The 53,439-nt window shown below is 62.7% G+C and carries 47 protein-coding genes, 2 tRNA genes and 2 pseudogenes (1 of these 51 running past the window's edge); 32 read left to right on the forward strand and 19 right to left on the reverse strand.

Translation table 11 applies throughout. The features are described 5' to 3' along the window. On the reverse strand, positions 1-379 hold the 5' portion of the coding sequence (gene mnmE / locus IAG25_RS30685; protein ID WP_187608186.1) for a tRNA uridine-5-carboxymethylaminomethyl(34) synthesis GTPase MnmE. It extends 1,010 nt beyond the left edge of the window; only the first 379 of its 1,389 coding nucleotides appear in the window; its start codon is at positions 377-379; the stop codon falls past the left edge of the window. A 309-nt stretch (positions 380-688) separates the two neighbouring features. On the opposite strand from mnmE, the gene IAG25_RS30690 reads away from it, so the two are divergent. After that, positions 689-1,105, forward strand: coding sequence for a transcriptional regulator (locus IAG25_RS30690; RefSeq protein ID WP_187608187.1), 417 nt, complete (start codon positions 689-691; stop codon positions 1,103-1,105). 68 nt (positions 1,106-1,173) lie between these two features. Here IAG25_RS30690 and yidC read toward each other — a convergent pair whose 3' ends face one another. The 4 genes from yidC to rpmH are packed head-to-tail and all read right to left on the reverse strand — an operon-like array spanning position 1,174 to position 3,912. Next, positions 1,174-2,844: a membrane protein insertase YidC gene (yidC, locus tag IAG25_RS30695; RefSeq protein WP_187608188.1), complete on the reverse strand. Its 1,671-nt coding sequence runs from the start codon at positions 2,842-2,844 to the stop codon at positions 1,174-1,176. A gap of 8 nt (positions 2,845-2,852) precedes the next feature. Then, positions 2,853-3,170, reverse strand: a complete 318-nt coding sequence (yidD, locus tag IAG25_RS30700) for a membrane protein insertion efficiency factor YidD (protein ID WP_187608189.1) — start codon at positions 3,168-3,170, stop codon at positions 2,853-2,855. Between the two features lie 59 nt (positions 3,171-3,229). Continuing rightward, complete coding sequence (rnpA, locus tag IAG25_RS30705) at positions 3,230-3,754, reverse strand: ribonuclease P protein component (protein ID WP_187608190.1); 525 nt, start codon at positions 3,752-3,754, stop codon at positions 3,230-3,232. A gap of 23 nt (positions 3,755-3,777) precedes the next feature. Then, positions 3,778-3,912, reverse strand: a complete 135-nt coding sequence (gene rpmH, locus IAG25_RS30710) for a 50S ribosomal protein L34 (RefSeq protein WP_004198824.1) — start codon at positions 3,910-3,912, stop codon at positions 3,778-3,780. Positions 3,913-4,316: 404 nt separating this feature from the next. Between rpmH and dnaA the strand changes: the two genes are divergently transcribed. The 4 genes and pseudogenes from dnaA (at position 4,317) to IAG25_RS30730 (ending at position 10,870) form a co-directional block, all read left to right on the forward strand. Continuing rightward, on the forward strand, positions 4,317-5,891 hold the full coding sequence (dnaA, locus tag IAG25_RS30715; protein WP_187608191.1) for a chromosomal replication initiator protein DnaA: 1,575 nt from the start codon (positions 4,317-4,319) through the stop codon (positions 5,889-5,891). A 265-nt stretch (positions 5,892-6,156) separates the two neighbouring features. Next, positions 6,157-7,260 (forward strand): DNA polymerase III subunit beta, encoded by a 1,104-nt coding sequence (gene dnaN / locus IAG25_RS30720; protein WP_035508739.1) that lies wholly within the window; start codon positions 6,157-6,159, stop codon positions 7,258-7,260. Positions 7,261-7,372: 112 nt separating this feature from the next. Next, positions 7,373-9,856 (forward strand): DNA topoisomerase (ATP-hydrolyzing) subunit B, encoded by a 2,484-nt coding sequence (gene gyrB / locus IAG25_RS30725; protein ID WP_187608192.1) that lies wholly within the window; start codon positions 7,373-7,375, stop codon positions 9,854-9,856. Between the two features lie 91 nt (positions 9,857-9,947). After that, a pseudogene (locus IAG25_RS30730) lies at positions 9,948-10,870 on the forward strand (phosphorothioated DNA-binding restriction endonuclease). Between the two features lie 2 nt (positions 10,871-10,872). Here IAG25_RS30730 and IAG25_RS30735 read toward each other — a convergent pair. Then, positions 10,873-11,733, reverse strand: a complete 861-nt coding sequence (locus tag IAG25_RS30735; protein WP_255504052.1) for an AraC family transcriptional regulator — start codon at positions 11,731-11,733, stop codon at positions 10,873-10,875. Between the two features lie 152 nt (positions 11,734-11,885). Between IAG25_RS30735 and IAG25_RS30740 the strand changes: the two genes are divergently transcribed. Both IAG25_RS30740 and dbpA read left to right on the forward strand, forming a co-directional pair. Beyond that, a complete protein-coding gene (locus tag IAG25_RS30740) occupies positions 11,886-12,080 on the forward strand; it encodes a hypothetical protein (protein ID WP_187608195.1) in 195 nt (64 codons plus the stop codon). 4 nt (positions 12,081-12,084) lie between these two features. Next, positions 12,085-13,467, forward strand: a complete 1,383-nt coding sequence (gene dbpA / locus IAG25_RS30745; protein WP_187608196.1) for an ATP-dependent RNA helicase DbpA — start codon at positions 12,085-12,087, stop codon at positions 13,465-13,467. A 6-nt stretch (positions 13,468-13,473) separates the two neighbouring features. Here the strand turns inward: dbpA and IAG25_RS30750 are convergent, their stop codons facing one another. Beyond that, a complete protein-coding gene (locus IAG25_RS30750) occupies positions 13,474-14,847 on the reverse strand; it encodes an MFS transporter (protein ID WP_187608197.1) in 1,374 nt (457 codons plus the stop codon). A gap of 195 nt (positions 14,848-15,042) precedes the next feature. Between IAG25_RS30750 and IAG25_RS30755 the strand changes: the two genes are divergently transcribed. Next, entirely contained in the window at positions 15,043-15,429 is a 387-nt protein-coding gene (locus IAG25_RS30755) for a DUF488 domain-containing protein (RefSeq protein WP_187608198.1), read from the forward strand. Positions 15,430-15,476: 47 nt separating this feature from the next. On the opposite strand, the gene IAG25_RS30760 is transcribed toward IAG25_RS30755, so the two are convergent. Next, a tRNA-Lys gene (locus tag IAG25_RS30760) sits at positions 15,477-15,552 on the reverse strand. 167 nt (positions 15,553-15,719) lie between these two features. Between IAG25_RS30760 and IAG25_RS30765 the strand changes: the two genes are divergently transcribed. From IAG25_RS30765 to IAG25_RS30775, 3 genes are read left to right on the forward strand one after another with little or no spacing between them, the layout of a single operon-like run. Then, positions 15,720-16,127, forward strand: coding sequence for a PaaI family thioesterase (locus IAG25_RS30765; RefSeq protein WP_187608199.1), 408 nt, complete (start codon positions 15,720-15,722; stop codon positions 16,125-16,127). Next, positions 16,128-16,997, forward strand: a complete 870-nt coding sequence (locus IAG25_RS30770) for a patatin-like phospholipase family protein (RefSeq protein WP_187608200.1) — start codon at positions 16,128-16,130, stop codon at positions 16,995-16,997. Positions 16,998-17,007: 10 nt separating this feature from the next. Beyond that, complete coding sequence (locus tag IAG25_RS30775) at positions 17,008-17,484, forward strand: OsmC family protein (protein ID WP_187608201.1); 477 nt, start codon at positions 17,008-17,010, stop codon at positions 17,482-17,484. Positions 17,485-17,505: 21 nt separating this feature from the next. On the opposite strand, the gene IAG25_RS30780 is transcribed toward IAG25_RS30775, so the two are convergent. Beyond that, entirely contained in the window at positions 17,506-18,522 is a 1,017-nt protein-coding gene (locus tag IAG25_RS30780; RefSeq protein WP_187608202.1) for a D-2-hydroxyacid dehydrogenase family protein, read from the reverse strand. 488 nt (positions 18,523-19,010) lie between these two features. Between IAG25_RS30780 and IAG25_RS30785 the strand changes: the two genes are divergently transcribed. Both IAG25_RS30785 and IAG25_RS30790 read left to right on the forward strand, forming a co-directional pair. Then, complete coding sequence (locus IAG25_RS30785; protein WP_187608203.1) at positions 19,011-20,882, forward strand: phosphoenolpyruvate carboxykinase (GTP); 1,872 nt, start codon at positions 19,011-19,013, stop codon at positions 20,880-20,882. A gap of 339 nt (positions 20,883-21,221) precedes the next feature. After that, positions 21,222-22,301, forward strand: coding sequence for a LysR family transcriptional regulator (locus IAG25_RS30790; RefSeq protein WP_187608204.1), 1,080 nt, complete (start codon positions 21,222-21,224; stop codon positions 22,299-22,301). A gap of 82 nt (positions 22,302-22,383) precedes the next feature. On the opposite strand, the gene IAG25_RS30795 is transcribed toward IAG25_RS30790, so the two are convergent. From IAG25_RS30795 to dprA, 3 genes are all read right to left on the reverse strand, one after another. Next, on the reverse strand, positions 22,384-25,029 hold the full coding sequence (locus tag IAG25_RS30795; protein WP_187608205.1) for a DNA topoisomerase III: 2,646 nt from the start codon (positions 25,027-25,029) through the stop codon (positions 22,384-22,386). 169 nt (positions 25,030-25,198) lie between these two features. Then, the gene (locus IAG25_RS30800; protein WP_035509772.1) at positions 25,199-25,576 is read right to left on the reverse strand and encodes a thioredoxin family protein; all 378 of its coding nucleotides are present in this window, start codon (positions 25,574-25,576) and stop codon (positions 25,199-25,201) included. A gap of 76 nt (positions 25,577-25,652) precedes the next feature. After that, positions 25,653-26,870 carry a DNA-processing protein DprA gene (gene dprA, locus IAG25_RS30805; protein ID WP_187608206.1) on the reverse strand — a complete coding sequence of 406 codons (1,218 nt, stop codon included), beginning with the start codon at positions 26,868-26,870 and terminating at the stop codon, positions 25,653-25,655. Positions 26,871-27,070: 200 nt separating this feature from the next. Between dprA and def the strand changes: the two genes are divergently transcribed. From def to IAG25_RS30850, 9 genes are all read left to right on the forward strand, one after another. After that, a complete protein-coding gene (gene def / locus IAG25_RS30810) occupies positions 27,071-27,574 on the forward strand; it encodes a peptide deformylase (protein ID WP_187608207.1) in 504 nt (167 codons plus the stop codon). 3 nt (positions 27,575-27,577) lie between these two features. After that, positions 27,578-28,552, forward strand: coding sequence for a methionyl-tRNA formyltransferase (fmt, locus tag IAG25_RS30815; protein WP_187608208.1), 975 nt, complete (start codon positions 27,578-27,580; stop codon positions 28,550-28,552). A 70-nt stretch (positions 28,553-28,622) separates the two neighbouring features. Beyond that, positions 28,623-29,270 carry a LysE family translocator gene (locus IAG25_RS30820; RefSeq protein ID WP_187608209.1) on the forward strand — a complete coding sequence of 216 codons (648 nt, stop codon included), beginning with the start codon at positions 28,623-28,625 and terminating at the stop codon, positions 29,268-29,270. A 130-nt stretch (positions 29,271-29,400) separates the two neighbouring features. Further along, a complete protein-coding gene (gene htpX / locus IAG25_RS30825) occupies positions 29,401-30,255 on the forward strand; it encodes a zinc metalloprotease HtpX (protein WP_187608210.1) in 855 nt (284 codons plus the stop codon). Positions 30,256-30,406: 151 nt separating this feature from the next. Next, the gene (rsmB, locus tag IAG25_RS30830) at positions 30,407-31,825 is read left to right on the forward strand and encodes a 16S rRNA (cytosine(967)-C(5))-methyltransferase RsmB (protein ID WP_187608211.1); all 1,419 of its coding nucleotides are present in this window, start codon (positions 30,407-30,409) and stop codon (positions 31,823-31,825) included. Next, positions 31,822-32,418 (forward strand): DUF4390 domain-containing protein, encoded by a 597-nt coding sequence (locus IAG25_RS30835; protein WP_187608212.1) that lies wholly within the window; start codon positions 31,822-31,824, stop codon positions 32,416-32,418. Before rsmB ends, IAG25_RS30835 begins: the two co-directional genes overlap by 4 nt. Next, the gene (locus tag IAG25_RS30840; protein ID WP_238285594.1) at positions 32,408-34,870 is read left to right on the forward strand and encodes a sensor histidine kinase; all 2,463 of its coding nucleotides are present in this window, start codon (positions 32,408-32,410) and stop codon (positions 34,868-34,870) included. The genes IAG25_RS30835 and IAG25_RS30840 overlap by 11 nt, the downstream gene beginning before the upstream one ends. After that, positions 34,871-35,584 (forward strand): response regulator transcription factor EsaR, encoded by a 714-nt coding sequence (esaR, locus tag IAG25_RS30845; protein ID WP_187608213.1) that lies wholly within the window; start codon positions 34,871-34,873, stop codon positions 35,582-35,584. It abuts the gene before it with no gap. Positions 35,585-35,668: 84 nt separating this feature from the next. Continuing rightward, positions 35,669-35,744 (forward strand) — tRNA-Phe (locus IAG25_RS30850). A gap of 112 nt (positions 35,745-35,856) precedes the next feature. On the opposite strand, the gene IAG25_RS30855 is transcribed toward IAG25_RS30850, so the two are convergent. Beyond that, a complete protein-coding gene (locus tag IAG25_RS30855) occupies positions 35,857-36,990 on the reverse strand; it encodes a lipopolysaccharide biosynthesis protein (protein ID WP_255504053.1) in 1,134 nt (377 codons plus the stop codon). A gap of 703 nt (positions 36,991-37,693) precedes the next feature. On the opposite strand from IAG25_RS30855, the gene queC reads away from it, so the two are divergent. The 5 genes from queC (at position 37,694) to IAG25_RS30880 (ending at position 41,209) form a co-directional block, all read left to right on the forward strand. Then, the gene (queC, locus tag IAG25_RS30860; RefSeq protein ID WP_035509741.1) at positions 37,694-38,428 is read left to right on the forward strand and encodes a 7-cyano-7-deazaguanine synthase QueC; all 735 of its coding nucleotides are present in this window, start codon (positions 37,694-37,696) and stop codon (positions 38,426-38,428) included. A gap of 37 nt (positions 38,429-38,465) precedes the next feature. Beyond that, positions 38,466-39,098, forward strand: coding sequence for a 7-carboxy-7-deazaguanine synthase (gene queE / locus IAG25_RS30865; protein WP_187608214.1), 633 nt, complete (start codon positions 38,466-38,468; stop codon positions 39,096-39,098). Between the two features lie 17 nt (positions 39,099-39,115). Next, positions 39,116-39,562 carry a 6-carboxytetrahydropterin synthase QueD gene (gene queD, locus IAG25_RS30870; protein ID WP_187608215.1) on the forward strand — a complete coding sequence of 149 codons (447 nt, stop codon included), beginning with the start codon at positions 39,116-39,118 and terminating at the stop codon, positions 39,560-39,562. A 187-nt stretch (positions 39,563-39,749) separates the two neighbouring features. Then, positions 39,750-40,532, forward strand: a complete 783-nt coding sequence (locus tag IAG25_RS30875; RefSeq protein ID WP_187608216.1) for an HpcH/HpaI aldolase family protein — start codon at positions 39,750-39,752, stop codon at positions 40,530-40,532. Further along, on the forward strand, positions 40,529-41,209 hold the full coding sequence (locus IAG25_RS30880) for a tetratricopeptide repeat protein (protein WP_187608217.1): 681 nt from the start codon (positions 40,529-40,531) through the stop codon (positions 41,207-41,209). Before IAG25_RS30875 ends, IAG25_RS30880 begins: the two co-directional genes overlap by 4 nt. 73 nt (positions 41,210-41,282) lie before the next feature. On the opposite strand, the gene rodA is transcribed toward IAG25_RS30880, so the two are convergent. The 5 genes from rodA to IAG25_RS30905 form a co-directional block, all read right to left on the reverse strand. Further along, positions 41,283-42,431: a rod shape-determining protein RodA gene (rodA, locus tag IAG25_RS30885; RefSeq protein WP_187608237.1), complete on the reverse strand. Its 1,149-nt coding sequence runs from the start codon at positions 42,429-42,431 to the stop codon at positions 41,283-41,285. Positions 42,432-42,454: 23 nt separating this feature from the next. Further along, entirely contained in the window at positions 42,455-44,737 is a 2,283-nt protein-coding gene (gene mrdA, locus IAG25_RS30890) for a penicillin-binding protein 2 (RefSeq protein WP_187608218.1), read from the reverse strand. A gap of 82 nt (positions 44,738-44,819) precedes the next feature. Then, positions 44,820-45,332, reverse strand: a complete 513-nt coding sequence (gene mreD, locus IAG25_RS30895) for a rod shape-determining protein MreD (RefSeq protein ID WP_008352165.1) — start codon at positions 45,330-45,332, stop codon at positions 44,820-44,822. After that, complete coding sequence (gene mreC, locus IAG25_RS30900) at positions 45,329-46,462, reverse strand: rod shape-determining protein MreC (RefSeq protein ID WP_187608219.1); 1,134 nt, start codon at positions 46,460-46,462, stop codon at positions 45,329-45,331. The genes mreD and mreC overlap by 4 nt, the downstream gene beginning before the upstream one ends. 198 nt (positions 46,463-46,660) lie before the next feature. Continuing rightward, on the reverse strand, positions 46,661-47,704 hold the full coding sequence (locus IAG25_RS30905; RefSeq protein ID WP_004189550.1) for a rod shape-determining protein: 1,044 nt from the start codon (positions 47,702-47,704) through the stop codon (positions 46,661-46,663). Positions 47,705-48,080: 376 nt separating this feature from the next. Here IAG25_RS30905 and gatC point away from each other — a divergent pair, with 376 nt between their 5' ends. From gatC to IAG25_RS30930, 5 genes are all read left to right on the forward strand, one after another. Continuing rightward, entirely contained in the window at positions 48,081-48,380 is a 300-nt protein-coding gene (gene gatC / locus IAG25_RS30910; protein ID WP_035509719.1) for an Asp-tRNA(Asn)/Glu-tRNA(Gln) amidotransferase subunit GatC, read from the forward strand. Between the two features lie 68 nt (positions 48,381-48,448). Next, entirely contained in the window at positions 48,449-49,942 is a 1,494-nt protein-coding gene (gene gatA / locus IAG25_RS30915) for an Asp-tRNA(Asn)/Glu-tRNA(Gln) amidotransferase subunit GatA (RefSeq protein ID WP_187608220.1), read from the forward strand. Between the two features lie 2 nt (positions 49,943-49,944). Further along, the gene (gene gatB, locus IAG25_RS30920; RefSeq protein ID WP_187608221.1) at positions 49,945-51,414 is read left to right on the forward strand and encodes an Asp-tRNA(Asn)/Glu-tRNA(Gln) amidotransferase subunit GatB; all 1,470 of its coding nucleotides are present in this window, start codon (positions 49,945-49,947) and stop codon (positions 51,412-51,414) included. Between the two features lie 90 nt (positions 51,415-51,504). Then, on the forward strand, positions 51,505-52,344 hold the full coding sequence (locus IAG25_RS30925; protein ID WP_187608222.1) for a polyphosphate kinase 2 family protein: 840 nt from the start codon (positions 51,505-51,507) through the stop codon (positions 52,342-52,344). A 25-nt stretch (positions 52,345-52,369) separates the two neighbouring features. Next, positions 52,370-53,158: an exodeoxyribonuclease III gene (locus tag IAG25_RS30930; protein ID WP_035509709.1), complete on the forward strand. Its 789-nt coding sequence runs from the start codon at positions 52,370-52,372 to the stop codon at positions 53,156-53,158. 133 nt (positions 53,159-53,291) lie between these two features. Here IAG25_RS30930 and IAG25_RS42530 read toward each other — a convergent pair. Then, a pseudogene (locus IAG25_RS42530) lies at positions 53,292-53,439 on the reverse strand (IS110 family transposase); the annotation flags it as partial.

Here is a 53,439-nt window from a genome sequence, read left to right on the forward strand (position 1 = left end):
GAAATGCGCGCCGCGTGAATTCGCCGGGCTCGGCGAGTCGCAGGCCGAAATCGCGACCGGCTTCGATCGCACGTTGCAGCACCAGTTGCAGCACGATCGGGCCGCCGTGGCCTTGCAGCTCCAGCACGTGCTCGCCCGTGTACGAGTGCGGCGCGGGGAAATAGAGCGCAATGCCGCGATCGAGTGCTTCTCCGTTCCCGTCGATGAACGGCACATAGCTCGCGTGACGCGGCGCCAGCGCCTGACCGCACAGCGCGTGCATCGCTTTTTGCGCGGCGGCTTCGGCCGCTCGGCCGAACGACAGACGCACGACGCCGATTCCGCCACGCCCGGGCGCGGTGGCGATTGCGACGATCGGATCGGTGTCGTTGCTCAGCATGTCGGCGATGTATTCGGATGGTTTCGGAGTGCGGGCATTGTATCGCGGGGTGCGGAGCGGGCCGCCTCGCGCTCGCGCTGCGATGGGGTGTGTTAGCTTTTTTGAGATACAAAATTACACTGAAGCGAAAACGGAAACTGTGCACCACTGGAATCGCCAAGGTACGCAGTGACTCGCGTCGTGTCGGAAATGCGCTGCCAAGTGGCAATCAAATCGAGTGCGTATTCAAGATAAAAATGTGCGAAGCCGCGACAAATGTAGCGCAATTGGTTGACTGGTAAGCAGCGATTGCCTCGCACAATCCAGCCCATGCCCACACCACAAGAAAAGGCCGATTTCTCCGAGCGGCTCAAATTCTCGATGACCCGTGCACCCGAAAGGATGCGCGGCGCGACTGACCTCGCACTGCATTTCAACCTGCGCTATCAAGGCGAATCGGTTTCGCCGCAAACGGCGCACAAGTGGCTCACCGGCCGCTCGATTCCAACCGTCGACAAGCTGGAGACGCTCGCCGATTGGTTCAAGGTCGATCAGCACTGGCTGCATTACGGGCCGCCGCCAAGCGGCAATCCGCAAGTGACGCCGAAGCCGCTCGCGCGCGACGAGCGATATCCCGCGTCGGAGGAGACACTCGAGCTTGCGACGAAGATCGAGGCGCTGTCGCCGCATCATCGGTACTTGCTCGAAGAACTCATCGATCAGTTCTATGGTTCGATGAAGCGGTAAATCCTCTCCCACAAAAGCAAAACGCCCGGCGAGCCGGGCGTTTTCACATCTGGGAGCGAAGCAGCCGCTTACGCCGGCTTCTTCCTGTTCTTGCCCATCATGCGCGTGATGTAGTACTGCTGCGCGATCGACAGCACGTTGTTCACCACGTAGTACAGCACGAGACCGGCGGGGAAGAAGAAGAACATGACCGAGAACGCGATCGGCATGAACATCATCATCTTTGCCTGAACGGGGTCCGGCGGCGTCGGATTCAACTTGGTCTGCACGAACATCGAGACGGCCATCAGCACCGGCAGGATGAAGTACGGGTCTTGCTGCGACAGATCGTGAATCCAGAGAATCCACGGCGCGCCGCGCATTTCCACCGACGACAGCAGCACCCAGTACAGCGAGATGAACACCGGAATCTGCACGACCACCGGCAGACAGCCGCCGAACGGATTCACCTTCTCGGTCTTGTAGAGCTCCATCAGCGCGGCGTTCATCTTCTGCGGATCGCTCTTGAAGCGCTCGCGAAGCTGCTGCATGCGCGGCGTGATTTCCTTCATGCGCGCCATCGACTTGTAGCTCGCCGCCGACAGCGGGAAGAACACGGCCTTGATGAGCAGCGTCAGGAGCACGATCGCCCAGCCCCAGTTGCCGACGTAGCTGTGAATCTTTTCGAGCAGCCAGAAGAGCGGCTTGGCGATGATCGTCACCATGCCGTAGTCCTTCACGAGCTCCAGGCCCGGCGCGATCCCTTCGAGCATGCGCTCTTCTTCCGGACCGGCGAAAAGACGCGCATCGACGTTCGCGGACTGTCCCGGCGCGATCGTCTGCGCGGGCAGCGTCATGCCAACGCGATACAGGTCCGGATCGATCTTCTGCACGTAGATGTCGCGCTTCACGCCTTGCTGCGGAATCCACGCGGACGCGAAGTAGTGTTGCACCATCGCGACCCAGCCGTTATCCGACGAAGGCTCGAACGTTGCCTTGTTCTTGTCGATGTCGGAGAAGTCGATCTTCTGGAAGTGCTTCTGATCCGTGTAGACCGCCGGCCCGATGAACGTATGCGAGAAACGCGGCGTCTCGACCGGCGTGTTGTCGCGCACGAGCTCCATGTAGAGCTTCGGCGAAACCGGCGCGGTGCCGACGTTCTCGATCTTCGTGTCGACGTTGATCACGTAGCTGCCACGCGTGAACGTGTAGGTCTTGATGACCTTCACGCCACCCTTCACCGGCGATTCGAACGCGATCTTCAGCGTTTTCTGGTCGCCCGTCAGCGACGTCTGGCCGGGAACCGGCGTGAAGATGTCGTTGTGGTTCGGGAAGTCGCCGCCCAGGAGGCCCGTGCGCGCGAGGTACGTGTGGTTCGCGGTGTGATCGAAAAGCGTGATGTAGAGGTCCGGCTGCTTGCCGTCACCTTCCTTCATCAGCGCGAGCTTCGAGAGCGTGCCGCCGCGCGTGTCGATTTCACCGGAGTAGACGTCCGTCGTGAACTTCACTACCTGGGCTTGCGCCGTGGCGGGGGGCGTCGTCGTGCCGGGTGCGGCCGTGCCTGCGGGCGCGTTCGGCAGCTCGGACGGCTGTGCGCCGGATGCGGCTGAGCCGGGTGCCGGGTTGCTGGCGGTCTTGGCCGGTTGCGTCGCGCTCGGGAAGAACATCGACGGGCGCCCATGGTCCCGTTGCCAGTTGTCGAACAGCAGGACAACTGACACGAAGAAGATGACCCATAGGACGGTGCGTTTGATATCCATGCGTTGTCTCAGTGTCGATCGGAAAGCGCTTGAGCGCCGTTTAGTGTTGAAAGCTTGTCTTGCCCCGAGTCCGGGCGCGATTCGGACGCGTCGTCAGAGCCGACGTGTCCGCGGGGAGGCGGCACGAGATCGACGCCTCCCGCCGAAAGGGGATGGCAGCGGCACAGCCGCTTTACGGCCAGATACGTGCCATGCGCGGCGCCATGATACTGGATTGCTTCGCGCGCGTAGTCGGAACAGGAAGGATAAAAACGGCACCGGTTGCCGAGCAGCGGGCTCACAGCGACCTTGTAGAAGCGCAACAACGCGATGAGTGCCGTTTGCATAGTCTTCGCGCCGCACGCCAGACACGCCGTGAAAGGCAAACGTCTGGCGCAACCGCGCTTCATGACCCTGACGGGCCGGGTGATTCGTCGACGGCGGGCGCCTCGGGCGGCACCGCCACGGTTTCGGCCCTGCGGCGCGCGGCTTCGCGCACGGCACGGTCGAACAATGTTTCCAGCTCGCTGCCGACGAGCGCCCGAAGCGGCGGAGAGCTCGCGCTCGGCATCGCCTTGCGGTCGATCTTCGCGTGCAGCCGTACGAGGATATCGAACCCGTTCAACTGCGCGCGCCGCAGCCGGAATATGTCGCGCGCAAGCCGTTTGATCAGATTACGCGTGACGGCGCGCGGCGCCTGCTTTTTGCCGATCACCAGCCCGAGCCGCGCTTCCTGCCCGGACGGCTTGCCGTACAGAACGAAGTGCGGCGAACGCCGCCAGGGGCGCAAACGAAAAACGGATGAGAACTCATCCGTTTTCAGCAGCCTTGCGGCCTTGGGGAACGTGGCCTGCGCCGGCAACTGAACGATGTCCTGTCTCAAGACTTCTGTGCGGCGCGTAAGCGGCTCGCCGTCGAGTGCAAGATCCAAACGCGAGCGTGCACTCGGCAGACTTAGATGGCCAGGCGCTTGCGGCCCTTCGCGCGGCGAGCGTTGATGACCTTGCGGCCGCCAGCGGTCTTCATGCGAACGCGGAAGCCATGGGTGCGCTTGCGGCGCGTCACGGAAGGTTGGTAAGTACGTTTCATGGTGCTCTCACTTGAGTTGATTGACCGCGCGGGCTTGGCTCCAGTGTGGTCACTGCAAGCGCGATGGCCGGAGGTTCAGGAATTCTGTTTTCGCGGAACCCGCTATTTAAACCGTTTTCCTATTGACCGTCAATAGGTTAGCGCAAGCGAGCGCGTATTCCGGCAGATTTCCGGCCTGTTGGACGTGCTGATTTGACCCTGTGGATAACTCGCGCGCCACCCTCTTTTGGCGTTAGAATCTCGCCTTACTCCCAAATATCCGCCCGCTGCTTCGGCCCGCCATCCGCCCGCAAACCCTTGCGGCGTAAGCCTCCGGAGCATGCCTGCTTGGCTGTGCCGGGACTTGTCCGAACGTTCGGCAAGCACGGCCCGCAGGTGCGGAGCAACCATAACGACCGCACTCGATGAACGATTTCTGGGAACATTGTTCCGCACTGCTTGCGCGTGAACTCACGCCGCAGCAGTACGTCACGTGGATCAAGCCGCTGACCCCGGTCGACTTCGATGCCGACGCGAACACCCTGCGCATCGCCGCTCCCAACCGCTTCAAGCTCGACTGGGTGAAAAGCCAGTTTTCGGGCCGTATCGCCGATGTTGCGCGTGATTTCTTCAGCGCGCCTATCGATGTTCAATTCGTGCTCGATCCCAAAGCGACCGCGCGCAACGCGATCGGCGGCGGCCTGAGCGCAACGCCGCGCCCGAGCGCGCCCGCCGCGCCGCGCGCTCCGGCGCCGTCGGCGGCCGTGCCGCAGGCGCCTTCCGTCGTCGCGCACGCGAACGCCACGGCGCACATCAACGCACTCGCAGCGGAAGCGGCGCAGCAAGCGCAAGCCATGCAGGAAGACCAGGCCGATCTCGATCTCCCGAGCCTCGACGCCAACGAAGCCGCCGCAGGCCGACGCACGTGGCGCCCCGGCGGCGCTCCGTCGGCGGGTGGTGAAACCGATTCCGCCTACGAGCGTTCCAAACTGAATCCGGTGCTCACGTTCGACAACTTCGTCACCGGTAAGGCGAACCAGCTCGCGCGCGCGGCCGCCATTCAGGTCGCCGACAATCCGGGCATCTCGTACAACCCGCTCTTCCTGTATGGCGGCGTGGGTCTCGGCAAGACGCACCTGATTCACGCCATCGGCAATCAGCTGCTGATGGACAAGGCAGGCGCGCGAATTCGCTACATCCACGCGGAACAATATGTATCGGATGTCGTGAAGGCGTACCAGCGCAAGGCGTTCGACGACTTCAAGCGCTACTACCACTCGCTCGATCTGCTGCTCATCGACGATATTCAATTCTTCTCGGGCAAGTCGCGCACACAGGAAGAGTTCTTCTACGCGTTCGAGGCGCTCGTCGCCAACAAGGCGCAGGTCATCATCACGAGCGATACCTATCCGAAGGAAATCTCCGGCATCGACGATCGCCTGATCTCGCGCTTCGACTCCGGCCTGACGGTCGCGATCGAGCCGCCCGAGCTCGAAATGCGCGTCGCGATTCTGATGAGGAAGGCGCAGTCCGAAGGCGTGAGCCTCTCGGAAGATGTCGCGTTCTTCGTCGCGAAGCATCTGCGTTCGAACGTGCGCGAGCTCGAAGGCGCGCTGCGCAAGATCCTGGCGTACTCGAAGTTCCATGGCCGCGACATCACAATCGAGCTGACCAAGGAAGCGCTCAAAGACCTGTTGACGGTGCAGAACCGGCAGATCTCGGTAGAGAACATCCAGAAGACCGTGGCCGATTTCTACAACATCAAGGTCGCCGACATGTACTCGAAAAAGCGGCCGGCCAACATTGCGCGCCCGCGCCAGATCGCGATGTATCTGGCGAAGGAGCTGACGCAGAAGAGCCTGCCCGAGATCGGCGAACTGTTTGGCGGGCGCGATCACACGACCGTGCTGCACGCGGTGCGCAAGATCGGCGCCGAGCGCGGCACCGATGCGCAGTTGAACCACGAACTGCACGTGCTCGAACAGACGCTGAAGGGCTGACGGGCCAACAAACGCTTTGCCACGAACGCACGCGTCATTTATTGCGTTCGACAGCCTGTTTTTTGGTGAAATCGCCCCCAATTTTAGGGGGCGGTTCCGTTTTGAGGCACAATATAGGTTTAGCCGTCCGTGGCCTGGGCGGCTTTCGAGCGCAGTTTTCGCGAGTGACCGGCGGGGGGCCGGCAACGCGTGTTACGAGGTTGTCCGCTGGGCAAATCTGGTGGCGAAACCGGCGGACAGGCCGTCACATCAACGAAGGAACTCTATGCAACTGGTCAAGACCGAACGAGATAATCTTCTAAGGCCGCTGCAAACCGTGAGCGGCATCGTAGAACGCCGCCATACGTTGCCGATCCTCGCGAATTTGCTGATTACCAAGAACGGCGCCGATGTGTCGTTCCTCTCGACCGACCTCGAACTCCAGATCACGACACGCGCCGATTTCGGCGTCGGCAGCGACCAGGTTGCCACCACGGTCGCCGCGCGCAAACTGCTCGACATTCTGCGCGCGATGCCCTCGGGCGAAGTGGTGCTGGACCTCTCCGACAAGCGTCTCACGGTGCGTTCCGGCAAAAGCCGTTTCGCGCTGCAGACGCTCGCCGCCGACGAATTTCCCACCGTCAACCAGGCTACTGACTTCGGCGCGAGCCTTTCGGTTCCGCAGAAGACGTTCCGCCAGTTGCTCGGCATGGTCTATTTCGCGATGGCCCAGCAGGACATCCGCTACTACTTGAACGGCATGCTGCTCGTGGTGGATGGCGACGAACTGATGGCGGTCGCGACCGACGGCCACCGTCTCGCGTTTTCGTCGATGAAGATCGAAGGCTCGTTCCCGCGCCAGGAAGTGATCATCCCGCGCAAGACGATTCTCGAGCTTCAGCGTCTGCTCGAAGACATCGACGATTCCCTGAACATCGACATCGCGGCGACGCAGGTGAAGTTCAGCTTCGGCCAGGTGGAACTCGTGTCGAAGCTCGTCGAGGGCAAGTTCCCCGACTTCCAGCGCGTGATTCCGAAGTCGCACAAGAACACGTTCGAAATCGGCCGTGAAGAATTGCAGCGTTCGCTGCAGCGTGCGGCCATCCTGACTTCGGACAAATTCAAGGGCGTGCGTTGCCTGGTCGAACCGGGCCAGCTGAAGATCATGTCGACCAACGCCGACCAGGAAGAGGCGCAGGAAGAATTGGAGATCGCATATCAGGGCGACACCGTCGATATCGGATTCAACGTCACGTATCTGCTCGATGTGCTCGCGAATCTGAAGGTCGACACGCTCAAGGTGAGCCTCGGCGATGCCAATTCCAGTGCGCTCATCACGATTCCCGAGAACGAGGAATTCAAGTACGTGGTGATGCCGATGCGCATCTGACGCACGCAATACCGAGAACACTCCAAGGGGCGGCGCGCCCCTTTGGCGTTTTTAAGGTGATTTGAAAAGTTCGAGCAGCAACCCAGGCAGTGACGCAGAACCGGAAAATTCCATGACTGAAAACACAAATTCGCAGCCCGACAACAAGCCTGACAATAGCTATGGCGCATCGTCCATTCAGATCCTCGAAGGTCTGGAGGCGGTGCGCAAGCGCCCGGGCATGTACATCGGCGATACGTCGGATGGCACCGGTTTGCATCACCTCGTTTTCGAAGTGCTGGACAACTCCATCGACGAAGCGCTCGCCGGCTATTGCGACGACATCCACGTCACCATTCACGCCGACAACTCGATTTCCGTGACCGACAACGGCCGCGGCGTGCCGACCGGCCTGAAGCGCGACGACAAGCACGATCCGAAGCGCAGCGCCGCCGAAATCGTGATGACCGAGCTGCACGCGGGCGGCAAGTTCGACCAGAACAGCTACAAGGTGTCGGGCGGCCTGCACGGCGTGGGCGTGTCGTGCGTGAACGCGCTGTCGGCATGGCTGCGCCTCACGGTGCGCCGCGACGGCAAGAAACACTTCATGGAATTCGCGCGCGGCGTCGTGCAGAACCGCGAGATCGTCGAAGAGAACGGCGTGCAGTATTCGCCGATGCCCGTCGTCGGCGATACGGAAAATCGCGGCACCGAAGTGCACTTTCTCGCCGACGCCACCATCTTCGGCAATGTCGAATTTCACTATGACATTCTCGCGAAGCGCATGCGCGAACTCTCGTTCCTCAACAATGGCGTGCGTATCCGCTTGACGGATCAGCGCACCGGCAAGGAAGACGATTTCGCGTTCGCGGGCGGCGTGAAGGGCTTCGTCGAGTACATCAACAAGGCGAAGCAGGTGCTGCATCCGACCGTGTTCCATGCGATCGGCGAGCGCGAGAACGTGACCGTCGAAGTGGCGATGCAGTGGAACGACAGCTTCAACGAAAGCGTGCTGTGCTTCACGAACAACATTCCGCAGCGCGATGGCGGCACGCACTTGACGGGCCTGCGCGCGGCGATGACGCGTGTCATCAACAAATACATCGTCGATAACGAGATCGCGAAGAAGGCGAAGGTCGAAACCACCGGCGACGATATGCGCGAGGGTCTGTCGTGCGTGCTGTCGGTGAAGGTGCCGGAGCCGAAGTTCAGTTCGCAGACGAAGGACAAGCTGGTGTCGTCGGAAGTGCGCGCGCCGGTCGAGGAAGTCGTGGCGAAGGCGCTCGAAGATTATCTGCAGGAGACGCCGAGCGACGCGAAGATCATCACGGGCAAGATCGTCGATGCCGCGCGTGCCCGCGATGCGGCGCGCAAGGCGCGTGAGATGACGCGTCGAAAGGGCGTCCTCGATGGCGTCGGCTTGCCGGGCAAGCTCGCGGATTGCCAGGAGAAAGATCCGGCGAAGTCCGAGATTTATATCGTCGAGGGCGACTCGGCAGGCGGATCGGCCAAGCAAGGCCGCGACCGAAAGTTCCAGGCCATTTTGCCCTTGCGCGGGAAGGTGCTGAACGTCGAGAAGGCGCGCTTCGACAAGCTGATTTCGTCCGAGCAGATCGTCACGCTGGTGACGGCGCTCGGTTGCGGTATCGGCAAGGATGATTACAACCTCGACAAGCTGCGCTATCACCGCATCATCATCATGACCGATGCGGACGTCGACGGCGCGCACATCCGCACGCTGCTGCTGACGTTCTTCTATCGGCAGATGCCGGAGATCGTCGAGCGCGGGTTTATCTATATCGCGCAGCCGCCGCTTTACAAGATCAAGGCGGGCAAGGACGAGCGGTATATGAAGGACGCGCACGAGCTCAATCAGCATATGCTGAAGCTTGCGTTGCAAGGGTCCGAACTCATTCCGAACGAGGGCGCCGATCCTATTTCGGGCGATGCCCTGGGTGAACTCGCGCGTGCGTATTTGCTCGCGCAGGCGGTCGTCGATCGTTTGAGCCGTATCTACGACGCGGCCGCGCTCGAATCGGTGATGGATGGCATCGTCATCGATCTTTCGTCGCAGGAGGCGGCCGATGCATCGGCGAAGCGTCTGCAAGAGCGGTTGCGCGCCGATCCGTTGAAGCCTGAAGTGACCGTCGAAGCGGCTTACGATCAAGTGCGCGAGTTGCGCTCGCTGCATGTCAAGCGGCGTCATCATGGCAACGTGAAGGTCACCGTGCTCGATGAAGACCTCCAGTTGACGGCGGACTACAAGCAGCTCGTCTCGACGGCGGATACCTTCAAGGGCTTGATCGGCGAAGGCGCGTTGATCAAGCGCGGCGAACGGTCGATGGCCGTGACGGATTTCAAGACCGCGATGAAGTGGCTGATCGCCGATGCGGAACGCAATGTCAGCAAGCAGCGGTATAAGGGGCTCGGAGAGATGAACCCCGAGCAGCTCTGGGAAACGACGATGGATCCGAACGTGCGGCGTTTGTTGCGCGTGCAGATCGAAGACGCGATTGCGGCGGATGGCATCTTTACGACGCTCATGGGCGATGACGTCGAACCGCGCAGAGCGTTTATCGAGAGTAATGCATTGAGGGCGGGGAATATCGACGTTTGAGTGTCTGTTTGACCCACTCCCGCTTTATTCAAACCCGTGTGCGCGCAGAGCAACACGGGTTTTTCTTCGTCGCCGATTATTTGTTCAAACCATGAGCGCTGCCAGCCTTCCTGAAATTCTCCAACTCTTCGCGGAGTTGAAAGTCTGGCAGAGCAACGGCGAACGCGCACCTCATAAGCCGCTTCTCGTCTTGCTCGCGCTCGGACTATTCTCGCGGGGTATCAGAGATGTCCCTTTTCGTGACTACGAGCGCAAACTGTGCGACCTTCTAAAAGAATTCGCGCCCCAACGTCGCACGCTCTACCCCGAGATGCCGTTCGTTCGATGAGAAACGACGACATCTGGGAAGTCACCGCAAGCGTGACGCCCGATCCGATCGCGCGACGAAATGATGTGAAAAAGACGGAACTGCGAGAGCTGAACGCAACGGGACATTTCTCGCGTGAGGTACAGCAACTTCTGCAGCACGACCCGAAAGCGATCGACGCAATCGCTCGTTTGCTGCTCGCCCGGCATTTTCCGGAGAGCATTCACAGCGACGTTCTCGATGCAGTCGGTCTTACGCTTGACGACGAGGCAACGCTCGCGCTCGTCGACGACAAGTCCGTTACGCGCCGGCGCCGCGATCCCGAGTTTCGCGGCCAGGTCCTCACAGCCTATCAATATCGATGTGCGTTATGCGATCTCGATTTGCGCATCGGCAATGTGACGATCGGCCTCGAGGCAGCGCACATCAAATGGCATCAGGCGAGTGGGCCAGACGTCGTCGAGAATGGCATCGCGCTGTGCTGTCTGCATCACAAGCTCTTCGATATCGGCGCGTTCACTTTGGGCGATGATCGTCGCGTCCTGGTGTCGGAAAAGGCGCACGGAAGCCAGCGCTTCGATGAGATCTTGCTCAGACATCACGGCGGACAACTGAACGCGCCCGTGCGAAAGGAACACCACCCCGCGAAGCCATTCGTCGATTGGCATCGCGAGCAGGTGTTCAAAGGCTGCGCGCGGCCGCTCTGACGTCACGCCGCCGTTTTCAAAGGCATCCAGATCTCCGTAACCAACTCACTCGCCACCGTCTCCCTCGGATCGTTGACATAAACCTCGAACACCGGCGCCTCGCCCGTTTCCCTTCCCGACTTCGGCAGCCATTCCCCATAAAGCCACTGATACGCGAAGCAAAGCTGCGCATACGGCCCGACGTGCGTCAGCACCGCGAACTCCCCACCCGCGACCTCCACGCGCGACACCGGCGCTTCGAACTTCACAGCATCCGCATCGAACAACTCGCAACAGGCCATCGAACGCAAATCGTCTTCGGCGACGGCGGACGGGTCATCGAAATAAATGCCGAGCGAACGCGCGCGAGGATCGATCAACTCGCGCGTCGCGAGCCCATGGAACAGCATTTCGAACGCCCGCCCGATGTTCATATACGACCCGCGATGCTCCATCGCGGCGACGGTAAAACCATTCTGGGTACGAATATCGACTTGATGCATCGCCGTATCTCCTGATCGAACTTCATCGAAAGGAACAAACATGGAAGCGCCGCCTTCGTTGCGAAACTGCCCCGGCGCCATCCGGTAACTCGCCTGAAACGCCCGCGAAAACGCCTGCACGCTGCTATATCCGGCGCGCTCGGCAATAGAGTCGATGGGCACGGCGCCATGCACGAGCTCATTCGCCGCACGATGCAACCGCAACCGCCGCACGGTTGCCGCCGCCGTCTCGCCATAAAACGCGTGATAGATCCGATGCCAGTGATAAGGCGACAAACAAGCGACCTCCGCGAGCCGATTGAGGTCCAGTTCATCATCGAGATGATCGTGGATATGTGCGACCACGCGCGCGAGCCGCGCCTCATAGAGCCTGCTGCTCATCGTTCGCTCCGAAAAGAAAACTCGATGAAAGAAAAGTAGCACGACCCGCTTTAGCATTTCTTGCGGACTTGCGCGGACCGCGTCGGCACGATAGACGCGTACACTTTCGCCTTTGAGCGCACCAACGCGCCACGAACCAGAGAATTACGAACATGTTTACCTGTCGAAACCAGTCCTGCGGCGCAGAGTGGGCGCTATCGGACGTCGTCATCAAGAACGAGGGCCAGGGCCTGCTGTTCCGCTGCCCGATGTGCGGCGCGCGCAACTACGTCTCGCGCACCGACGCCGACGACGGCACCGCCACGTACGAGCAGATCACCGAAATCCCGCCGCGCGGAACACGCTGAAATCATGACGACCGAAACCTCCTTCAGCAGTCTGCCGCTCTCGCCGGCGATGCAGTCGAACCTGCAGCAACTCGGCTATCTGTCGATGACGCCGATCCAGGCCGCAAGCCTGCCGCCGGCGCTCGCGGGCCACGATCTCATCGCGCAGGCGAAAACGGGCAGCGGCAAGACGGCGGCCTTCACGCTGCCGCTGCTTACCAAACTCGACGCAAGCCAGTTCGACGTGCAAGCGCTCGTTCTCTGCCCGACACGCGAACTCGCCGATCAGGTCACGCAGGAAATCCGCCGCCTCGCGCGCGCGGAAGAGAACGTGAAAGTGCTGACGCTGTGCGGCGGCACGCCGATGCGCCCGCAGATCGCGAGCCTAGAACACGGCGCGCATATCGTCGTGGGTACGCCGGGCCGCATCATGGATCATCTCGACCGCGCGACGCTCACGCTCGACGCCGTGCGCACGCTCGTCCTCGACGAAGCCGACCGCATGCTCGACATGGGCTTCTTCGACGATATCGCGTCAGTCGCGCGCAAGTGCCCGAAGGATCGCCAGACCTTGCTGTTCTCGGCGACGTATCCCGAAGGCATCGCGAAACTGAGCCAGCAATTCCTGCGCAATCCGCGCGAGATCAAGCTCACCGAACAGCACAGCAACGCGAAGATCAAGCAGCGCTTCTATCAGGTCGAGGATCACGAGCGGCTGCACGCGGTCGGCCTGCTGCTCGATCACTATCGCCCGGTGAGCACGCTCGCGTTCTGCAACACGAAGCAGCAATGCCGCGATCTGCTCGACGTGCTGCTCGCGCAAGGCTTCGAAGCCCTGACGCTGCACGGCGAGCTGGAGCAACGCGAGCGCGATCAGGTGCTCGTGCAGTTTGCGAATCGCAGTTGCTCGGTGCTCGTCGCAACCGATGTCGCCGCCCGCGGTCTCGACATCGCGCAACTGGAAGCGGTGATCAACGTCGACGTGACGCCGGACCCGGAAGTGCACGTGCATCGCATCGGCCGCACGGGACGCGGGGAGGAGGAAGGCTGGGCGCTGTCGCTCGCGAGCATGGACGAGATGGGCCGCGTCGGTTCGATCGAACAGGCGCAGCGCGCGGAAGTGGAATGGCATCCGCTCGACGAACTGACATCGGCGGAACCGGGTCATCTGAAGCCGCCGATGGCGACGCTGCAAATCCTCGGTGGTCGCAAGGACAAGATCCGCCCCGGCGACGTGCTCGGCGCGCTCACCGGCGAAGCGGGTTTCGACGGCAAGCAGATCGGCAAGATCAACGTGATGGACATGGTCACCTACGTGGCCGTCGAGCGAAAGGTCGCGGACGACGCGGTGCGCAAGCTGGGCGCGGGAAAGCTCAAGGGCCGCAAGGTGAAGGTGCGGCGGATGTGAGCGCGCTCAGGTCTCGCGCGACGGCCCTCCGACGATTCGTTCCGACGACGGACCGCGCGTCACGAGGCGCAAACCGCTCGCGACACTGCCCGCGCCCGCGAACGCCGCACCCAGCGACAGCGCGAGCGCCGGGCCATGCTTTCCGGCGATGCTGAAGCACAGCGCGACGAGCGCCGCGCCCGTCGCCTGTCCGATCAGCCGCGATGTCGCGATCGTGCCGCTCGCGCCGCCGCTGCGTTCGCGCGGCGCGCTCGACATGAACGCCTTCAGATTCGGCGATTGAAAAAATCCGAAGCCCGCGCCGCAGATCGCCATGCGGATGCAGATTTCCAGCGCATGCGGCTGCGCGGGCAGCATCGCGAGCGACACCATCCCGACGCATAGAATCGCCAGCCCGACGCCGCCCAGCAAGCCGGGCGCGTGGCGATCGGAGAGGCGTCCCGCGATCGGCGCCATCAATGCGACGAGCGCGGACCACGGCGTCATCAGAAATCCCGTCTCGACCTGGCTGCGTCCCAGCACGCTTTCGAAGAAAAACGGCAGCGACACGAACGCGAGCCCTTGCGCGGCGAACGAGCAGATGGCGGTCATCGTCGAGAGCGCGAACATCGGACGGCGAAAAAGATCGACGGGCAGCATCGGCGCGGGATGGCCGCGTTCGCGTCGCAGCAGAAGAACGCCGGCGACGAGCGCGACGCCGAACGCCGTCAGCACGGTATGAGCCGGTGCGCGCTGGGCCGCTTCGCCGAGCGCGAAAATCAGCGACGCGAACGTGACGACGTTGAGCAGGGCCGCGATACGATCGAAGCCATGCTCGGCGCGCTTGGTCTGCGGCAGCGACGGCCACGCGATCATCAGCGCGAATACGCCGACGGGCAGGTTGACCGCGAAGAGCCACGGCCACGTGCCGAGCGAGAGCACGATCGACGCGACCGTCGGTCCGACTGCGAACGCGATGCCGACGACGAGCGCATTCAGCCCGACGCCGCGCCCCAGTCGATGCGGTGGAAAGATCGCGCTGATGAGCGCCGCGTTCACGCTCATGATCGCGCTCGCGCCGAGGCCTTGCAGCAAGCGCGCGGCGACGAGCGTCGGCAGCGACCACGCGAAGGCGCACACCGCCGACGCGACGAGAAACACGATGAGCCCGCCGAGATACACGCGCCGATGACCGAGGATGCCGCCGAGCGCCGCGAGGGGAAGCAGCGTCGCGACCATCGCGAGCTGATAGGCGTTGATGATCCAGACGGACGCGGCGGGCGTCGTATGCAGATCGGCGGCAATGGCGGGCAATGCGGTATTGGCGATCGCGGTGTCGAGCGTCGCGAGCGCCACCGAGAGCAGGATCGCGGCCATGCCACGGCGCTCGAGCGGGGTCATCGGGGCGTCGGGATCGTGCGGGAGATTTTGTAGGCTTTCTTCGGTGGGCACGGAGGGAATTCCGGATGTAAGCGAACGGAGAATAATCCGAAACGATACGGGAAGATGGCGGGTTTTGCTTTGCGGATGCCCGGGAGCTTTCAAAGCGATGTCAGCGGTTATGCTTTGCGGACGAGTATCGAAGGAGAGCGGGGAATGAGCATTCGAATCGTCAGATTGGGGACACCGCGCGCCGAGGATGAAGGGTTGCGTATCGGCACGGTGCGTCGGTCGCCGCGCGGGGTGCCGAAGGCTGAATTCGCGAAGCGCGATTTTTACGACGTGTGGTATCCGGTGCTTTCGCCGACGCAGGACTTGGTGACGGAAGCGCTGCACGCTGAAGACGACAAGGCGTGGCGCGGTTTCGTGAAGAAGTTCAAGGCGCAGATGGCCGAGCCGGATGCCAGCAAGACGCTCGATCTGCTCGCGGCGTTATCGCATCGGACGAATATGTCGGTGGGGTGTTATTGCGAGGAGGAGGCGAGATGTCATCGCTCGGTGTTGCGCGAGTTGTTGACGGCGCGTGGGGCGGATGTGATTTGACGCGGAAATGAAAAAGGGCTGCGCGTTGCGCAGCCCTTTGGATCTGGTGGTGGGGCGTGAGTGACTCGAACACTCGACCTACGGATTAAGAGTCCGCTGCTCTACCAACTGAGCTAACGCCCCAACAGAAGCGAAATTATAGCGGGTGCTTTTGCAGAAGCGCAAGCCCTCGTGCAAAAAAATTCGTATATTTCCGACGAACCCACCTGCCACGGGCGTCCGCACGCAACTTACGGCCGGTATCATGACGCATCCTCCAAGGCCATGAAGCCTGCAAATCAAAAGGAACCATGGACGAAACCGCTATCAGCGCCTTGCTCGACAGCATCCTGGCTCCGTGGGTCAAGGAGTTGAAACTCATGCCCGAATCAATCGCCGAGAACGCCGTCACGCTGCGTCTGCCGTATTCGGACCGTTTGCGTCACGCGGGCGGCGTCATCTGCGGACAGGTTTTGATGGCCGCCGCCGACACCGCGATGGTCGTCGTCGTCTCGCACGTCATGGGTGGTCTCTGGCCAATGACAACCGTATCGCTCAACACCACGTTCATGCGGCCCGTGAAAGCAGGCGACGTGCTGATCACCGCCCGCATCCAGCGTCGCGGACGCAACCTCGTCTTCGGTGAAATCGACATGCACGACGACCAGGGCGAACTCGCCGCTCACGCGACAACCACCTACGCGCTCATCAACAAATAAATGTTCGACCAAGTCGTATTCGCTGGCGGCGGAAACCGCTGTTGGTGGCAAGCAGGATTCTGGGACATCATCCGGCCGGAATTGAATCTCGAACCGCGCATCATCGCGGGTATTTCGGCGGGCGCGGCCACCGCCTGCATGCTCTACACGAACGATTCGCGCTGGGTCATGGACTACTACGCCCACGCGCTGCGCGACAACACGCGCAACGCCTATTGGGGCAACCTGCTGCGTGGACAGTCCGTGTTTCCGCATTACCGCATCTATCGGCAGGCGCTGCTCGACATCTTCGCGGACCGTTTCCACGAGCTCGCGAAAGGGCCGGAAATCCGCATCGGCGTATCGCATCTGCCGCGCTGGCTCGGCGCGCGCAGCGCGGTCGCGGCGGGGCTGATCGCGTACAACATCGAGAAATACGTCCGCAAGACGCTGCATCCGACGCTCGGTCAGACGCTCGGTTTTCATCCCGAATTTGTGAAAGCGCAGGAATGCGCGACCGTCGAAGATCTCGCCGATCTCATCCTGCAATCGTCGAGCACGCCGCCGTTCACGCCGATCCTGCGACGCAACGGCCGTCCCGTTCTCGATGGCGGCATGGTCGACAATGTCCCGGTCGCCGCGCTCGATGCGTCGCCGGGTCTCGTGCTCGTGATGGTCACGCGCCTGTATCCGCGCGAGCGCATGTTCGTCGTGCCGCACGGCGAGCAGAAGCGCATCTACATCCAGCCATCGCGCAAGGTGCCGATATCGAGCTGGGACTATACGAGCCCGTCCCAGATGCAGCATGCTTATGATCTGGGCCGCGCGGACGGCGAGGATTTTCTCGAGCGCCTTCCGCGTCTCCTGGAAACCGCTTCGCATTCAGCTTGAGGAGCAGACCGTGGCGAAGAAGCATACGTACGAACTGACCGTCGACTGGACGGGCAATCTCGGGTCCGGCACATCGGCTTACGATGCGTACTCTCGAGACCACCTCGTGCGCGTCGGCTCGAAGACGGCGATCGAGGCGTCGAGCGATCCCGCGTTTCGCGGCGACCCCGCGCGCCACAATCCGGAGGAGTTGTTCGTGGCGTCGCTGTCGTCGTGCCACATGCTCTGGTATCTGCACCTGTGCGCAACGAACAAGGTCGTCGTAACCGGTTACGTCGATGAAGCCATCGGCACGATGCAGGAAGAGTCGAAGGGAGACGGGCGCTTCGTCGATGTGCTGCTGCGCCCGCGCGTGACCATCGGCGCCGGCGGCGATGCCGATCTCGCGGCGCGCCTGCACGAGGAGGCGCACCGTTTCTGTTTCATCGCCAACTCGGTGAATTTTCCGGTGCGCTGCGAGCCGTCGACCGAAATCTCGACCGTCTGAAGCTTAAGCCGAAGCCGAAGCTCAACGGCGGCGCACGTGCTGAAGCGCTTCCTTGTTGAAGACGCTCGACGTGTCGCCCGCATCGAACGCGAGGATGTTCCTGAACGCCGCGCCGAAATACAGCTCGTAGCTCTCGCGCTCCACATAGCCGATGTGCGGGGTGCAGATCACGTTTTCCAGGCGCAGCAGACCGTAGCCTTGCAGTATCGGCTCGCTCTCGAAAACATCGACCGCGACCATGCCCGGCCGGTTGTGATGGAGCGAATTGAGCAGCGCGTTCTCCTCGAGCAGCTCGGCGCGGCTCGTGTTGACGAAGAGCGCGGTAGGCTTCATGCGCATCAGATCGTCCTGCTTGACGATGCCGAGCGTGTCATCGGTCAGGCGCAGATGCAGCGTGAGCACGTCGCTCTGTTCGAAAAACGCTTCGCGGCTTTCCGCGACCGCGAAGCCATCTTCGCGCGCCGCGCTTTGCGAATGCTCGCGCCCGAAGACGAGCACGTTCATGCCGAACGCCTTGCCGTAACCGGCCACCAGTTTGCCGATCTTGCCGTATCCCCAGATGCCGAGCGTCTGTCCGCGCAGCACCTGACCGAGACCGAAATTCGGCGGCAGCGCGGACGTCTTCAGCCCCGACTGTTGCCACGCGCCTTGCTTCAGGTTCGCGACGTACTGCGGAATGCGCCGCTGCGCCGACATGATGAGCGCCCACGTCAGCTCCGCAGGCGCGACCGGCGAGCCCGTGCCCTCCAGCACCGCGATGCCGCGCTCCGTACACGCATCGACATCGATATGACCACCGCCCGCGCGTCCCGTCTGGCTGATCATGCGCAGCTTGGGGCATTTGTCGAGCAATTGAGAGCTGATACGCGTACGTTCGCGAATCAGCACGAGCGCATCCACTTCCGAGAGTCTGCTCGCCAGCTGCCCGAGACCACGCACCGTGTTATTGAAGACCTTCACCTCATGGTCATCGAGCAGATGGAAGCAATCGAGCTTCCGTACGGCATCCTGGTAGTCATCGAGAATGGCGATTTTCATGGGCATTGATTGGCTTTTGTTAGGCATCAAACGTGCTGCTTTTTTATGGAGAGCGAGAATGGAGTACTTAAATTCGGGTAAATACCGATAAATTGCGCTCTATTCCGCTTTATTGCGCTGCATCACATGGTTCACGCGCTGCGGTGTTATGCTTGACTCCCCTTTTTTTCGGGAGCCTCGTACGTCCGCGCCAATAGAGAAAGAAATCCAGCGCAACTAGCGGAAAACACGATGATCCGCGAGGAGACAGGCCACTTAGTATCTCTTTTTAACAGTTTGTTCCTTTGCGATGCAAGCCGCGAGGGATACGTTTGCTGTGTAAAGAATTCAGGCCCGTGACGCCGCATTGGCTCGCGAACCGCATTTCGTGCGATGAAAGCGCGTACAGAAGCGCACGAAAGCGCCCGGCGGTTCGAGTCGCAAACGCCTCTCGCATGCAGCGTCAGTTGGGTGATTGGTTTTCATTGCAGAAGAACGGAGACAGCTCGATGAACCAGCCCGCAGTAGTCGAAGACAACAATAAGAATGCCGTCGACATCAAAACGCCGGCCTATGTCCGGCACCGAAAACTCATCGAATGGGTCCGGCAGGTCGCGGCCCTGACCAAGCCGGACCGCATCGAATGGTGCGACGGTTCGCAGGAGGAATACGACCGGCTTTGCCAGCAGATGGTCGAAGCCGGCACGATGAAAAAGCTCAACCCCGAGAAGCGCCCGAATTCCTTCCTCGCGTGCTCGGATCCCTCGGATGTGGCGCGCGTCGAAGACCGCACGTTCATCTGCTCTCAGCGCCGTGAGGACGCCGGCCCGACGAACAACTGGATCGATCCGCAGGACATGCGCGTCACGCTCGACGGCCTGTTCGACGGCTCGATGCGCGGCCGCACGATGTACGTTGTGCCGTTCTCGATGGGCCCGCTCGGCTCGCCGATCGCGCATATCGGCGTCGAATTGTCGGACAGCCCGTATGTCGTCACGAACATGCGCATCATGACGCGCATGGGCCGCGCCGTGTACGACGTGCTCGGCGCCGACGGCGAGTTCGTGCCCTGCGTGCATTCGGTCGGTGCGCCGCTCGCGGATGGCCGCAAGGACGTGCCGTGGCCGTGCAACGACACGAAATACATCGTCCATTTTCCAGAATCGCGCGAAATCTGGAGTTTCGGCTCGGGCTATGGCGGCAACGCACTGCTCGGCAAGAAGTGCTTCGCGCTGCGCATCGCCTCGACGATGGGTCGCGATGAAGGCTGGCTCGCCGAGCACATGCTCATTCTCGGCGTGACATCGCCGCAAGGGCGCAAGTATCACGTCGCGGCGGCGTTCCCGTCGGCGTGCGGCAAGACCAACTTCGCGATGCTGATTCCGCCGAGCGATCTGCAAGGCTGGAAAGTGACGACGATCGGCGACGACATCGCGTGGATCAAGCCGGGCCGCGACGGCCGGCTCTACGCGATCAATCCGGAAGCGGGTTATTTCGGCGTGGCGCCGGGAACCAGCGAAAAGACCAATTTCAACGCGATGGCGACGCTGAAGGAAAACGTGATTTTCACGAACGTCGCGCTGACCGACGACGGCGACGTCTGGTGGGAAGGCATGACCGACAGCCCGCCCGCGCATCTGATCGACTGGCAAGGCCGCGACTGGACGCCCGAAATCGCGAAGGAAACGGGCGCGAAGGCAGCTCATCCGAACGCGCGCTTCACGGCGCCGGCATCGCAGTGTCCGTCGATCGATCCGGACTGGGAAAACCCGGCCGGCGTGCCGATCGACGCGTTCATCTTCGGCGGACGCCGGTCGAACACCGTGCCGCTTGTCACGGAGGCGCGCGACTGGAAGGAAGGCGTCTACATGGCCGCCACGATGGGCTCCGAAACCACCGCTGCCGCCGCGGGCCAGCAAGGCGTCGTGCGCCGCGATCCGTTCGCGATGCTGCCGTTCTGCGGCTACAACATGGCCGATTACTTCGGCCACTGGCTGAAGATGGGCGAGCGTCTCGAAGCGATGCACGCGAAGGCGCCGAAGTTCTTCTGCGTCAACTGGTTCCGCAAGGGCGACGACGGCAAGTTCGTGTGGCCGGGCTTCGGCGAGAACATGCGCGTGCTGAACTGGATGATCGGCCGCGTCGAGGGCACGGCGAAGGGCGAGGAGCACGCCTTCGGCATCTCGCCGGGATACGAGGACATCGACTGGGGCGCGCTCGGCTTCACGCGCGAGCAGTTCGAGCAGGTGATATCGGTCAACGACTCCGCCTGGCGCGATGAACTCGCGCTGCACGACGAGCTTTTCACGAAGTTGAAACACGGTCTGCCCGCGGCTCTGACGGCGGCCAAGGCTGGAATGGAAAAGCGGCTGGCTGCGTGAGTGGATCGCCCGGCGCGATTCCACGCCGGCTTTGTCTCACAAACTGAATCAATCCCCATATTTCGGGCCCGCATCGACGGGCCCGATTTTTTATCGCCTATACCGTCAAAATTGACGACGCCAGCTTTTTTGAAGTTGCGTCGATCGGAATTTGCTTAGCCGAGTGTTGTGCCGATGACAACAGTCGGTGATCTTTCATCCGCGTAAGACGCCTAACTGTCAGATTTTTTTCGACTTTTTCGCGCTTCCCGGCAACTTCTGCACGAAAGTGCCGGTCCTAGGATAATCCTGAATTGCTTTGCAGCAGAATTCGAGCCGTGTAGCGGCAGGAGTTGTCTTATGGATCATTTGCAGTCGATGAGGGTGTTTGTCCGCGTCGCCGATCTCGGAAGTTTCGCCCGCGCCGCGAGCGCGATGGACATCTCCAATGCGGTAGCTACGCGCCATGTGGCGGACCTGGAAGGCCGCCTCGGCACGCGCCTGCTCAACCGCACGACGCGCAGCCTCTCGCTCACCGAGTCCGGCCAGGTGTATCTGGAGCGGGCGCGGCAGATTCTCGACGAACTGGAAGACGTCGAACAGATGGTGGTGGCGCGTAATCACGAACCTCTCGGTTCGCTCAGGATCGTCGCGCCCGTCGTGTTCGGTCTGCATAATCTCGCGCCGGTGTTGCAGACGTACGCGCAGCGCTATCCCAAGGTCGTGCCGGACGTGACGCTCGTGGACCGTCAGGTCGATCTGGTCGAGGAAGGTTTCGATGTCGGCATTGTCATCGCGCGTCAGGTGAAGAGCGCGAGCGTCGTCACACGGCGTCTGACGACCGGTTGCATGACCGTTTGCGCGACGCCGGCGTATCTGGAAACGCACGGCACGCCGACGCGCCCCGAGCATCTGCTCGAGCATCCGTGTCTGAGCCTGCCGGCCGAATATTGGGGCGACGAGCGCGTGTTCACCGGCCCGGACGGCGAAGTGCGCGTGCGGCCGCAGAACGTGATCATCGCGAACAATACCGAGATGCTGCGGCAGTTCGCGCTGCTCGGCATGGGCATCGCGATTTTGCCGAGCTATCTGATCGGCAACGACACAACGCGCGGCCAGCTCGTGCGGCTGCTCGGCGATTTTCAATTGCCGCAGGTCGAGATCAACGTCGCGTATCCGAGCCGCCGTCATTTGCCGGCGAAGGTGCGCACGTTCATCGATCATCTGGTCGAGCATTTCAGCCAGACGCCGAATCATCAGCTCGGCGAGCAATGGATTCGCGATGGTCGCGGCAGGCCGGGCGCGCATCCACACTACGAGCACGCCACGGAAGCGGCGACGCCCCCGCCGCGCTCGCGTCCGATCGATGGTGAACTGGCGCCGAAGCTGTCGAAGCCATCGCGGTCGCGCGGGCGCTTGCCGGCGCCTTCGCCGTTCTGAAAGGCTCGCGCAAAGCGCAAATGAAAAAACCCCCGCGAAGCGATTCGCGGGGGTTTTTCTTTTCAGCGGGAGAAGAGGGCGATCAGCTCGCCTTCTTCGCCGCGGTCTTTTTCGCTGCCGCCTTTTTCGCGGGCGCTTTCTTCGCCGCGGTCTTCGCGGACGTGGTCTTCGCGGCTACGGCGACATCGCTATCGCCGCTTTCGTCGCCGCTGTCGGCCTGAGTTTCCGCCGCCGCGCCACGTTTAGCCGCCGTTTTCGCTGCCGGCTTGCCTTCCTTCTTCTCGAACTCGAAGCCGATCTTGCCATCCGGCTGCTTCACGAGAAACGCCTTGAAGTTGCGCCCTGTGCGCGACGACTTGAAGTTCGTCAGCAGATCGGTGCGGCCTTCGTTCAGCAGCTTTTCCATCTGATCGCGGCCGATTTCCTGCTGGAGAATCACCTTGCCCGAACGGAAGTCGCACGTCTTCGGATTTGACACCGAGTTCTCGCATACATAGCTCATGCCGTGCTCGAACACGCGCGACTGGCACTTCGGACACGCGCCGACCGGCGTTTGCTCGGAGAAATCGGGCGGTTCGCCGTCTTCGCCGCCGGAATCCTGGCCGAAGTCGAATTCGAGCTTGTAATTCTTGATCTCGTCGTCGAGCGAGAGTTTGAGGATGGCGGAGAACGGACGGCCCATCTTGCTGCGGAAGCCCGACAGCGGCCCGATGGTTTTCTCGCGCAGCAATTCCTCGACTTCCGGAATTTCGAACTGCCGGCCGCCCGGAATCTTCGAGATCGAGAATTCGCACTTGGTGCAGGCAAAACGGCGATAGTTCTCCTTCACCTGTGCGCCGCAGTTCGGGCACGGCGTTTCGAGCGTCGCGTAATCGCCGGGGATTGTGTCGGAGTCGTATTCCTTCGCGCGCTTGACGATGGTCTGCGTCATGCGCGCAATTTCCTGCATGAACGCATCGCGATGCAGATTGCCGCGCTCCATCTGCGAAAGCTTGTGCTCCCACTGCCCGGTCAATTCCGGCGCGGTCAGTTCCTCGACGCCGAGGCCGCGCAGCAACGTCATCAACTGGAACGCCTTGGCCGTCGGAATAAGCTCGCGGCCTTCGCGCACCATATATTTCTCGCCGAGCAGCCCTTCGATGATCGCCGCGCGCGTAGCCGGCGTGCCGAGCCCCTTCGCGGCCATCGCGTCGCGCAGCTCTTCGTCTTCGACGAGCTTGCCCGCGCCTTCCATCGCCGAGAGCAGCGACGCTTCGTTGTAGCGCGCGGGCGGCTTGGTCACGAGGCCGTGCGCCTGGACCTTCTCGACATCGACCTTTTCGTCCTTCTGCACCGGCACGAGGTTGCCGTCTTCGCCCGCGGCTTCGCGGCCGTAGATCTGCAGCCAGCCCGGCTCGACGAGCACCTTGCCTTCCGTCTTGAAGTGATGTCCCGAGACTTCGGTGATGCGCGTGGTCACGAGATATTCCGCCGCCGGGAAGAACACCGACAGGAAGCGCTTCACGACGAGGTCGTACAGCTTCTGCTCCGGTTCCGACAGCGATTTCGGCGCCTGCAGCGTCGGGATGATGGCGAAGTGATCGCTGATCTTCGAATTATCGAAAATGCGCTTGTTCGGCTTCACCCAGCCCTTGTCGAGCACCTGTTTCGCGAACGGCAGATAGTTGTTGCTCTCCTTGAGCATGGTCATCGTGTCCTTGACCGTGCTCATGTAGTCCTCGGGGAGCGCGCGCGAATCGGTACGCGGATAGGTCAGGACCTTGTGCTTTTCGTACAGCGCCTGCGCGAGGCCGAGCGTGTTCTTCGCCGAAAAACCGAAACGGCCATTGGCTTCGCGCTGCAAGCTGGTCAGATCGAAGAGCAGCGGCGACATTTGCGTCGACGGCTTCGATTCCTCGGTCACAACGCCGGTCTTGCCGCGGCACGCTGCGACGATCGATTCCGCCGCCGGGAGACTCCACAGGCGCGAATCGCGCTGTTCGGGATCGTTTTCGACGCGCTTGAACTTCGGATCGAACCAGCGGCCTTCGTACAGGCCCTTCGCGGCGATGAACTCGGCGCGCACTTCCCAGTAATCGCGCGGAACGAATCGACGAATTTTTTCTTCACGTTCGACGACGATCGACAACGTAGGCGTCTGAACGCGACCGACAGTCGTCAGGAAGAAGCCGCCGCCCTTGCTGTTGAACGCGGTCATCGCGCGCGTGCCGTTGATGCCGACGAGCCAGTCCGCTTCGGAGCGGCAGCGGGCTGCATCGGCGAGCGGCTGCATGTCGGCGTCGCTGCGCAGGTTCGCAAAGCCCTCGCGGATCGCGGCGGGCGTCATCGACTGCAGCCACAAACGTTGCACCGGCTGTTTCGCCTTCGCGTGTTGCGCGATCAGGCGGAAGATCAGCTCGCCCTCGCGCCCCGCGTCGCATGCGTTGATAAGCCGGTCGATATCCTTGCGCTTCATCAGCTTCGTCAGCACCTTCAGGCGCGACTCGCTCTTCGCGATCGGATTCAGGTCGAAATGCGGCGGAATCACCGGCAGATTGGCGAAGCTCCATTTGCCGCGCTTGACGTCGTACTCTTCCGGCGCGGCGATCTCGAGCAGATGGCCGACTGCGGACGAGAGCACGTAGTCGTCGCTCTCGTAGTACTCGTCATGCTTGGTGAAGCCGCCCAGCGCACGCGCGATGTCGTTCGCGACGGAGGGCTTCTCAGCGATGATCAGGGCTTTGGACATGACTCAAATAGTTGGTAACTGGCAGCGGCCCGGTTTGGACTGCTTTAACGCCGCTTTATAGCACACGCTTTGCGCGGCGGGCGTCGAAGCTGGAATCGGGGCGGTTCAATATCCGGCTCGCGAAGCGCATGGCGAGAAGCGCAAAACGCGCGTTTCGCGTGCGCCGCGATCAGGCCGTGGCAAGCGCCGGGCGCAGTTTGGGCGCCCCGACCATGCCTGGCAGCGCGGTCAGATCGGTCAGCATCCGATCGACGATGGACGCCTGCGGCAGCACCGTGCCGAAGAAGCGCGTCGTAACGGCGTCCTCGATCAGGATGGTAGGAAAATTTTCGACGTCGAGGTCGTCGAAACGGTCGGCGTGATTCTCGATATCGATCCAGGCGAAGCAGATTTCCGGATGCGCGGCCGCCAGCCTGTCGAACCCTTCGCGATATTCGCGACAGGTTCCGCACCATTCCGCGCACAGGCAGGCGACGAACAGCGTGCCGGGCACGGCGATGCGCTCCGCGATGCGATCGGCATCGGTATCGAGATTCAGCGCGGACATGGCGGGTGCGAAATCCTTTTATTGGTATCGACTGCGGGGATTGCTCATTTTTCCGCGAATGTAGCACGATGCGGCATCACGAGCGCTCCACCGCCGTGTAGCGGCCGCCCGCAAGCGCAGCCACGCGGCCCGATAGCTCCAGTTGCAGCAGCGCGCCCTGGAGCGCCGCACCATCCAGATCAGTGCGCATCGCGAGGATTTCAAGCGTCGCGGGCGCGTGGCCGAGCGCGTCGAGAACGCGGTTGGCGTCACCGTCGATCGCGCTGTCGGCTTCATCCGTTCGCGCCGATGCCCACGACGCGCTGACCGGACGCGGCCTGGCGCGTCTCGCCGCCGCGCAAGCCGCGCGTGCCGTCGCTGGCGAAAAACCGAACTCTTCGAGCACGTCTTCCGGCGTTTCGACGAGCTTCGCTCCCTGCTTGAGCAGCCGATGACAACCCTGCGAGAGCGGCGCGTGAATCGAGCCGGGAATTGCAAAGACATCACGCCCCATTTCGTTGGCGAGCCGGGCGGTGATGAGCGAGCCGGAACGCATCGCGGCTTCGACGATCAACACGCCGCCCGACATGCCCGCAATCAGCCTGTTCCTCTGGGGAAAATTGGCGGAGCGCGCCGGCGTGCCGAGCGGCCATTCCGAGAGCATCGCGCCTTCGCGGGCGATTTCATGCGCGAGCGTGTGATGTGCCGCCGGATAGACCAGATCGGCGCCCGTGCCGATCACGGAGACCGTACCCGTAACGCCTCCCAGCGCGCCGCGATGCGCGGATGCGTCGATGCCGAGCGCGAGACCGGACACCACCGCGAGCCCCGCATCCGACAGCACGCGGGCGAAGCGGCGCGCGTCTTCGAGTCCTTGCGGCGAAGCGTGCCGGCTCCCGACGATAGCCACCGCGCGCGCCGGCAGAAGCTCGAGCCGGCCTTTCGCGTAGAGCAGCGGCGGCGGGTCCGGCATCGTGAGAAGCGCCTGCGGATAAGTGGCGTCGGCGAGCGTGAGAATGTGATTGCCCGGTTCGGATGCCCACGCGAAAGCCGCTTCAATATAGTCGTCGAACGGAACGCCTTCGATTTCCTCCGGCGGCGCGAGCACGGCCTCGGCGGCGCGGGCGTCGGCGATTTCCGCGAGCGACGCAATGCTCTCCGACAGGACTTCGAGGGGACCGCCGAAAGCACCGAGCAACGTGCGCATCGCGAGTGGCCGAAGCCCCTTTGCGTGCGCGAGCCGCAGCCATGCGCGCAGTTCGTCGGCATCAAGTGTCGGGGCGGCTTCCCCGGTCGGCAGGTCGGCGGTCGTCATGTTAAGATTTTTGATCCGGAACAGATAAAGAAAGGTCGCTCAGGCGTGGTCCGAAGCCCGACGCGACGTCCATTGGCCGCTTGCCGGCGGCGTCGAATTCACTGGATTCGCCCGCATATCTTCGGCATGCCGCCACTCACCCGCAACCTGGCCGAATGGCCGATTTACACGTGCCGCGGCGCGCGTAGACAATCCGAATCATGGCTCTGCTCAAGATACTCAACTACCCGGACAAGCGGCTGAACAAGGTGGCGAAGCCCGTCGCCGTGGTCGACGACCGCATCCGCAAACTCGTCGCCGACATGGCCGAGACGATGTACGCCGCGCCCGGCGTCGGGCTCGCCGCGACACAGGTGGACGTGCACGAGCGCGTGATCGTGATCGATGTCTCCGACGCGCACGATCAGCTCATGGTGTTCATCAATCCGGAGCTCGTCTGGACGAGCGACCAGAAGAAGGAATGGGAAGAGGGTTGCCTCTCGGTGCCCGGCATTTACGATTTCGTCGAGCGTCCCGACAAGGTGCGCGTGAAGGCGCTGAACGAGAAGGGCGAAACCTTCGAGCTCGATTGCGACGGTCTGCTCGCGGTCTGCATCCAGCACGAGATGGATCATCTGGCGGGTCACGTGTTCGTCGAATATCTGTCGTCGCTCAAGCAGACGCGCATTCGCGGCAAGATGAAGAAGCTGGAAAAGGCGCTGTAACCGATGACTCAATCGTTGCGCGTGGTTTTCGCCGGGACGCCGGAATTCGCCGCCGCGGCGCTCGCGGCCATTCACGCGGCCGGATTTTCCGTGCCGCTCGTGCTTACGCAGCCCGATCGGCCCGCCGGGCGTGGCATGAAGCTGAACGCAAGCCCGGTGAAGCGCTTCGCTCTCGAGCATGGTTTGAAGGTCGCGCAGCCCACTTCGCTGCGGCGCGCGGGCAAGTATCCGCAGGAAGCAGCGGAGGCCATCGACCTGTTGCGCGCAACGCCGCACGATGTCATGGTCGTCGCCGCTTACGGGCTGATTCTGCCGCAGGAAGTGCTCGATATCCCGCCGCGCGGCGCGATCAACATCCACGCGTCGCTGTTGCCGCGCTGGCGTGGCGCCGCGCCGATCCATCGCGCGATCGAAGCGGGCGACGCCGAAACCGGCATCACGCTGATGCAGATGGACGCCGGTCTCGACACCGGCGCGATGATCCGCGAAGCCCGCACCCCGATTCTCCCCGACGACACGACGGCCACGCTGCACGACCGGCTCGCGCAAATGGGCGCCGAGTTGATCGTCGCGGGATTGCGTGATCTCGAACGTGATGGCTCGCTGCCGTCCACGCCACAGCCCGAAGAAGGCACGACGTACGCCGAAAAAATTGCCAAGAACGAGGCCGCGCTCGACTGGCGACGTCCGGCGGAAGAACTCGCGCGCCAGATTCGCGCATTCGATCCGTTTCCCGGGGCATTCGGCACCCTCGACAACGCAGCGATCAAGATCTGGGCCGCGCAGCCGGTCGATGTTTCTTCGAGCGCGGAACCCGGCACCATCGCGGAGGTTTCATCGGACGGCATCGTCGTGATTTGCGGCGGCGGCGCGCTGAAACTGACGCAATTGCAGAAACCAGGCGGCAAACGCCTGCCGGTGCGCGACTTCCTGGCGGGCGCGTCGCTCGCGAAAGGCCAGCGTTTCGCGCTCCAGTAAGGGACGGCGAAACGGGCGCGGCGCTAAAATAAATAGCTGTCAACACGCAATCGCCCGTCTGGAGTCTTCGATGCTCGGCATCACCGGTTTTGCTTTCTTCCTCGTCGCCGTATTTCTTCTTAACGTCACGCCCGGCCCCGACACTGCGTACATCGTCGGACGCAGTGTCGCTCAGGGGCGTGGCGCGGGCATCGTGTCGGCGCTCGGCATTTCGGCTGGCTGCATCATCCATACGCTCGCGTGCGCGTTCGGTCTCACGGCGATCCTCGCCGCATCGGCGACCGCGTTCACCGTCATCAAGGTTGCCGGCGCGATTTATCTGATTTATCTCGGCGTGCGCCTGATTTTCACGAAGCATGACCATGCCGACGCCGCCCGCGAAGCGCAGACAAACGAAAAAGCCGCGCCGAAATCGCTGCTTCAGCTCTTCGCGCAGGGTTTCGTCACTAACGTGCTGAATCCGAAGGTCGTGCTGTTCTTCGTATCGTTCTTCCCGCAATTCGTCGCCGCGGACAGTCAGCACAAAACGCTCGCTTTCCTCACGCTCGGCATCGTTTTCATCGCGATGAGCACGGTCTGGAACAGCTTCGTCGCCTGGATCGCGGGCAGCGTCACGGAGCGCTTCGCCGGCAAGTCCGGCGTGAAAAAGTGGCTGGATCGCGGCGTCGGCGGCGCGTTCGTCGGCCTTGGCATCAAGCTCGCGACGTCGCATCGATAAATCACACAAACGCGGATTGAATTATTGATGGACGCCCCTATCTAACATTTTGCTTACAATCGTGGCTCCGGTCATGTCGGCCGGGCAACCGCGCACTTCGCGCAGCGTATTAGGGAGAGGAGCTCCGGAAATGTTCAACTGGGTCAAAACCGCGATGCTGATGGCTGCGATCACGGCCCTCTTTGTCGTGATCGGCGGTGTAATTGGCGGATCGAAGGGCATGATGCTCGCGCTGATCATCGCGCTCGGCATGAATTTCTTTTCGTACTGGTTCTCGGACAAGATGGTCCTGCGCATGTACAACGCGCAGGAAGTCGACGAGACCACCGCGCCACAGTTCTATCGCATGGTGCGCGAGCTGGCCACGCGCGCTCAATTGCCGATGCCGCGCGTCTATCTGATCAACGAAGACGCGCCGAACGCGTTCGCCACGGGCCGTAACCCCGAGCACGCTGCGGTGGCGGCGACCACGGGCATTCTGCGCGTGCTGTCCGAGCGCGAAATGCGCGGCGTGATGGCGCACGAACTGGCGCACGTGAAGCATCGCGACATCCTGATCTCGACGATCTCCGCGACGATGGCCGGCGCGATCTCCGCGCTCGCCAACTTCGCGATGTTCTTCGGCGGGCGCGACGACGAAGGCCGTCCGTCGAATCCGATCGCGAGCATTCTGGTGGCGATTCTCGCGCCGATCGCGGGCGCGCTGATCCAGATGGCGATTTCGCGTGCGCGCGAGTTCGAAGCCGACCGCGGCGGCGCGGAGATTTCAGGCGACCCGCAAGCGCTCGCGAGGGCGCTGGAGAAGATTCACGCTTACGCCACCGGCGTGCCGTTCCCGACGGCGGAAGCGCACCCGGCGACCGCGCAGATGATGATCATGAATCCGCTCTCGGGCGGCGGCATCGCGAATCTGTTCTCGACGCACCCGGCGACGGAAGAGCGCGTCGCGCGTCTGATGGAAATGGCACGCACGGGCCGCTTCTAAAACAATCGACTCGTAACGAAGGCCGTTCCGGTTGCGCCGGAACGGCCTTTTTGCTTGTCGTCGGCCGCCCGTCCGGGCGCGCGATCCCCGCAAGTTACAATCCTCGTTCACGCAAGCCGTCCGCTTGCCGCTCGACCGTTCTCGTTTCTCCATGACCGACAAGCCTTCCCGGCGGCCCGCCGCCGCGCATTCCCGCCTAAGCGCCATCCATCTCGCGCCCGATTCGCTCGCGTTCGCGCTGGATTGCGCGGCGCAGGCCGTGGGCGCGGTGCGCGCGGGCTCGGCGCTGCCGGCCGCGTTGCAGACAGTCATCGCTTCGGCAAAGCATGCGGAGGCGCGTGGGGCGGTGCAGGACATCGCATATCGCGCGATGCGCCGTCTCGCGCTCGCCGACGCGCTCCTGCGCAAGCTCGTGAAGAAGGCGCCGCCGCCGCATGTCGCGAACGTGCTCGTCTGCGCGTTCACGCTGCTGACCGACGACGAAGCGCACGCGGCCTACGCGCCGTTCACCGTCGTCGATCAGGCGGTAAGCGTGATCGCGGCGCGGCGCGAATTCGCGTTCGCGAAGGGTCTGGTCAACGCGGTGCTGCGCAATTTCCTGCGCGAGCGCGAAACGCTCATCGATGAGGCGCGCAAAGACCCCGTCGCGCACTGGAACTATCCGCAATGGTGGATCGACGCCGTGAAGCGCGGACAGCCCGATGCGTGGGAGCACATTCTCGAAGCGGGCAACGAGCAAGGGCCGCTCACGTTGCGGGTGAATGCACGTCACGCCACCGTCGATCAATATCTCGCGCGCCTCAAAGACGCGCATGTCTTGGCCGAAGCCGCGGGCCTTCACGCGGTGCGCCTGAAAACGCCGATGCCCGTCGATCGTATTCCGGGCTTCGACGAAGGCGTTGTCTCCGTGCAGGACGCGGGCGCGCAACGCGCGGCGCAACTGCTCGGCCTGAAAGACGGCATGCGCGTGCTCGACGCGTGCGCCGCGCCGGGCGGCAAGACGGGGCATATTCTCGAACTCTCGACCGTCGATCTGATCGCGCTCGAAAGCGACGCGGAGCGCTCGGGCCGCATCGGACAGAATCTGAAGCGCCTGAAACTCGAGGCGCAAATCGAAGTGGGCGACGCGGGCGATCCCGCGCAATGGTTCGACGGCGCGCCGTTCGATCGCGTTCTCGCCGACGTGCCGTGCTCGGCGTCGGGCATCGTGCGCCGTCATCCGGATATCCGCTGGCTGCGGCGCCCATCGGACATCGATGCGCTCGTCGCCGAGCAGCGGCGCATCGTGAGCGCGCTGTGGCCGCTCGTCGCGAAGGGCGGCGAGCTGCTGTACGTGACATGCTCCATCTTTCCCGAGGAAGGCGAAGAACAGGCCCGCTGGTTTGGAACCGCGCATGAAGATGCGGTACGATTGGACGCGCCGGGGCAATTGTTACCGACAGCGGCGCGCGCGAGCGCGGGCGCGGTGCAAGGCTCACCGGACGGTACAAATCTCGCGAACCCGGATCGGGACGCGGAGACCTTCGCGGACCACGACGGATTCTTCTACGCGCGCTTTCAGAAACGGTGACGATCAAACGCTTTTTTCCGCTTCGGCTCGCGGCCGTCATCTGGACTGCGCTGACGCTCTGGCTGGCTTTCGCCGCAGCCGACCCCGCGTTTGCCGAGACGATCGCCGTGCAGCGCGCGTCGCTGCAAGCGGACAACGCCGGCTGGAGTCTCGACGCGCATTTCGACTTCGACCTGAACAACAGCCTCGAAGATGCCGTGAACCGCAGCGTGCCGCTCTATTTCACAATCGATTTCAATCTGTCGCGGCCGCGCTGGTACTGGTTCGACGAAGAGCCGGTCAATGTGTCGCAGAGCATCCGGCTTTCCTATCAGCCGCTGACGAACGAGTATCGTGTATCGACGGGCGGCCTGCAGTTGCGTTTCGCCTCGCTCAATGAGGCGCTCGCGGTCATCAAGCACGTGACTTCGTGGCACGTCATCGACCGGAATCAGGTGCATGGCGGCGAAACCTATACCGCATCGGTGCGCATGCAGCTCGACATCGCGCTCATGCCCAAGCCGTTCCAGATCGACGCGGTGAATAACCGCGACTGGAACCTTTCCTCGGACTGGAAGCGTTTTACTTTTACGGCGGCAGAACGTGCGAAATAGATTTCGACGCGGCCGCACGGACATCAAGAGTTTCGTCGTCCGTTTGCTGGTCTCCACGGTGGCGCTCACGGCGGTTCTGCTGCTCGTGATGCTCGCGCTCGCCAGTGCGAACACCGAATTCTTCGACCGCTACTACGGCTGGCTCTACGCGGCGAACGTCGCGGTGGCGGTCGTGTTCATGCTGATCGTCATCAGCCTGTTCATCATCATTGTGTCGCGGGTGAGGCAGGGGCGTTTCGGCACGCGATTGCTCGCGAAGCTCGCCTTCATTTTCGCGCTCGTCGGTGTCGTGCCGGGCGCGATCATCTACGTGGTTTCGTATCAGTTCGTGTCGCGGAGCATCGAATCGTGGTTCGACGTGAATGTGGAGACAGCGCTCTCGTCGGGCCTGACGCTCGGCCGCGGCATGCTCGAATCATCGCTCGCCGATTTCAAGAACCGCGGCCGGCAGATGAGCGATCAGCTCGCAAGCGCGGATCCGTCGAGTCTCACGCTGTCGCTCCTGCGCCTGCGCGATCAATACGGCGTTCAGGACGCGGTCGTGTTCGAGCGGCCGCGCGATCAGTACAACCGCGAGGATCTCGCATCGAACAACAGCTCGCTGAGAGTGCCGGGGCTTCGCACGGTCGCGCAGGCCTCGGGCAATTACTACGCGCTGCTGCCCGCCAACGAGCCGACCGGCACGATGCTCAGGGAGGCGCAGGATCATCCGTATGGCGCGATCGAGGGCGAGATCGACGGCGATCCGAAATCTAACGGGCCGAAGGGCGCGCTGCGTCTGCGCGTGGTCACGAAGATCCCCGATCCGACTACGACCACCGAATTCCAGCATGTCGATCGCTTCCTGCAGATCGAGCAACCCGTGAGTCAGGAGCTCGCGCGCAATGCCGACGCCGTGCAGCGCGCGTATCGCGAGTATCAGGAAAAGCGGCTCGGGCGCACGGGTTTGCGCAAGATGTACATCGGCACGCTGACGCTCGCGCTCTTTCTCGCGACCTTCATCGCGATGATGCTCGCGCTCGCGCTCGGCAATCAGCTCGCGCGGCCGCTGTTTCTGCTCGCGCAAGGTACGAAGGAAGTGGCCGAAGGCGATTACACGCCCAAACGAGAGATCAACTCGCGCGACGAACTGGGATTCCTTACGCAGTCCTTCAACGCGATGACGCGCCAGCTTTCCGAGGCGCGCGCGGCGGTCGAGAACAACCGCGTCGCGCTGGAGCATTCGAAGGCGTATCTCGAAAGCATTCTCGCGAATCTGACGGCGGGCGTGTTCGTGTTCGACCGGCAGTTCCGCTTGACCACCGCGAATCGCGGCGCCGAGCGCATCTTCCGCCAGCCGTTTGGCGCGCTGCTCAATCAGCCGCTCGATCAGATCGGCGTTCTCGCCGAACTCGGCACGATGGTGAAGAAGGCTTTCGCGGAGCGCGATGCGGCCGAAGTCGGCAGCGGCCATCCGATCGGCGATCGCGGTCACTGGCAGCAGCAGGTCGCGGTGACGGTGCCCGGCGAGAACGATCCGCTGACGCTTCTCGTGCGCGGCACGCAGTTGCTGAGCGTGACCGAAAGCGATAGCGACGATGCCGAAACCACCGGCTACGTCGTCGTGTTCGACGACATCTCCGACGTGATCTCGGCGCAGCGTTCGGTCGCGTGGGGCGAAGTCGCACGGCGTCTCGCGCACGAGATCAAGAATCCGCTCACGCCGATCCAGCTTTCTGCCGAACGCTTGCAGATGAAACTCGCGGACAAGCTCGCGCCGCCCGATGCGGACGTGCTCAAGCGGGCGTCGACGACCATCGTCAATCAGGTGCAGGCGATGAAGCAGATGGTCGACGATTTCCGCGAATACGCGCGCACGCCGCCCGCGGTGCTCGGCAATCTGCAACTGAACGATCTCGTCGCGGAAGTGCTGACGCTCTACGGCATCGAGGACGGCAAGACGCCGATCAAGGTGGACCTCGCGAAGCTGCCCGTGATTCGCGGCGACGCAACGCAGATCCGCCAGGTGATCCACAACCTGCTGCAGAACGCGCAGGATGCGGTGGCGGAAGTCGCGGAGCCGCGCGTGCTGCTCGAAACGAGGACAGTAGAATATGGCGAGCCCGATGCTTCGGGGCATGCGCGTGTCGCGGTTCGCCTTACGGTCTCGGATAACGGCTCCGGCTTCCCGGCGCGTATCCTTTCGCGTGCTTTCGAGCCTTACGTGACGACCAAGGCAAAGGGCACGGGCCTGGGACTTGCAACCGTGAAGAAGATCGTCGACGAGCACGGCGCGCGCATCGACATACGCAACCGCTCGAAGACCGCGGATGTGATCGAGGGCGCGCAGATATCGATTCTGTTTCTACAACTCGCGGACGATACCGCGGCGCCCGGCGCAACACGTCAGGGCGCCGGTTCGGTGGCGAATCAGGGAACGACAAAAGCAACAGTGCAGACAAGGGCAGCGTAAATGGCAACCATCCTGGTGGTAGACGATGAAATGGGGATCCGGGAACTGCTCTCCGAGATCCTGAGCGACGAAGGCCATGTTGTTGAAGTAGCGGAGAACGCGCAGCACGCGCGCGACTACCGCCTGCAGCAAACCCCCGATCTCGTTTTGCTCGACATCTGGATGCCCGATACCGACGGCGTGACTCTGCTCAAGGAGTGGGCCGCGCAGGGCAAGCTGACGATGCCGGTGATCATGATGTCGGGGCACGCGACCATCGACACGGCCGTCGAGGCGACGAAGATCGGCGCGCTCAACTTCCTCGAAAAGCCGATCGCACTACAGAAGCTCCTGAAGGCCGTCGAGCAGGGACTCGCGCATGGCTCCGCAGCGGCGCCCGTGTCGACGATTGCGAAGCCTCCGGCGAGCGCGATGGCATCGGGCGTGCCGGTGGCGGCCGCGCTGCCGACGGCTTCGTCGCTGAACGCATCGGGCGACGCGGCGGCAGGCGGCGCGCCCCAGAGTCAGGCGGGGCAGACGGCATCCATCTCGTTCGATATCCCCTTGCGCGATGCGCGCGATGCGTTCGAGCGCGCTTACTTCGAGTATCACCTCGCACGCGAGAACGGCAGCATGACGCGCGTCGCTGAGAAGACGGGGCTCGAGCGCACGCATCTTTATCGCAAGCTGAAGCAACTGGGCGTCGATCTCGGAAAGAACAAGAACGAGGTTTGAGCGCGGCCCCCGGACATTTTTAGAAAAATGCGCGGAGGGGCTTGAGGGGCGCAAATGAGTCTGCTATAGTTTCACCTCTTCGTTGGCCCGGTAGCTCAGTTGGTAGAGCAGCGGATTGAAAATCCGCGTGTCGGTGGTTCGATTCCGCCCCAGGCCACCAGAATGCAAGAAGCCCGAGAGTGTCATCGCTCTCGGGCTTTTTCATTTTCTACATGCGAAAAACGGGCACGTTCGCTTGAGCGGACTGCCCGTTTTTTTCAGCTATCCGATCCTCACTTCGGATTCGCGGCGACGAAGTTCTTGAACGCGGTGTAGGCCGCCTTCTGCGTCTTGCCGTCGTTCTTCAGGAGACCGTACGCGCCTTCGCCGCCCGCGGGATCGTCATACAGCTCGTACGTCTGAATTGCCTGGATGTTGTACTTCGACGCCACCGCGACGAACTCCGCCATCATCTTGTTGCCGACGAGATAAGCCGCGATCTGCTGATCGCTACCCAGCCACGGACGCACGCCGAACTCGTTGATCCAGATCGGCTTGCCCATCTGCTGCAACGCCGCGAGCACGTCGTGGCAACCCGTGCCGCCGCACGCGTTCGTGATATCGCCCATATCCGAGTACCAGTGCCACGCGGTGATGTCCCAGCTCACGACCGGATGACCCGTGGTGCCGTCGGGTTGCGTGCCGTTCGCGAGCATCTGATCGAGACCGTAGTGCAGCCACGTGCCGCCGCCCATGATGATCTTGCCGTTCGGATCGACCGACTTCACGCCGGCGATCATCCCGCGAATCACGCCGCGCGCGATCTGGAATTTGGCGTTGTCGAATTGCTGCGGATAGACGCCGTCGACGTTGCCGGTGAGCGCGTTGGCGTCGAGTTCGTTCGTCACTTCGTAGTACGGGTATTGGTACGCGGTCGCCGTCCAGACGCCGAGCTGATAGCCCGCGTTGTAGGCGTCGGTTTCGCTGGTGAAGGCGAGGCTCATCAGCATCACCGGATATACGGTCACGCCGCCTGCTGCCATTGTCTTCGCAATGCCCGCGAGCTTGTTTGCGGTCCCCTGGCTGTACACCTCGTTCCGATAAAGCTTCACGCCGAGATCCTGCAACTGCGAGAGTTGCAGCGCCGGGCTGGAGATGTCGTAGGCGCCGCCCTCGTTGTTGTGGCCGTTCGCGCCGTAGAAGATGCTGCCGCCGGCCGCCGCATTCTTCACGACGACGTTCGCGTTGCGATTCGCTGCGGCAGCGGCTGCGGTGGAGGCCGTGTCGAAGGCTTCGTTGCTACCGCCCCCGCACGCGCCAAGCAGCAAGCTGGTTGTGACCGCGACGGCGATCAGCTTCGCGCGAGGTACGGAAAGAGCGCCGAAGATGCGATTGGCCCGAAAGTTGGTCTGAATGTAATTTTTCATTGTGTGTAGTACTAAATAGAGAGTTATGCATCGGCGAAATTGGTGCAGTTCCCGGAGCGCCGTTGGCAAAGAGCGGATCGGAAACAGACCTGCGGGTCCGCGTTTCCCCGCGGAAGGGTTTAGAAATCAAAAATCCATTCGTTATGCGAACGAATAACTCCTGCGCGATCCAATCGAGCGATCGCGCCATCACATGGAGTTAGCTGTAGCGCCGGAAGGAATTGCTGGTCCTGTTTTTGTTCAGGCAGTCATTTGTCTGTATAACGACCGGACGCCGGCCGGGTTAAGCGGATTTCCATAAATTGCCGGCTCAACTGACTTTGTGACGGCAAATAATGCCGATCTCGCCGCCAAACAAAAACCGTCCGTCGAAGCCACGCACGCCGAGCTCGGCGAACAACCGTGCTCCGTGCTAAAATTCCCGCCGAATTAAGGACTTGCCTCGTCCTCGGGCCCGCAAGTCCTTTTCTTTTCGACGCTCCGAATCGCTCGTGCGACGCGCCGGAACCTTCACCGGCGCCCGATCATCCGTCTCGAATTCCGCTATCGGCGGCATAAAGGGCGTGCGCGTCCAGGCGAAGGTCGCCGGCCTATACTGGACTCGCGGGCGTCGCGCCCGCGCCGCGCATGGTGAAGTCCGGTCGTTCCGACTGCCTGTGCGGCGTGCGACGCCAATTCATTCACGGAGTACGGAGTTTTCACGGTGACTCGGATAGACGCTAAAGACAGCGCGCTCGTGCTGTTCTCCGGCGGCCAGGACTCGGCCACGTGCCTCGCCTGGGCGCTCGAACGCTACAAGACGGTAGAGACGCTCGGCTTCGACTATGGACAGCGCCATCGCGTGGAACTCGAATGCCGCGACGGCTTTCGCGCCGCGATCGCGCGCGAGTTTCCGCAGTGGACCGAGCGTCTGGGCGAAGATCACATGATCGATTTGTCCGTGCTCGGCGCGATCAGCGATACCGCGATGACGCGCGAGATCGAGATTCAGGCGAACGCGAGCGGCTTGCCCAACACGTTCGTGCCGGGCCGCAATCTGCTGTTCGTGACGATTGCCGCCGCGGTGGCGTATCGGCGCGGGTTGAAGGTGATCGTCGGTGGCATGTGCGAGACGGACTTTTCCGGCTATCCGGATTGCCGCGACGACACGATGAAGGCGCTGCAAGTCGCGCTCAACCTCGGCATGGAAACGCGCTATGCGCTGGAAACGCCGCTGATGTGGCTCGACAAGGCCGACACATGGCGGCTCGCGGAAACGCTCGGCGGCGAATCGCTCGTCGAGTTGATCCGCGTCGAGACGCATACGTGTTATGTCGGCGAGCGCGCGGAACTGCACGACTGGGGCTTCGGTTGCGGTCAGTGCCCGGCGTGCAAGCTACGCAAGCGCGGTTACGAGGCGTATCGTGCGGGCGAGCAGGTCACCATCGCGCCGGTTTGACTTTTACGACGGGTTTTACGAGGTTCACAGGGTAGTCATGACGTACGCGGTAAAGGAAATCTTCTACACGTTGCAAGGCGAGGGCGCCAATGCCGGGCGCCCGGCCGTGTTCTGCCGCTTTGCGGGCTGCAATCTGTGGTCGGGGCGCGAGGAAGATCGCGCGGACGCGGTGTGCCAGTTTTGCGACACCGATTTCGTCGGCACGGACGGCGAGAACGGCGGCAAGTACCGGACGCCGGCGGAACTCGTCGCGAAAATTGCGTCGCTGTGGCCGGAAGGTGCGGCGCACAGATTCGTGGTGTGCACGGGCGGCGAGCCGATGCTGCAGATCGATCAGCCTTTCGTCGACGCGCTGCATGAAGCCGGCTTCGAAATGGCGATCGAAACGAACGGCTCGCTGCCCGTGCTCGAGAGCATCGACTGGATTTGCGTGAGCCCGAAAGCCGATGCGCCGCTCGTCGTCACAAAGGGCAACGAATTGAAGGTCGTTGTGCCGCAGGACAACCAGCGTCTGGCGGACTACGAGAGGCTCGACTTCGAGTACTTTCTCGTGCAGCCGATGGACGGCCCGTCGCGCGACATCAACACGAAGCTGGCGATCGATTGGTGCAAGCGCCATCCGAAGTGGCGCCTGTCGATGCAGACGCACAAATATTTGAACATCCCCTGATAAGACGGTCAGCCGACGTGCAGACGATTACCCGAAAACTCGAATTCGATGCGGGCCACCGCATTCCCGATCACCGCAGCCAGTGCCGCAATTTGCACGGGCATCGCTACGTGCTTGAAATCACGCTGCAAGGCGATCTCGTCGACGTGGAAGGCGCGCCCGACCGCGGCATGGTGATGGACTTCGCCGACGTGAAAGCGCTGGCAATGGAACATCTCGTCAACAAGTGGGATCACGCGTTCATCGTTTATGAAGGCGATGTCAACGTGCGCGAATTCCTGCAGACGCTGCCGGATCACAAGACGGTCGTGCTCGATCGCATTCCGACCGTGGAGAACCTGGCGGCGGTTGCCTTCAACATTCTCGCCGACGTCTACGACGCCCATTACGGCGTCAATCTCAAGCTAAAGCGCGTGCGTCTCTTCGAAACGCCGAACTGCTGGGCCGACGTCGAGCGCGGCTGATTTCCCGCGCGCGGGTGGCCCGGAGCACGTCCGGCGCGCGCGCGTTCGTCACGGTATGATCGTCCGATGAGTCGCCCGCCACCCGAGGCGACGAGACACGGAGCGCACGCATGCCGTCACTTCTTCTGTCGTTTTCATTTGCGCCACCGCGCGCGGTCATCCTTCAAACCGCCGAAGGAGCCGCGCGATGAGCACGTTCACCAATCCCCTGAAGCAGCGCTTTTCCGAACCGGGCACGTTGTTCGGACTATGGCTGTCGCTCGGCAGCGCCGATGCCGCCGAAGCGCTCGCGCATGCGGGCTTCGACTGGCTGTGCATCGACATGGAGCACTCGCCGAACGATAGCGCGGACGTCGTCGCTCAACTGCGCGCGATCGCCGCCGCGCATCTGCCGAGCGAGCCGATCGTGCGCGTGCCCGCCAACGAAGGCTGGCTAGTCAAACGCGCGCTCGACGCGGGCGCGCGCACGCTGATGTTCCCGAACGTGCAATCGTCCGAAGAGGCGGCGCGCATCGTGCGGCTCACGCAGTATCCGACGGAATCGGCGCTGCAAGGCTTGCGCGGCGTCGCGGGCGCTGTGCGCGCGGCGGCATACGGCATGCGCCGCGACTACATGGCGAGCGCGAATGCGCAGATCGCGACGATCGTGCAGATCGAATCGGTGGCGGCGCTCGAAGCCGTCGACGAAATCGCCGCGACGCCGGGCGTCGATTGCCTGTTCATCGGGCCCGCGGATCTGGCGGCGAGCTTGGGACATCTCGGCGACGGCAAGCATCCGGACGTGCAGGCGGCGATCACGAAAATCGTCGATGCGGCGAATCGAGCGGGCATCGCGAGCGGCATCTTCGCGCTTGATGCGGCCAGCGCGAAGCAATACGCGCAGGCGGGCATCAAGCTCGTCGCGATCGGCGCGGATGTGATGTGGCTGTTGAAGGCGACGCGCCAGGCGTTGCAGGAGGCGAGATCATGAAAACCGCCATCGCGTCGGCTGTCGCCGCGGTGAGCCTGTCGATATCGATCGGCGCCGCGCACGCCGACGACGCGCCCAAGCCGACGGATATCACCACGCAAAACGCCGTGGCCGATTACAACGCCGGCAACCTCGTCGCGGCGCGGTCGGAGTTCCGGCGCGCGGCGCAGAAGGGCGGCCGCCTCGCCCAGTTCAATTACGCGATGATGCTGCTCAACGGCGAGGGCGGCGCGGCTGACGTGCCGGAAGGCAAGAAATGGTTGCGCCGCGCCGCCGACGCGAACATGACCCACGCGCAATACGTCTACGGCAAGATGTACGACGATGGACAGTTCGTCGAGAAAGATCCGGCGGAAGCGCATCGCTGGTTCCTGCGCGCGGCGAATCAGGGGCACGTGCAGGCCGAACTCGCGCTCGCCAATCAGTTTCTCGATGGACGCGGCACCACGCGCGATAACACGCAGGCGTTCACCTGGTACAAGAAAGCGGCGCAAGGCGGCGACATGACCGCGCAATATGTCGCGGGTTCGTTCTATGAGCGCGGCGGCGATGGCGTCGAGCGGAACTTGAATGTCGCGCGTGCCTATTACGCTGCGGCGGCGGCGCAGGGCGATCCGGCCGCCAAGCTGAAATATCTGCAGTTGAGCGCAGAACTGGAGCAGCAGAAGCCGCAGTGAAGGCAGGCTCCAAAAAAGCAAAAAGCCGCGGGAGAGCCGCGGCTTTTGCGTTTGAAAGAAGGACGGCGAAAAGCTAACTCTGCATCAGCCGCTTTTGACGAGCGACGCTCATGATCAGCCCGACCGCGACGCCGAGCGTCGTCAACGCGGTCCCGCCGTAACTCATGAACGGAAGCGGCACGCCTACCACGGGCAGAATGCCGCTCACCATGCCGATATTGACGAACGCGTACGTGAAGAAGGCGAGGGTGAGCGATCCGGCCAATAATCGCCCGAAGAAAGTCGCGCCGTTCGCAGCGATGAACAGCCCGCGCGCGATGAGCGCCATGTAGAGGAAGAGCAGCACGAGCCCGCCCGCGAGCCCGAACTCCTCGGAGAACACGGCGAAGATGAAGTCGGTGTGCTTTTCGGGGATGAATTCGAGGTGCGCCTGCGTGCCCTGCAACCAGCCTTTGCCGAACGTGCCGCCCGAGCCGATCGCGATCACCGCCTGAATCGTGTGGAAGCCTTTGCCGAGCGGATCGGACGTCGGGTCGAGCAGCGTGCAGATGCGGTGCTTTTGATAGTCGTGCATCATCGGCCAGACCACGTCCGGCTGACAGATCTTGTCCTGAAAGACCGCGATGCTCGCCACCGCGATGACCGCGGCAATCAGCACCGGCAGGATCAGCTTGAAACTCAATCCGGCGAAATAGATGACGAACATGCCCGCCGCGAACACGAGTACCGCTGTGCCCAGATCCGGCTGTTTCGCGATCAGACCCACGGGCAGCAGCAAAATCACAAAGCCGACGATGTAATCCCACCAGCGAATATTGCTTTCACGCTTCTGGTAGTACCAGGCGAGCATCAGCGGCATCGCGATCTTCATGATCTCGGATGGCTGGATCACGACGCCGACGTTGAGCCAGCGTTTCGCGCCCTTGCGCGTCAACCCGAACGCGGCGACCGCGATCAGCAACGCGACGCCGACCGTATAGAGCGGCACGGCGAAGCGCATCAGCATCTGCGGCGGGATGTTGGCGAGTACCCACATCAGGCCGAAGGTCAGCATGATGTTGCGCAGCTGGTCTTCGACGCGCCCCGGCATATCGAGACTGGCGCTGTACAGCGTCACGATTCCGACGCCGAGCAGCAGGAACACGATGAGCGCAAGCGGTTTGTCGAAGCCCGCGAACATGCGCTTGGCGCGGTCCAGCAGTTCGCGCTTGTCGAATTGCATGTGCAGTTGCATGGCGGTTTCCTTTACTCGTCGATGCCGCCGGACGGCGCGAGAACGCGCACGCCGTCGTTTTCATTGCCGCGCACCATCGAGGGCGTCGGCTCGGTCGGGCGCTTTTTCGGTGCGGGCGTGCGGCCCGGCGTGGACGCGGGCAGCGCCGCCGCGGGCGCTGCGGGCGTCGCCGACGCGGCGCGCGGCTTCGAGGTTTTCGGGGCGGAAGCGGGAAGCGCCGGTGCAGAAGCCGCCTTCGCGACCTCGGGATTCGACGCAGCCTGAGGCGAAAACGCCGGCGACGAATTCGCAACGGACGCAGGCAACGCGATGGCGGCGGGTGGTTGTGTGCCTCCGATCGTCGGCAGGCCGGCATCGGTCGTCGCCGAGGCCGCCGCCGCGACAGCCGCCGCTTCCGCGCCCGGCTTCAGACGGTCGACCAGGTAATAGTCGAGCACCTTGCGCGCGATCGGCCCTGCGGATTCGGCGCCCCAACCGCCGTTCTCGACGATCAGCGCGAGCGCGATCTTCGGCTGCTCAGCCGGCGCGAACGCGATGAACAGCGCGTGGTCGCGCAGATGCTCCGCGAGCGCGTGCCCCTTGTAGTTCGCGCCCTGCAACGAATAGACCTGCGCGGTGCCGGTCTTCCCCGCCGCCAGATACGGCGCGCCCGCGAACACCTTGGCCGCCGTGCCGTTGGTGACGACGCCTTCCATCGCGCGCTTGATGAAATCCACGTCCTTTTGCTGCACGGCGATCTTGTCGCTCGGATCGCGCACGACCGGGCGCGTCGCCTTCGAAATCGGATTTTCGATATCGCGCACGAGGTGCGGCTTCATCACGACGCCGTTGTTCGCGAGCGTCGCGGTGGCATGTGCGAGTTGCAGGATCGTGAACGAGTTGTAGCCCTGACCGATGCCCAGACTGATCGTTTCGCCTTCGTACCAACGCTGCTGCTCGGGCTTGCGGTACGCCTTGCGCTTCCATTCCGTCGACGGAAGGATGCCGCGCGCCTCGCCCGCGATATCGATGCCCGTGATCTGCCCGAAGCCCCACGGCTTCATGAAGCCGGCCATCGCGTTCACGCCGAGATCGCGTGCGAGCATGTAGAAGTACGTGTCGTTCGATACGACGATCGCGCGGTTCATGTCCACCCAGCCCTGGCCCGAGCGCACGTCGTTGCGGAACGTGTGGCCGCCGAACGTGAAGTAGCCCGGATCCTGGAAACCCCAACCCGGCGTGCGCTTGTGTAGCGTCAGCGCGGCGAGCGCCATGAATGGCTTGTAGGTCGAACCCGGCGGATATGTGCCGTGCAGCGGACGGTTCAGGAGCGGGTGATCCGGCGAATTGTTGAGCGCGTCCCAAGTTTGCTGATCGATGCCGTCCACGAACGAATTCGGATCGAAGCTTGGCGCGGACACGAACGCGAGCACGTCGCCGGTGGAAGGCTCGATCGCGACGAGCGCGCCGCGTTTGCCCGCGAACGCCTGCTCGGCGACCTGCTGCAAGCCGATATCCAGCGACAACTGAAGATTGTTGCCCGGCGTCGCCTGAGTGCGCGACATCGTGCGCACCGGGCGGCCGCCCGCCGTGACTTCCACTTCCTCGAAACCGGTCAGGCCGTGCAGCTCGGTTTCGTAACTCTGCTCGACACCGATCTTGCCGACGTAATCCGTGCCCTTGTAGTTGTTGGCGTCGAGGCGCGGATCGTAGTGATCCGAGCTTTCGTCGTTGGCGTCGCTTGCGTCGTCGATGCGTTCCTGATCGCGCTGCGAAATGCGTCCGATATAGCCGATCACGTGCGCGGCAGTCGTGCCGAGCGGATATTGGCGAAACAGGCGCGCGCGCACTTCGACGCCCGGAAAACGGAAGCGCTGCGCGGTGAACTTCGCGACTTCCTCGTCGGTGAGACGCGTGCGGATCGGCAGGCTTTCGAAATTCTTCGAGTCTTCGAGCAGCTTCTTGAAACGGCGACGGTCGCGCGCGTCGATCGGAATGACTTGCGAGAGCTCGTCGATCGTCTCGTCGAGCGTGCCGTTGATCTTCGAACGCGTGATTTCCAGCGTGTACGCGGAGTAGTTCTTCGCCAGCACGACGCCGTTGCGGTCGGTGATGATGCCGCGGTTCGGCACGATCGGTGCAACGGAAATGCGGTTCTCGTTCGCCTGCAACGAGTATTTGCTGAAATGCCAGACCTGCAGATAGAGAAAACGCAGCCCGATCAGCCCGAAGCAGACGAACACGAACAGTCCCGCCGCCGCGACGCGCAGGCGGAACTTCGACAACTGTTGCTCGGTGTTCTTTATTTCGGTCATGCAGCTTTCGCGGTTTGCTCGCGATTCAAGTGTAGTTCGCGCGCGACGGTTTATTCGGTGATGCGGCGTCGCACGGCGGGACTCAGATTGGACGCGTGTCGTCCGGGTCGGCGGCGCGGCGCTGCGGCATCAGCAAAAGGAAGCTCGCGATCGGCCAGAGCAGCGCCTCGACGAATCCGTTGATCAGATAACTCCAGCCGGGGAACGCCGCGCCCGTCATCAGGCGGATGATGAAAGGCACGAGATGCGCGCCCACGAGCAGCGGCGCGACGACGAACATCTGCACGGGCAACGTCATCCACAACACGCGACGGTGAATGGTGATCGCGCCGTACGAAAGAAGCGTGTAAGCCAGCGCGTGCTCGCCGAGCAGATTCGCGTTGTGAACGTCCATCAGAATGCCGAGCATGAACGCGATGCCCATGCCGACCTTGCGCGGCTGATGCACGTTCCAGAAGAGCAGGACGAGCGCGACGAAATCCGGCACGCCGATGAGCCGCCCCCACGGCATCAGGTTCAGCAGAAACGCAGCGGCCAGACTGAACGTGATGAAGTACGGATTGACCGGCTGAAGGATGTATTGCGGGCGGTTCATCGCGCGGCTCCCGAGGATGCGGGTTTCGGCGCATGCGCCTTCTTCGACGGCTTCGCCGCCGCGCCCGAAGCCGCCTTGGGCGCCACGGCCTTCGCTGGCGGAGCCTCGGCGGGCTTGGCCGGCGCGGTCGCCGCGGGCGCGGAGCCCGGCGAAGGTGCGGACGCGCCCGCAGGCGCCGATGCGCCGCTTGCGCCCGCCGCTGCCGCCGCCTTCGGCGCGGCCTTCTTCTTGCCCTTGTTTTCCTTCGCTTCCTTGGCAGCCGCGGCCGCTTCGACTTCGATCGGATTCGGCGGCACGTTGACGTTGTAATGCAGCACGAGCAACTGACGCGCGCCGCGCACCGCCGCGATTGGCACGCAGACGACGCGCGCGAACGCAGTGTCCGCCTGCTTGTCGACGCGCAGCACCTTCGCGACCCGCAGTCCCGGCGGATAGATGCCGTCGAGGCCGCTCGTGACGAGTTCGTCGCCGGCTTGCACGTCGGCGCTGATCGGCACGAAGCGAAGATCGAGCGTGTCGCCCTTCGGCGTCCCGTAGATCACGCTGCGCAATCCGGTGCGCGCGATTTGCACCGGCACGGCCTGATCCTTGTCGGTGAGAAGCGTGACTTCCGATTGCAGCGGAAATACGCGCGTGACCTGGCCGATCACGCCGTCTTCCGTGACGACCGGTGCGCCATCCTGGATATTCTGCTGCGAGCCTTTGCCGATCACGACTTTCTGCGTGAACGGATCGCGCGTGTCGTACTGGATTTCGGCGGGCGTTTCTTCGGTGGTGGCGCGCGATTGCAGATTGAGCAGCGCGCGCAAATGCGCGTTCTCGGTGGCAAGTTGCGCTGCATCGCCGGCCTTCACGGACAGTTCCAGATTTTTGTCGGCCAGTTTCGCGTTCTGGCTGCGCAAGGTCGCGCTCGTCACGGCGAGATCGGCCGCGCCCATGAAGATGTCGCGCGGCACCAGCGCGGCGCGCTGCAACGGGTAAAGCCCCGCGCCGAGCATGCCGCGAACGATTTCCAGCGTGCTGTAGCGAGCATCTGAAATGAGCAGCGCGATGGCGAGCACCACGAAGAAGATCAGGCGCGCGAGCGCGGAGGGGCCTTGCTTGAAAAGGGGCGGCGGACTGTATTCCATGGTCGGCGCCGAGGGCGTGAACGGATGGATCGATGCTGCAGGTTTTCTCGCCGGCGGCGAACCTGCCCTACGCTGTTTCGACAACGGCCCGGACAGATGCCGGGCCGTGCGCCCGCCGCGTTACGCGGGCGTGTTTGGTTGTCGCGTCGAAGACCATTCCGCTCAGGGGACGGAGAGCGAAAGCCTTCAGCAGGGAGATCACTCGTACGAGAAGATGCTGCCGAGCTTGTCCATGCGTTCGAGCGCCATGCCCGAACCACGCACCACGCAGGTTAGCGGATCTTCGGCGACGAGCACCGGAAGGCCGGTTTCTTCCGCGAGCAGGCGGTCGAGGTCGCGCAGGAGCGCGCCGCCGCCCGTCAGCATCATGCCGCGCTCGGCGATGTCCGCGCCGAGTTCCGGCGGCGTCTGTTCCAGCGCGATCTTCACCGACGACACGATCTGGTTCAGCGGGTCCGTCAGCGCTTCGAGAATTTCGTTGCTCGAAATGGTGAAGCTGCGCGGAATGCCTTCGGACAGATTGCGGCCCTTGACTTCCATTTCCTTCACTTCGGAGCCGGGGAATGCCGAACCGATTTCCTTCTTGATGGCTTCGGCGGTTTGTTCGCCGATCAGCATGCCGTAGTTGCGGCGGATATAGTTGACGATGGCCTCGTCGAACTTGTCGCCGCCGACTCGCACCGAGCCTTTGTACACGATGCCGCCGAGCGAGATGACGCCGACTTCGGTCGTGCCGCCGCCGATGTCGACGACCATCGAGCCGGTGGCTTCCGAGACCGGCAAGCCCGCGCCGATTGCAGCGGCCATCGGTTCTTCGATCAGATAGACCTGCGAAGCGCCCGCGCCGTGTGCCGCCTCCTTGATCGCGCGACGCTCGACCTGCGTGGAGCCGCACGGCACGCAAATGATGATGCGCGGCGACGGCGAAAACATGCGGGATTCGTGAGCGGTCTTGATGAACTGCTTGATCATCTGCTCGGTGACGGTGAAGTCGGCGATCACGCCGTCCTTCATCGGGCGGATAGCCTCGATGTTGCCCGGCACTTTACCGAGCATCTGCTTGGCTTCCTTGCCTACCGCCTGAATCGTCTTCTTGCCGTTGGGGCCGCCTTCCTGGCGAATGGAAACGACCGAAGGCTCGTCGAGGACGATGCCCTTGCCGCGCATGTAGATCAGCGTGTTGGCGGTGCCGAGGTCAATCGCCAGGTCGTTGGAGAAATAGCTGCGCAAAAAACCGAACATTCAAAAATCCTGTCTCGCTGGGTGGCCGTTCGTCGCGAGGAGCGCCGGGGACGGCAGCGGAAAAAATAACGGTTTGCCGGGGCGGCGAACGCTCGCCGCGAAGTGCAAATCCGGGAAGAAATCTACCGCAGAATGGAACGCCGCACGCAAACGTTTCTCACAATTCAATGATTCAGGGAGAAAGCCGCTGACAAGCCGATCCAGAGGTGAGTCGAACGTGTAATGATACCTTATAATTTGGGGGTATCTATAGGAAAAGGATGGCACTTTATGCCATCGCCAGACCTGCTTCCGAGGGCTCCTTTCAAGATCGTAACTGGCTGTCACAGCGAAGGTTTTCGAGATTGAGGCTGTCCACGCTTTCTCCGGTGATTCCATGTCTTTGACCCTGACCGACGTAAAACGCATCGCGCACCTCGCGCGGCTCGAATTGCCCGACCACGAAGCCGAACCCACGCTCGCGCGTCTCAACGATTTTTTCGGCCTCGTCGAGCAGATGCAGGCCGTCGATACGACCGGCATCGAACCGCTCGCGCATCCGATCGAGCAGATCGAGGAAGTCGCGCTGCGTCTGCGTGACGACGCTGTCTCAGAGCGTGTCGAGCGCGAAGAGTTCCAGCGTTCCGCGCCTGCCGTGCAGGACGGGCTCTATCTCGTGCCGAAAGTGATCGAATAAGGCGCTTCACGCGCCCATCAAGTGACATTGCGCGCGGATCGAATGCCCGCGCTCATCAGGGAACTGCAATGCATCAAAAGAGCTTGACCGAACTGCGCGCGGCGCTCGACTCGAAGGAAGTCTCCGCGGTCGAACTGGCGCAGTCGTATCTGCAACGCATCGAGGCCGCGAAGGCGTTGAATGCGTTCATCGGCGTCGATTCCGAGCTCACGCTCGAACAGGCGAAAGCCGCCGACGCGCTCATTGCCCAAGGCAATGCCGGTGCGCTCACGGGCCTGCCGATCGCGCACAAGGACGTCTTCGTCACGCGCGGCTGGGCGTCGACGGCCGGCTCGCACATGCTCGAAAACTACGCGAGCCCGTTCGATGCGACCGTCGTCGATCGTCTGAAGCACGCCGGCATGGTGTGCCTCGGCAAGACCAACATGGACGAGTTCGCGATGGGCTCGTCCAACGAGAATTCGTACTTCGGCGCGGTGAAGAATCCGTGGGATCTCAAGGCGGTGCCGGGCGGCTCGTCGGGCGGCTCGGCCGCTGCCGTGGCCGCGCGTCTCGCGCCCGCCGCGACCGGCACCGATACCGGCGGCTCGATCCGCCAGCCCGCGTCGTTCACCGGCATCACGGGCATCAAGCCGACTTACGGCCGCGTTTCGCGTTACGGAATGATCGCGTTCGCATCGTCGCTGGATCAGGGCGGCCCGATGGCGCAGACCGCGCACGACTGCGCGCTGCTGCTCAACGCGATGGGCGGCTTCGACGAGCGCGACTCGACCAGCCTGCAACGCGAGAACGAAGACTACACGCGCTATCTCGGCAAGACATGGAACGGCGGCGATGCGGGCAAGCCGCTCGCGGGCCTGCGCATCGGCATGCCGAAGGAGTACTTCGGCGCCGGTCTCGCCGACGATGTGCGCGCGTCCATCGACGCGGCATTGAAGCAATACGAAGCGCTCGGCGCGACGCTCGTCGAGGTTTCGCTGCCGCAGACCGAGTTGTCGATTCCCGTGTACTACGTCATCGCGCCGGCGGAGGCTTCGTCGAACCTGTCGCGCTTCGATGGCGTGCGCTACGGGCATCGCGCGGCCGAGTACCGCGATCTGCTCGACATGTACAAGAAGTCGCGCGCGGAAGGCTTCGGGCCGGAGGTGAAGCGCCGGATTCTGGTCGGCACGTATGTGCTGTCGCACGGCTATTACGACGCGTACTACCTGCAGGCGCAGAAGATCCGCCGCATCATCGCGCGGGACTTCCAGGAAGCGTTCAGGCACTGCGACGTCATCATGGGACCGGTCGCGCCGTCCGTCGCGTGGAATCTCGGCGAGAAGACCGACGATCCCGTGCAGATGTATCTCGCCGATATCTACACGCTGTCCGTGAGCCTCGCCGGCCTGCCCGGCATGAGCGTGCCGTGCGGCTTCGGCGCGGGCGCGAACGCGAGTCGTCCGGTCGGCCTGCAGATCGTCGGCAACTATTTCAACGAAGCCCGGATGCTCCAGGTCGCCGACGCGTTCCAGCGCGCGACCGACTGGCACCGCAAGGCACCATCGGCATCGGGAGTGTGAACATGCAGTGGGAAGTCGTCATCGGTCTGGAAACGCACGCGCAGCTTTCCACCGTCTCCAAGATTTTTTCGGGTGCGCCGACTCAGTTCGGCGCGAGCCCGAACTCGCAGGCGAGTCCCGTCGATCTCGCGTTGCCCGGCGTGCTGCCCGTGATGAACCGCGGCGCTGTCGAGCGCGCGATCCGCTTCGGGCTTTCGATCGGCGCGCACATCGCACCGCGCAGCATCTTCGCGCGCAAGAACTACTTCTATCCGGATCTTCCGAAGGGCTATCAGATCAGCCAGTACGAGATTCCGGTCGTGCAGGGCGGTCAGATCACGATCCAGGTTCCGGCCAACGAAAAGACGGGCAAGGAAGCGTATTCGAAGACCGTCAACCTGACGCGCGCTCACCTCGAAGAGGACGCGGGCAAGTCGCTGCACGAAGACTTCGCGGGCATGACAGGCATCGACCTGAACCGCGCGGGCACGCCGCTGCTCGAGATCGTCACGGAGCCGGAAATGCGCAGCGCGGCGGAAGCGGTCGCGTATGCGAAGGCGCTGCATGGCCTCGTCGTGTGGCTCGGCATTTGTGACGGCAACATGCAGGAAGGTTCGTTCCGTTGCGACGCGAACGTGTCGGTGCGTCCGGTCGGCCAGAAGGAATTCGGCACGCGCGCCGAGATCAAGAACCTGAACTCGTTCCGTTTTCTCGAAGAAGCGATTCAATACGAAGTGCGTCGTCAGATCGAGCTGATCGAAGATGGCGGCACGGTGGTTCAGGAAACGCGTCTTTACGATCCGGACAAGCGCGAAACGCGCTCGATGCGCAGCAAGGAAGACGCGCACGATTACCGCTATTTCCCGGACCCGGACCTGATGCCGCTCGTGATCGAATCGTCGTGGGTCGAGCGCGTGAAGGGCGAAATGCCCGAGCTTCCGGCGGACATGCAGAAGCGTTTCGTCGATACCTACGGCCTCACGCCGTATGACGCGGGCGTGCTGACATCGTCGAAGGCGATGGCGTCGTACTTCGAGGCGCTCGTGCAGAAAGCGGGCGCGGCGCAAGCGAAGATCGCCGCGAACTGGATGATGGGCGACGTCTCCGCGCAACTGAACCGCGAATCGCTCGACATCGGCGAATCGCCGGTTTCGAGCGCACAGCTCGCGCTGATCCTGCAACGCATCGCCGACGGCACCATCTCCAACAAGATCGCGAAGGACATCTTCCAGACGATCTGGGACGAGAAGGCGACGGACGATGCTGCCGCGGACCGCATCATCGACGCGAAGGGCCTGAAGCAGATTTCCGACACCGGCGCGCTCGAAGCGATCATCGACGAAGTGCTCGCGGCGAACCAGAAATCGGTCGACGAATTCCGCGCGGGCAAGGAGAAGGCGTTCAATGCGCTGATCGGCCAGGCGATGAAGGCGACCAAGGGCAAGGCGAATCCGCAGCAGGTGAACGAGTTGCTGAAGAAAAAGTTATCCTGATAGCTTGTCCCGACGCGGGATGAATGGGCTGCTGCCGGTTGAGCCTGGCAGCAGCCCGTTTTTCATTGGCGAACCCAAGAACAAAGAGACATGGCAAAGAAACCCGGACTCGACGACTTTCGCGTGCCATTCTTCGACGGCGGCAAGAAGCTGAAGCCGTTCGACCTGAGCGCGATCGATCCCGCCGCGAAGCCGTTTTCGAGCGGCTCGAAAGATGAAGATCGCGAACGCCTCACGGCGATCGGCGTGCAACTCGACGACCTTCAGGAGAAGCTCCACGCGCAGCGCCGCCGCCGCGTGCTGCTGGTGCTGCAAGGCATGGACACGAGCGGCAAGGACGGCACCGTGCGCGCTGTTTTCCACGATGTCGATCCGCTCGGCTTGCGCATCGTGCCGTTCCGCGCGCCGTCGGAGCGCGAGGCCGCGCACGATTTCCTGTGGCGCGTGCATGCGCAGGCGCCGCAGGCCGGCGAGTTCGCGATCTTCAATCGCAGCCACTACGAAGACGTGCTCGTGCCGCGCGTGCTGAAGCAGATCGATGCCGACGAATGCGAGCGGCGTTATCGCCATATTCGCGACTTCGAGTCGCTGCTCGCGGATAGCGGCACGACCATCGTCAAATGCTTCCTGCATATCTCGAAGGACGAGCAGCGCGAGCGCCTGCAGGCGCGCATCGACGATCCGACGAAGCACTGGAAGTTCGACGTCTCCGATCTCGACGCGCGCAAGGAGTGGGACGACTATCAGGCGGCGTATGCGGATACGCTCGGCGCGACGTCGACCGAATATGCGCCGTGGTACATCATTCCGGGCAATTCGAAGACGCATCGGAACGTGATGGTCGCCGAGCTGCTGTTGCGCACGATGCAGGACATGAAGCTCGAATTTCCGCCCGCGAAGGAATCGCTCAAGGGCGTGAAGGTCGAATAAAACGAACTCAAAAAAGAGGAAGCGTATGTTTCGCGTGATTACCGCCAATCTGAACGGCATCCGTTCGGCCGCCAAGAAAGGATTCTTCGACTGGTTCGGCGAGCAGAAATCCGACGTCGTGTGCGTGCAGGAAATCAAGTGCTCGCAAGACGACCTGACGCCGGAATTTCTCGCGCCGCACGGCTTTCAGGGCTATTTCCAGCACGCGGTGAAGAAGGGTTACAGCGGCGCGGGCCTTTACACGCGTCACGAGCCGGACGACGTGATCATCGGTTTCGGCTCGGCAGAGTTCGATCCGGAAGGGCGCTACGTGGAAGCGCGTTTCGGCAAGCTGTCGGTGGTGTCGGTGTACGTGCCGTCGGGGTCCAGCGGCGACGAGCGTCAGCAGGCCAAGTATCGCTTCATGGACGAGTTCATGCCGCATCTCGACGCGCTGTCGAAAGAGCGCGAAGTGATTCTGTGCGGCGACGTGAACATCGTGCACAAGGAAATCGACATCAAGAACTGGAAGAGCAACCAGAAGAACTCTGGGTGCCTGCCGGAAGAACGCGCGTGGCTCACGAAGCTCTTCGACGATGTCGGTTATGTCGATGTGTTCCGCACGCTGGATCAGCGCCCCGAGCAGTACACGTGGTGGAGCAATCGCGGTCAGGCGTATGCGAAGAACGTCGGGTGGCGTATCGACTATCAGATCGCGACGCAGGAAGTCGCCGCGACCGCGAAGAAGACGTCGATTTTCAGGGATATCAAGTTTAGCGATCATGCGCCGCTGACTATTGATTACGACTGGAAAATCGCGAAAGGGAAGAAGTAAGGTTCTGGCCTCTATGGATGGCCTGTATTCGTGGTGGTCTATTAGCACTGCCCCTCCCCGGGGCGGGGGTCACTTTCTTTGCTGCTGCAAAGAAAGCAACTGTATTGAGAGTCAAGCGGTAGTGAGCAAAGAATCAAGGTTTTGGGGGATTCCAGGCCGTGCCATCGCGCATCATGGCGTTGAGCTGCGTGAGGAGTTTTCGCATGCCTGCGACGAAGGCGACCTTGGTTTTTTTGCCTCTGGCGCGTAGCTGATCGCAGAACGCCTTGAGATAGGGATTG

This window comes from Caballeronia sp. EK, from assembly GCF_014384845.1.
Lineage (GTDB): Bacteria > Pseudomonadota > Gammaproteobacteria > Burkholderiales > Burkholderiaceae > Caballeronia > Caballeronia jiangsuensis.

What these genes read in the sequence shown, in the direction of transcription:
- mrdA (WP_187608218.1), bottom strand. Translation starts at nt 44,737, where the DNA reads ATGACCGAAATAAAGAACACCGAGCAACAGTTGTCGAAGTTCCGCCTG.
- IAG25_RS30820 (WP_187608209.1), top strand. Translation starts at nt 28,623, where the DNA reads ATGCTCGGCATCACCGGTTTTGCTTTCTTCCTCGTCGCCGTATTTCTT.
- htpX (WP_187608210.1), top strand. Translation starts at nt 29,401, where the DNA reads ATGTTCAACTGGGTCAAAACCGCGATGCTGATGGCTGCGATCACGGCC.
- def (WP_187608207.1), top strand. Translation starts at nt 27,071, where the DNA reads ATGGCTCTGCTCAAGATACTCAACTACCCGGACAAGCGGCTGAACAAG.
- IAG25_RS30875 (WP_187608216.1), top strand. Translation starts at nt 39,750, where the DNA reads ATGAGCACGTTCACCAATCCCCTGAAGCAGCGCTTTTCCGAACCGGGC.
- yidC (WP_187608188.1), bottom strand. Translation starts at nt 2,844, where the DNA reads ATGGATATCAAACGCACCGTCCTATGGGTCATCTTCTTCGTGTCAGTT.
- dnaN (WP_035508739.1), top strand. Translation starts at nt 6,157, where the DNA reads ATGCAACTGGTCAAGACCGAACGAGATAATCTTCTAAGGCCGCTGCAA.
- IAG25_RS30770 (WP_187608200.1), top strand. Translation starts at nt 16,128, where the DNA reads ATGTTCGACCAAGTCGTATTCGCTGGCGGCGGAAACCGCTGTTGGTGG.
- dnaA (WP_187608191.1), top strand. Translation starts at nt 4,317, where the DNA reads ATGAACGATTTCTGGGAACATTGTTCCGCACTGCTTGCGCGTGAACTC.
- IAG25_RS30930 (WP_035509709.1), top strand. Translation starts at nt 52,370, where the DNA reads ATGTTTCGCGTGATTACCGCCAATCTGAACGGCATCCGTTCGGCCGCC.
- gyrB (WP_187608192.1), top strand. Translation starts at nt 7,373, where the DNA reads ATGACTGAAAACACAAATTCGCAGCCCGACAACAAGCCTGACAATAGC.
- gatB (WP_187608221.1), top strand. Translation starts at nt 49,945, where the DNA reads ATGCAGTGGGAAGTCGTCATCGGTCTGGAAACGCACGCGCAGCTTTCC.
- rpmH (WP_004198824.1), bottom strand. Translation starts at nt 3,912, where the DNA reads ATGAAACGTACTTACCAACCTTCCGTGACGCGCCGCAAGCGCACCCAT.
- IAG25_RS30905 (WP_004189550.1), bottom strand. Translation starts at nt 47,704, where the DNA reads ATGTTCGGTTTTTTGCGCAGCTATTTCTCCAACGACCTGGCGATTGAC.
- IAG25_RS30795 (WP_187608205.1), bottom strand. Translation starts at nt 25,029, where the DNA reads ATGTCCAAAGCCCTGATCATCGCTGAGAAGCCCTCCGTCGCGAACGAC.
- yidD (WP_187608189.1), bottom strand. Translation starts at nt 3,170, where the DNA reads ATGCAAACGGCACTCATCGCGTTGTTGCGCTTCTACAAGGTCGCTGTG.
- mreC (WP_187608219.1), bottom strand. Translation starts at nt 46,462, where the DNA reads ATGGAATACAGTCCGCCGCCCCTTTTCAAGCAAGGCCCCTCCGCGCTC.
- mreD (WP_008352165.1), bottom strand. Translation starts at nt 45,332, where the DNA reads ATGAACCGCCCGCAATACATCCTTCAGCCGGTCAATCCGTACTTCATC.
- IAG25_RS30750 (WP_187608197.1), bottom strand. Translation starts at nt 14,847, where the DNA reads ATGACCCCGCTCGAGCGCCGTGGCATGGCCGCGATCCTGCTCTCGGTG.
- IAG25_RS30780 (WP_187608202.1), bottom strand. Translation starts at nt 18,522, where the DNA reads ATGAAAATCGCCATTCTCGATGACTACCAGGATGCCGTACGGAAGCTC.
- IAG25_RS30690 (WP_187608187.1), top strand. Translation starts at nt 689, where the DNA reads ATGCCCACACCACAAGAAAAGGCCGATTTCTCCGAGCGGCTCAAATTC.
- IAG25_RS30925 (WP_187608222.1), top strand. Translation starts at nt 51,505, where the DNA reads ATGGCAAAGAAACCCGGACTCGACGACTTTCGCGTGCCATTCTTCGAC.
- IAG25_RS30735 (WP_255504052.1), bottom strand. Translation starts at nt 11,733, where the DNA reads ATGAGCAGCAGGCTCTATGAGGCGCGGCTCGCGCGCGTGGTCGCACAT.
- IAG25_RS30785 (WP_187608203.1), top strand. Translation starts at nt 19,011, where the DNA reads ATGAACCAGCCCGCAGTAGTCGAAGACAACAATAAGAATGCCGTCGAC.
- dprA (WP_187608206.1), bottom strand. Translation starts at nt 26,870, where the DNA reads ATGACGACCGCCGACCTGCCGACCGGGGAAGCCGCCCCGACACTTGAT.
- rsmB (WP_187608211.1), top strand. Translation starts at nt 30,407, where the DNA reads ATGACCGACAAGCCTTCCCGGCGGCCCGCCGCCGCGCATTCCCGCCTA.
- IAG25_RS30765 (WP_187608199.1), top strand. Translation starts at nt 15,720, where the DNA reads ATGGACGAAACCGCTATCAGCGCCTTGCTCGACAGCATCCTGGCTCCG.
- IAG25_RS30790 (WP_187608204.1), top strand. Translation starts at nt 21,222, where the DNA reads ATGGATCATTTGCAGTCGATGAGGGTGTTTGTCCGCGTCGCCGATCTC.
- rodA (WP_187608237.1), bottom strand. Translation starts at nt 42,431, where the DNA reads ATGCAATTCGACAAGCGCGAACTGCTGGACCGCGCCAAGCGCATGTTC.
- dbpA (WP_187608196.1), top strand. Translation starts at nt 12,085, where the DNA reads ATGACGACCGAAACCTCCTTCAGCAGTCTGCCGCTCTCGCCGGCGATG.
- IAG25_RS30755 (WP_187608198.1), top strand. Translation starts at nt 15,043, where the DNA reads ATGAGCATTCGAATCGTCAGATTGGGGACACCGCGCGCCGAGGATGAA.
- IAG25_RS30800 (WP_035509772.1), bottom strand. Translation starts at nt 25,576, where the DNA reads ATGTCCGCGCTGAATCTCGATACCGATGCCGATCGCATCGCGGAGCGC.
- IAG25_RS30740 (WP_187608195.1), top strand. Translation starts at nt 11,886, where the DNA reads ATGTTTACCTGTCGAAACCAGTCCTGCGGCGCAGAGTGGGCGCTATCG.
- gatA (WP_187608220.1), top strand. Translation starts at nt 48,449, where the DNA reads ATGCATCAAAAGAGCTTGACCGAACTGCGCGCGGCGCTCGACTCGAAG.
- fmt (WP_187608208.1), top strand. Translation starts at nt 27,578, where the DNA reads ATGACTCAATCGTTGCGCGTGGTTTTCGCCGGGACGCCGGAATTCGCC.
- IAG25_RS30855 (WP_255504053.1), bottom strand. Translation starts at nt 36,990, where the DNA reads ATGAAAAATTACATTCAGACCAACTTTCGGGCCAATCGCATCTTCGGC.
- queE (WP_187608214.1), top strand. Translation starts at nt 38,466, where the DNA reads ATGACGTACGCGGTAAAGGAAATCTTCTACACGTTGCAAGGCGAGGGC.
- IAG25_RS30880 (WP_187608217.1), top strand. Translation starts at nt 40,529, where the DNA reads ATGAAAACCGCCATCGCGTCGGCTGTCGCCGCGGTGAGCCTGTCGATA.
- esaR (WP_187608213.1), top strand. Translation starts at nt 34,871, where the DNA reads ATGGCAACCATCCTGGTGGTAGACGATGAAATGGGGATCCGGGAACTG.
- gatC (WP_035509719.1), top strand. Translation starts at nt 48,081, where the DNA reads ATGTCTTTGACCCTGACCGACGTAAAACGCATCGCGCACCTCGCGCGG.